42 protein-coding genes and 1 riboswitch (2 of these 43 cut by a window edge) are annotated in these 57671 nt (G+C 46.9%); of the genes, 33 read left to right on the top strand and 9 right to left on the bottom strand.

The features are described from left to right. The 3 genes from WA407_RS12715 to WA407_RS12725 form a co-directional block, all read left to right on the top strand. Positions 1-1180 carry the 3' portion of a peptidase U32 family protein gene (locus WA407_RS12715; RefSeq protein WP_039272863.1) on the top strand. The gene continues 152 nt to the left of window position 1, outside the view, so 1180 of the gene's 1332 nt are visible here — the last part of the coding sequence; its start codon lies off the left edge, out of view; it ends in the stop codon at positions 1178-1180. Between the two features lie 224 nt (positions 1181-1404). Beyond that, positions 1405-3654 carry a methyl-accepting chemotaxis protein gene (locus WA407_RS12720; RefSeq protein ID WP_336077484.1) on the top strand — a complete coding sequence of 750 codons (2250 nt, stop codon included), beginning with the start codon at positions 1405-1407 and terminating at the stop codon, positions 3652-3654. A gap of 310 nt (positions 3655-3964) precedes the next feature. Continuing rightward, positions 3965-5740 (top strand): peptidoglycan D,D-transpeptidase FtsI family protein, encoded by a 1776-nt coding sequence (locus tag WA407_RS12725; RefSeq protein ID WP_336077485.1) that lies wholly within the window; start codon positions 3965-3967, stop codon positions 5738-5740. Here WA407_RS12725 and WA407_RS12730 read toward each other — a convergent pair. Then, positions 5728-6882 (bottom strand): AI-2E family transporter, encoded by a 1155-nt coding sequence (locus WA407_RS12730; protein WP_254325046.1) that lies wholly within the window; start codon positions 6880-6882, stop codon positions 5728-5730. The genes WA407_RS12725 and WA407_RS12730 overlap by 13 nt on opposite strands. A gap of 178 nt (positions 6883-7060) precedes the next feature. On the opposite strand from WA407_RS12730, the gene WA407_RS12735 reads away from it, so the two are divergent. Further along, positions 7061-8509, top strand: a complete 1449-nt coding sequence (locus tag WA407_RS12735) for a polysaccharide deacetylase family protein (RefSeq protein WP_336077486.1) — start codon at positions 7061-7063, stop codon at positions 8507-8509. 86 nt (positions 8510-8595) lie between these two features. Here WA407_RS12735 and ilvD read toward each other — a convergent pair whose 3' ends face one another. The 3 genes from ilvD to WA407_RS12750 form a co-directional block, all read right to left on the bottom strand. Continuing rightward, positions 8596-10284: a dihydroxy-acid dehydratase gene (gene ilvD, locus WA407_RS12740; protein WP_023989895.1), complete on the bottom strand. Its 1689-nt coding sequence runs from the start codon at positions 10282-10284 to the stop codon at positions 8596-8598. A 344-nt stretch (positions 10285-10628) separates the two neighbouring features. Then, positions 10629-10877 (bottom strand): KGG domain-containing protein, encoded by a 249-nt coding sequence (locus WA407_RS12745; protein WP_029515716.1) that lies wholly within the window; start codon positions 10875-10877, stop codon positions 10629-10631. 176 nt (positions 10878-11053) lie between these two features. Beyond that, a complete protein-coding gene (locus WA407_RS12750; protein WP_336077487.1) occupies positions 11054-12088 on the bottom strand; it encodes an acyltransferase family protein in 1035 nt (344 codons plus the stop codon). Positions 12089-12402: 314 nt separating this feature from the next. Between WA407_RS12750 and WA407_RS12755 the strand changes: the two genes are divergently transcribed. From WA407_RS12755 to mgrA, 4 genes are all read left to right on the top strand, one after another. Next, the gene (locus WA407_RS12755; protein WP_235308845.1) at positions 12403-13209 is read left to right on the top strand and encodes an alpha/beta fold hydrolase; all 807 of its coding nucleotides are present in this window, start codon (positions 12403-12405) and stop codon (positions 13207-13209) included. 14 nt (positions 13210-13223) lie between these two features. After that, a complete protein-coding gene (locus WA407_RS12760) occupies positions 13224-13994 on the top strand; it encodes an HAD family hydrolase (RefSeq protein ID WP_235308847.1) in 771 nt (256 codons plus the stop codon). Beyond that, entirely contained in the window at positions 13991-14731 is a 741-nt protein-coding gene (locus WA407_RS12765; protein WP_235308849.1) for an NAD-dependent protein deacylase, read from the top strand. Before WA407_RS12760 ends, WA407_RS12765 begins: the two co-directional genes overlap by 4 nt. 84 nt (positions 14732-14815) lie before the next feature. Then, positions 14816-15814 carry an L-glyceraldehyde 3-phosphate reductase gene (mgrA, locus tag WA407_RS12770; RefSeq protein ID WP_235308851.1) on the top strand — a complete coding sequence of 333 codons (999 nt, stop codon included), beginning with the start codon at positions 14816-14818 and terminating at the stop codon, positions 15812-15814. Positions 15815-15940: 126 nt separating this feature from the next. Here the strand turns inward: mgrA and WA407_RS12775 are convergent, their stop codons facing one another. Beyond that, positions 15941-16807 carry an AraC family transcriptional regulator gene (locus tag WA407_RS12775; protein ID WP_235308853.1) on the bottom strand — a complete coding sequence of 289 codons (867 nt, stop codon included), beginning with the start codon at positions 16805-16807 and terminating at the stop codon, positions 15941-15943. Positions 16808-17027: 220 nt separating this feature from the next. On the opposite strand from WA407_RS12775, the gene WA407_RS12780 reads away from it, so the two are divergent. From WA407_RS12780 to ptsP, 10 genes are all read left to right on the top strand, one after another. Continuing rightward, positions 17028-18206 (top strand): galactokinase, encoded by a 1179-nt coding sequence (locus WA407_RS12780; RefSeq protein WP_235308854.1) that lies wholly within the window; start codon positions 17028-17030, stop codon positions 18204-18206. 1 nt (position 18207) lies between these two features. Further along, positions 18208-19197 carry a UDP-glucose 4-epimerase GalE gene (galE, locus tag WA407_RS12785; protein ID WP_023989887.1) on the top strand — a complete coding sequence of 330 codons (990 nt, stop codon included), beginning with the start codon at positions 18208-18210 and terminating at the stop codon, positions 19195-19197. A 17-nt stretch (positions 19198-19214) separates the two neighbouring features. Further along, positions 19215-20858 (top strand): UDP-glucose--hexose-1-phosphate uridylyltransferase, encoded by a 1644-nt coding sequence (locus WA407_RS12790; protein ID WP_336077488.1) that lies wholly within the window; start codon positions 19215-19217, stop codon positions 20856-20858. Positions 20859-21042: 184 nt separating this feature from the next. Further along, positions 21043-22206 (top strand): iron-containing alcohol dehydrogenase, encoded by a 1164-nt coding sequence (locus WA407_RS12795; RefSeq protein ID WP_235308856.1) that lies wholly within the window; start codon positions 21043-21045, stop codon positions 22204-22206. Positions 22207-22379: 173 nt separating this feature from the next. Then, entirely contained in the window at positions 22380-22898 is a 519-nt protein-coding gene (locus tag WA407_RS12800; RefSeq protein WP_235308857.1) for a protease, read from the top strand. Positions 22899-22946: 48 nt separating this feature from the next. Further along, positions 22947-24482, top strand: coding sequence for a flotillin family protein (locus tag WA407_RS12805; protein WP_254351109.1), 1536 nt, complete (start codon positions 22947-22949; stop codon positions 24480-24482). A 190-nt stretch (positions 24483-24672) separates the two neighbouring features. Further along, positions 24673-25533, top strand: coding sequence for a glucose PTS transporter transcription antiterminator GlcT (glcT, locus tag WA407_RS12810; protein WP_336077489.1), 861 nt, complete (start codon positions 24673-24675; stop codon positions 25531-25533). A gap of 252 nt (positions 25534-25785) precedes the next feature. Continuing rightward, complete coding sequence (gene ptsG / locus WA407_RS12815) at positions 25786-27831, top strand: glucose-specific PTS transporter subunit IIBC (protein ID WP_061829260.1); 2046 nt, start codon at positions 25786-25788, stop codon at positions 27829-27831. Between the two features lie 110 nt (positions 27832-27941). After that, positions 27942-28217, top strand: coding sequence for an HPr family phosphocarrier protein (locus tag WA407_RS12820; protein WP_013372579.1), 276 nt, complete (start codon positions 27942-27944; stop codon positions 28215-28217). Continuing rightward, the gene (gene ptsP, locus WA407_RS12825) at positions 28210-29922 is read left to right on the top strand and encodes a phosphoenolpyruvate--protein phosphotransferase (RefSeq protein WP_103049341.1); all 1713 of its coding nucleotides are present in this window, start codon (positions 28210-28212) and stop codon (positions 29920-29922) included. Before WA407_RS12820 ends, ptsP begins: the two co-directional genes overlap by 8 nt. 120 nt (positions 29923-30042) lie before the next feature. Here the strand turns inward: ptsP and gcvPB are convergent, their stop codons facing one another. The 3 genes from gcvPB to gcvT all read right to left on the bottom strand — a co-directional run bounded on the left by gcvPB (position 30043) and on the right by gcvT (position 34118). Continuing rightward, on the bottom strand, positions 30043-31539 hold the full coding sequence (gene gcvPB, locus WA407_RS12830) for an aminomethyl-transferring glycine dehydrogenase subunit GcvPB (RefSeq protein ID WP_336077490.1): 1497 nt from the start codon (positions 31537-31539) through the stop codon (positions 30043-30045). Next, positions 31536-32891 carry an aminomethyl-transferring glycine dehydrogenase subunit GcvPA gene (gcvPA, locus tag WA407_RS12835; protein WP_235308861.1) on the bottom strand — a complete coding sequence of 452 codons (1356 nt, stop codon included), beginning with the start codon at positions 32889-32891 and terminating at the stop codon, positions 31536-31538. The genes gcvPB and gcvPA overlap by 4 nt, the downstream gene beginning before the upstream one ends. Positions 32892-33017: 126 nt before the next feature. After that, a complete protein-coding gene (gene gcvT / locus WA407_RS12840; protein ID WP_336077491.1) occupies positions 33018-34118 on the bottom strand; it encodes a glycine cleavage system aminomethyltransferase GcvT in 1101 nt (366 codons plus the stop codon). Positions 34119-34294: 176 nt separating this feature from the next. After that, positions 34295-34393, bottom strand: a riboswitch (glycine riboswitch). Positions 34394-34787: 394 nt separating this feature from the next. On the opposite strand from gcvT, the gene gcvH reads away from it, so the two are divergent. The 15 genes from gcvH to WA407_RS12915 all read left to right on the top strand — a co-directional run bounded on the left by gcvH (position 34788) and on the right by WA407_RS12915 (position 55729). Then, positions 34788-35186, top strand: coding sequence for a glycine cleavage system protein GcvH (gene gcvH / locus WA407_RS12845; RefSeq protein WP_254328704.1), 399 nt, complete (start codon positions 34788-34790; stop codon positions 35184-35186). Between the two features lie 423 nt (positions 35187-35609). Further along, on the top strand, positions 35610-37088 hold the full coding sequence (locus tag WA407_RS12850; RefSeq protein WP_336077492.1) for a PTS mannitol transporter subunit IICB: 1479 nt from the start codon (positions 35610-35612) through the stop codon (positions 37086-37088). Positions 37089-37169: 81 nt separating this feature from the next. Next, on the top strand, positions 37170-39248 hold the full coding sequence (locus WA407_RS12855; RefSeq protein WP_336077493.1) for a BglG family transcription antiterminator: 2079 nt from the start codon (positions 37170-37172) through the stop codon (positions 39246-39248). Next, positions 39245-39679, top strand: a complete 435-nt coding sequence (locus WA407_RS12860; RefSeq protein WP_235308869.1) for a PTS sugar transporter subunit IIA — start codon at positions 39245-39247, stop codon at positions 39677-39679. Before WA407_RS12855 ends, WA407_RS12860 begins: the two co-directional genes overlap by 4 nt. Next, a complete protein-coding gene (locus WA407_RS12865; protein ID WP_235308871.1) occupies positions 39676-40821 on the top strand; it encodes a mannitol-1-phosphate 5-dehydrogenase in 1146 nt (381 codons plus the stop codon). The genes WA407_RS12860 and WA407_RS12865 overlap by 4 nt, the downstream gene beginning before the upstream one ends. Positions 40822-41035: 214 nt before the next feature. Beyond that, positions 41036-43201, top strand: a complete 2166-nt coding sequence (locus tag WA407_RS12870) for a DUF454 family protein (RefSeq protein WP_254328707.1) — start codon at positions 41036-41038, stop codon at positions 43199-43201. Continuing rightward, positions 43194-44849, top strand: coding sequence for an amino acid ABC transporter ATP-binding/permease protein (locus tag WA407_RS12875; protein ID WP_336077494.1), 1656 nt, complete (start codon positions 43194-43196; stop codon positions 44847-44849). The genes WA407_RS12870 and WA407_RS12875 overlap by 8 nt, the downstream gene beginning before the upstream one ends. A gap of 255 nt (positions 44850-45104) precedes the next feature. Then, complete coding sequence (pulA, locus tag WA407_RS12880) at positions 45105-47639, top strand: type I pullulanase (protein WP_235308878.1); 2535 nt, start codon at positions 45105-45107, stop codon at positions 47637-47639. 231 nt (positions 47640-47870) lie between these two features. Continuing rightward, a complete protein-coding gene (locus WA407_RS12885; RefSeq protein WP_235308880.1) occupies positions 47871-48512 on the top strand; it encodes a 50S ribosomal protein L25 in 642 nt (213 codons plus the stop codon). Positions 48513-48797: 285 nt separating this feature from the next. Further along, on the top strand, positions 48798-50294 hold the full coding sequence (locus WA407_RS12890) for a methyl-accepting chemotaxis protein (RefSeq protein WP_235308882.1): 1497 nt from the start codon (positions 48798-48800) through the stop codon (positions 50292-50294). A gap of 186 nt (positions 50295-50480) precedes the next feature. Next, a complete protein-coding gene (locus tag WA407_RS12895) occupies positions 50481-50729 on the top strand; it encodes a hypothetical protein (RefSeq protein WP_039272912.1) in 249 nt (82 codons plus the stop codon). 44 nt (positions 50730-50773) lie between these two features. Then, complete coding sequence (locus WA407_RS12900) at positions 50774-52435, top strand: LytS/YhcK type 5TM receptor domain-containing protein (RefSeq protein ID WP_235308884.1); 1662 nt, start codon at positions 50774-50776, stop codon at positions 52433-52435. Beyond that, positions 52432-53196 carry a LytR/AlgR family response regulator transcription factor gene (locus WA407_RS12905; RefSeq protein ID WP_235308886.1) on the top strand — a complete coding sequence of 255 codons (765 nt, stop codon included), beginning with the start codon at positions 52432-52434 and terminating at the stop codon, positions 53194-53196. Before WA407_RS12900 ends, WA407_RS12905 begins: the two co-directional genes overlap by 4 nt. A 190-nt stretch (positions 53197-53386) precedes the next feature. Next, positions 53387-54640 carry an L-lactate MFS transporter gene (locus tag WA407_RS12910; RefSeq protein ID WP_336077495.1) on the top strand — a complete coding sequence of 418 codons (1254 nt, stop codon included), beginning with the start codon at positions 53387-53389 and terminating at the stop codon, positions 54638-54640. A 177-nt stretch (positions 54641-54817) separates the two neighbouring features. Next, positions 54818-55729: a serine/threonine protein kinase gene (locus WA407_RS12915; protein WP_336077496.1), complete on the top strand. Its 912-nt coding sequence runs from the start codon at positions 54818-54820 to the stop codon at positions 55727-55729. 43 nt (positions 55730-55772) lie between these two features. Here the strand turns inward: WA407_RS12915 and WA407_RS12920 are convergent, their stop codons facing one another. Further along, positions 55773-57671, bottom strand: partial view of a vWA domain-containing protein gene (locus WA407_RS12920; RefSeq protein WP_254328714.1) — the 3' portion only. 189 nt of this gene lie beyond the right edge of the window; only the last 1899 of its 2088 coding nucleotides appear in the window; the start codon falls outside the window, past its right edge; its stop codon occupies positions 55773-55775.

Raw genomic sequence — 57671 nt, forward strand, 5'->3', positions numbered from 1 at the left:
TCTGCGTTCTAACGCCGATAATTTCAGTTTTGAAGAAATGCGCGAAGGTGTAGAATTTGCCAACAAGTACGGTGCTAAGGTGCTTGTGGCCACCAATATCTATGCCCACAATGAAGATATTGCCGGAATCGAGGAATACTTGCGCAATCTGTACGAGGCAGGAATTCATGCCGTTATTGTCGCTGACCCGGCTATTGTATCCGTGGCATTGCGTGCTGTTCCTGGATTGGAAGTGCATTTGAGCACACAGCAGTCCACGCTGAACTGGCAAGCGGTAAAGTTTTGGAAAAACGAAGGACTACCGCGTGTGGTACTGGGTCGTGAGACCAGTCTGGAGGAAATCGAAGAAATTAAAAAGCATGTGGACATCGAAATCGAAGCTTTTGTCCATGGTGCGATGTGCTCTTCATTTTCCGGCCGCTGCGTGTTGTCCAATCACTTTACAGACCGTGATTCCAATCGTGGGGGATGTTGTCAGTCTTGCCGCTGGAAATACGATTTGTTTGAGGATGCACGCCCAGGTGAAGTTTGGATATCTGAGGAAGAGGCACAGGACAGCAATGCACTGAAACAGTTCCAACTCGGTGTTAACCAGCTTCCACTGTTTGAAGAGAGCGATAATGCTTTTTCTATGGGTTCCAAGGATCTGTGTATGATTGAAAATGTCCCTGATCTGATTGATGTAGGTGTAGACAGTTTTAAAGTAGAGGGACGTATGAAGTCTATCCACTATGTGGCTACGGTCGTGAATGTCTATCGTCAAGCGATTGATTCCTATATGGCTGATCCTGAAAATTATGTGCTCAAACCAGAATGGATTGAAGAAATTAACAAGGCAGCCAATCGCCCGCTGAATACAGGATTTTTCTACGATACACCGGATCATGAGGATCATATTTATGAGCCGGAAGAAAAAGCAGTCCCTTATGATTTTGCTGGACTGGTTATGGACTACGATGCCGCAAGTGGCATCGCAACTATTCAACAACGGAACCATTTTAAACCCGGTCATGAAATTGAATTTTTCGGCCCGAACGGAACATTCTTTAAACAAACGGTCGGAACGATCTGGGATGAAGAAGGCAACGAATTGGATGCTGCTCGTCACCCGCTTCAACGAATTAGAATGAAGGTAGATCAACCCGTATCCTATTTTGATATGATGCGTAAAAAGAAGTAAATAAGCCTTAAGTCACAGGTTAAAAGATTCAAAAGCCTCTCCTATCGGTTGGAGAGGCTTTTTTTTGAATAGTTTTCTAGGAAAAAAGTTTCACAAAATTTAGTTGATACTCAAAGGAAAGCTACATTCCTTGTCGAATAGTTCCGATAGAAGTTATATAGATAATAGATACATAATGGATGACGTGGAATTAGAAACTAATTATATGGTGGCAGGTGAGAGGAATGGGTTTACGGAAAAAAGAGGGGAATACAGTAAAAAAGCAACCCAAGAAAACGGATCAAATGCAGAGTTTGAAAGGCAGTAAAGTGAACACGGAAAAAGGGGAACAAACGGGTGCGGTGTCTTCGAAGGTTGCCCCCTGGGTAGCTAAAGCGACTCGTAAAGGTACACACAATTTAAAGCGTTTACTTAAGCCGGAAAGGTACAGTAAAGACTTCATGCATTTGGTCAAAAACTATAATCCGATACGTTCGGTTGGAATGAAGTTGTTTCTGATCTTTTTTGCGGCAATTATGTTATTTGTGGTCAGCTTGGGGATGCTCTCATACTACAAGGCTAAAAGTACGATTGAGCAAAATGCAGCTACGGCTTATCAGCAGACCGTTCAGCAAACTTCAGAAAAGCTTGATATTATTCTAGAGCGCTTTCAAGATACATCGACACAGGTATTTTTTGATACTGAATTAAGTGATCAGTTGCAAAAGGCTGTAAAGCAAGATAAAAATCCCTTTGCATCTTTTGTTGCTATGGGCGAAGTGAATAAGAAGCTTACGAATCTTGCTTTTACGAATAAAGCGATTGATTCAATGTACTTGTACCCGGAAGAAACCAATTTAGCTGCTATGGGCACCGGAACACAAAAGGATGTACGGCAGGAAGCGTGGTTTAAGGATATTTTGAAAAACAAGGGAATGGTTTGGCTTCCTACGCAGGTGAATGACAATGGTAGCAAAACCTTTCGTTTGGCACGCTCCATGAACAGCATGTCCGGGTTGGGAGGGACTTATGTTCTGGTTATGGATTTAAAGTCCAGTGCGGTGGAGGACGAGTTAAAAGGTATTAATTTGGGCTCTGGCAGTATGATTAGCCTTGTGACAGACAAGGGTGAGTTTGTAGGCTCTAACAATGAGAGCTTGACAGGAGGGAAGACAAAGCTGGATTACGTTTCCAAGCTTGAAGGAATCGAAGGAAATCAAATTATGGAGCAGGAAGCAGACGGCAAAAAGCAAAGTGTGCTTGCGGTTCATAATACGCTGGGAACTTCCAAGTGGATTCTCGTGGGTGTAGTACCTGTATCTGAGCTGGTGAGAGACGCTAAGGGGATTCTAACCACAACCTGGATATTTGCTGCAGTGGCTGCACTCATTGCATTGTTCATTGGCCTGTGGATCGTGCGCCTCGTGGCTCGTCCATTGACACATCTGAAGGATTTAATGGTCGAAGGCGCCAAAGGCAACTTGCAAATCCGAACGAACTATAAGGCTCAGGATGAAATTGGGCAGTTGTCAGAAAGCTTTGATATGATGATGGAGCAGATTACATTGCTGGTACAACAGACGAATGCCTCAGCTCAGGAAGTTCTGAATACAGCGACAGAATTAGGCGATGCCTCGAAGAAGACAGCCATTTCAGCCAAAGAAATTGCAGCAGCAACGGAAGAGATTGCTCATGGCGCCGCCAGTTTGGCAACAGAGGCTGAACGTGGCAGCGGACTAACCGGGAATATATCTCAGCAAATGGACACGGTGATGGCTTCCAATTATGAAATGAGTCTGGTCGCACAAGAAGTTGAACAATCCAGTGAAAAAGGGACCATTCAGCTGAAAAATCTATTGGGCAAGACTCGGGTTACGGAAGAAACTACACATGCTCTGGTGGGCAAAGTAGATGAACTGAAGCAGACAACTTCGGATGTATTTAAGGTGCTGGACGTACTACAGGATATTGCGAAACAAACGAATATTCTATCACTGAATGCGACGATTGAAGCGGCACGAGCGGGGACGGCGGGGCGTGGTTTTATGGTGGTAGCTAATGAAGTTCGGCAGTTGGCTGAACAATCACGTCAAGCTATTCGTACGGCTACAGGCATTACTAACAACATCGTCAATGAAATGAATGAAACGGTACAGGCATTATCTGAGGTGTACCCGCTGTTCCGGGAACAGATGGGAGCCGTGCAGGAAACAACGGACATTTTCCAATCGGTGCAGCAGCAAATGGGAGAGTTCGCGCTACGATTGGGAACGGTTACCGCCTCCATTCATCATCTGAGTGAATCGCAGACCACTTTGTCCGAGGCAATGACCAATGTAAGTGCGGTGGCCGAGCAATCCTCGGCTACTTCGCAGGAAGTCGCTTCGCTCAGCACTGAGCAGGCCAATATCGGTAATCAACTGGTAGGTTTGTCGGATAAGCTGGAAGGAGTATCGGTGAATTTGAAGGAACAGCTTTCGCGATTTACGGTGTAGATATAACAAACCCATGGGAATCAGGAATGTCACTGATCTCCGTGGTTTTGTACTTTTTATTAGTGGATGTGCTTAAAAATCCCTCACGAAGGAAAGCAAAAGATGAATACAAACACAAAGGTAGCTTGGGTTGTGCTGGCCATTACTATTTTTATTACGGTCTTTTATTCATTAGACGAGATTTTAGATTGGAGTCCAGAAGCAGACATCACAAGATACAAATAAATTCGGAAACCCATTCACGTTAAAAGTTGAGTGGGTTTTCTTTTTCAACTACAGGACATACTACTGGAAAAATGATGAAAGAAGGATGGGTGTGCCGAGGCGTGGTAGCAGTTTCATACGAAAACGTCGAATTGCATATATGGCCTTGGGGGTGATGACGCTACTGCTGATTTTATTATTACGACTGGCTTGGATTCAGGGGACAGCGGGCATTCATATGTCTGTTTATGGAGGGCATTCGCTTAAGGAAATGTCAGCACGTCAGCGACAGGAGGGCATTTCTATCGACTCTGGACGTGGACAGTTTACGGACCGGCATGGGCAACCCTTGACTGGCGGAGTCGTATGGGCGCCAGTGCTTTTTCCCGATGTAGATGGCAAAGCGGCTATACATGGCGAAGAACTGGCTAAGCTACTGCGTACGAACAAGAAGCAACTACTGACACGCTGGAAAGGACTGCAATCCCCGCTCATATGGCGTGATGGGGGCGGAGAGCCCGTACAAATCAATCCGCATGAAGCAGGCAAGCTACTGAAGCTAGCCCCTTCGCTTATTGAGCTTGTACCTTATGCGAAACGTTACAGGGATTTGCCCAATGGCAGGCAATGGCTTGGCTTTCTGTATGAACGTGCCGACCGAGCGAGTGAACTGCCGATGGGGGCAGCGGGGCTTGAAAGAACGTTGGAGCCGCTGCTGAGCGGCGTCGGTGAAACGTTCGTCTCCCGATTTGTAGATGCGCAGCGTCGTCCATTGACTCATGTACCGCTGCGTGTCAGTGCTCCATCCAATGGTCACTATCCTTTACAGGTGCAAACTACAATTGATCTACCTATACAGGAACAGATTGAAAAGCTGACGGAATCTAGTCATTTGGCAGAAGGGGCCGTGGTAGTGCTCGATGCAGGCAACGCGGATGTACTGGCGATGGTGTCTCGCCCTTTTTATAATCCCGGGCATGTTGATCCGCAGAAAAAAACAGACTGGTCTAATCGTGCCCTCAAGGCGGTAACGCCCGGTTCCATTTTTAAGTTGGTTACGGCTGCTGCTGCACTTGAATCAGGTGCTGTCCAACCGCAGGAACAATTCCATTGTCATGGAACATATGGCAAGTACGGTCTGGCTTGCTGGAAAAAAGAAGGACACGGTACCCTGAACCTGGAGGAAGGGCTTGCCGTATCCTGTAATAGTGTGTTCGCTCATCTCGGTGAACGGCTTAATGCTGAGCAAATTCAGGCCACAGCCTCTGCATTGGGATTGGGCCGAACTGTGGGCTGGCAGGAGCGGAATCTTGCAGGGCTACCTCAATTCAGACCGCTGGATCACGAAGAAAAGGGAGCCGTATTCGACTCCCATACGAACGCGTCTGATCCGGGCGTACGTGTACAGACAGCTATCGGTCAGCGCGATGTGCTGGTGACGCCTCTCCAAACTGCTAATCTCATCGTCACCTTGCTGCACGATGGTCAAGTACGTGCACCACGCATTGTAAAACGCATTAGCTACGCAGACGGTAGCACCTTACTGGAACTACCTACTCATGCTGTACCTTCATCCGAGGGTAGTCGCTCGATTCAGACATCGACGGCTCGCATGCTTCGTGAAGCAATGGAAAAGGTTGTGACACAGGGGACGGGTGCCTCCTTGCGTAATAAATCATGGAATCTGGCCGGCAAATCGGGTACCGCCCAAGCTTTGAAGAACGGTCACCCTATCAATCACCAGTGGTTTATAGGGTATGGTCCGATAGAGCGGCCTCGTTATGCGGTCGCCGTCCTTGTGCAAAATGCTTCAACACATTCTGCAAATCAAGCTACAGCACTGTTTGGTCAAGTAATGGATCTGTTAGCTCAATCCTCCTGAGTTCCACGGGTAGCTTCACGATCTTCCTCCTGGATTTTAACGATAAACGGAGGCTCGTCAAATTCCTCTGTCGGAAACCGAATCCATTGCTGCAGATAACCTTGCTGCCATAATTCCTTGAGCAAAATGATCAGAATGGGGGACAGGATTAATCCGGCCAATCCGAAGATGGATAACGATATAATGGCAAAGGAAAGCATCAGATAGGCAGATGAAACACCGATGGAGTTACCAGTAATTTTAGGCTCTGCCAGCTGGCGGACGATCACCGTGACAGCCATGACAATAAGCAACCCTACAGCCAGGCCAGTATTGCCTGTGATGAACAAATACACTGCCCACGGAATAAAAATAACAGGCACACCCAACAAGGGCAGGATATCAAACAAAGCTGCCACGAGCGCCAATGAGAGGGCATTATCCACTTGCAAAATGAGTAAACCTATAAATACGAGAACAAAGGTAATCCCTACCAGTAGAGCTTGAGCCTTGAGAAAAGCGGAGATAGCTTTAAGTACGTGATTTTTTAGAAAAAGGTAAGCCGTTTTTAGTGTCTTGGGTGTTTTACTACGAGCAATGCCCTTCCAAAGATTAATTTCCATACTTAAAAAGAACGCTAAAATGATCGCAACCGCAAAGTTGCCCATAAAAACAGTGAAAGAGCTGAGGAATTGTATGAAAAAGGATAACCCTAGCTGTGCCCATTTCGTAGCAATGGTGGTAGCAGTCGCAAAATAATCATTTACACGTTCGGTAACACCCGGAGGTAAAGCAGCAATTTTATCTTGAGAAAGATGAAGATACCGCGTGAATTCCGTTTGGATAATCTGCGTATAATGTGGGAGGTTTTGCGCGACTTTCGTAAATTGCGTAACCAGAATCAGGCCTAATCCGAAAAAAATAGCAAGTAAAAGGATGATAAACAGCAATACGGAGAGCGCAGAGGCGAAGGGCTTCTTCATTCCCTTGCGATGAAAATAACGAGCGGCAGGTTCAATGCACCAGAACACGACAAACGAAAGGAACACAGGTGCCGCCAGCTGGTACAGTTTACTGGATACGAACATAATTAAATACACGGTTAATACGATCAGTCCGATATCAAAAACGGTACGCCAATATTTTTTGTACAATGGAAGCATATGTATACAACGACTCCTTTAAGATTTTTACTTATTGTACACTAAATTGGACCTCAATGCTGACCATATGCAGTCGCGAAATCTCGGCATGTTTACGTCATTGTGATAACATATAAGTAAGTGAGTTTTCCTCAGGAAGCCTGCTTGGGAGTTCTGAATAGAAAAGTGGGGATAAAACGTGCAGACTTTGCTGTTATGGATGTTTTACATTTCAACTTTTTATGCTTTTGTTCCGGCGCTGGTTAGTCGTATATTTGGGTTCCGGGTGTTCCGGCGCGGTAAAAGTGAGCAAGAATATGCGCTCACCTTTGATGATGGTCCTGATCCAGTGTATACATCACAGCTGCTTGATTTACTGAAGCGTTTTGATGCCAAGGCTACTTTTTTTGTTGTTGGGATGAATGCAGAAAAACACCCTGAACTTCTGAAACGCATGCATGCTGAAGGTCATCTAATCGGTATTCATAATTATGTACACAAATCGAATTGGCTTATGCGGCCTGTTACGGTCAGAAGACAAATTGCCCAGACAGAGTCAGTCATCCGTCGAGTAACTGGCGAGGGAACGACCTTTTATCGCCCACCTTGGGGGATAGTGAACTTTTTTGATATTTCCAACACCCATGGCCGTCGAATCGTATTATGGTCCTCCATGTTCGGAGATTGGAAGGCAAGCATTGGAGCGAAACAATTGGCGGAGAGAATGCTCAAAAAGCTAAGGGGTGGCGAGGTGATGCTGCTCCATGACTGTGGTACGACATTGGGGGCAGACGCGGAAGCGCCCCAGAATATGCTAATCGCACTGGAGAAGCTGCTGAGGGTCGCCCAAGAACGACAACTGCGCAGCGTACGGGTGGATACATTGTTTTGCCGTCAGTCTGTCAATCAACCTACTGCCTCCGAGATGTTCAGTACGAGCTGGTCAAAAAGAACGCTGGTATGTGGATGGCTCCAGTATGAGCGGCTATTCCATGTTTTGTTTCGTCTTCGTCCCGTAAGTCAGGAGGATACGATCTTTTATTATCGTCGCCGTATCTATCATGGGCCAAATGTAAATATGGAGAACAGCAGGTGGCTAGAAAAAGGGGACCCGATAATTGAGCTTCATTTTGATAATAAAAAGTTATTTCAATTGGGGTCGACGGCTAAGTCGATGGTACATCTAGCTATTCAATTGATTAGGATTGTGAAAAAACAACTTCCTGATCTGGCCCAACGCATTGTACATGATTCTGAAATGAAGGGTGTAAAGGCGATCTATGCAGTAAGTATGATTCATCGGGGACCAGAGAAGTTGGGATTTCAAGTTCGGGAGCTTCCCAAAGGACTGTTCAAGCATGTGTCCACTGTATATCTAAAGCTGTTATTTCGTGTTATTCATCCTTCGGGTTCAGAGCAATTGAGTGAAAAAAAAGATGTAATGGTACCGAAACTGATCGTGATGCCAATGGATACCTTGTTTGACCGTTTTCATCAGGGAGGTTCACTCCGCTCAGACCAAGCTCTTGATCAAACTGATCAGAGGGATGTTGTCCATACACTCAACCGTGAAGTGACCGAAGAGGCTAATCCTGTTCAGACATCAGTCAGGGCTTCACAAGCAGCGGATACAGGATCAAGCAATTGACCTAATAAAAAAAGCCTCTCGATCCATTGTTAGGGATCGAGAGGCTTTTTAGCCGTTCATAAAGTAATCCTATCTTGGCAAAGCATTTAGATTTTCATAATTCCGCCGTTACTTGCGTTCGTCACCAGCTTGGAATAACGTGCCAGGTAACCCGTTTTCACCTTCGGCTCAAAGCCTTTCCAGTTGGCGCGACGACGTTCGAATTCTTCGTCCGTAATGTGGAGCTCAATCTTACGATTGTTCAAGTCCAGCTCAATGATATCGCCGTCCTCAACAAAAGCGATAGGTCCCCCTTCTGCGGCTTCGGGGGAAATATGACCGATGGAGATACCACGGGAAGCACCTGAGAAGCGTCCGTCTGTAATCAGACCCACCTTGGCACCAAGCCCCATGCCCACGATTTGTGAAGTTGGAGCGAGCATTTCAGGCATACCAGGTCCGCCCTTTGGACCTTCATAACGGATAACAACAACGTGTCCTTCATTAATTTTACCGTTGGCGATACCTGCCAGTGCATCCTCCTGTGAATCAAAGCAGATAGCAGGACCTTTGTGATAACCACCAACCGAAGGATCAACTGCACCGACTTTGATAATGGAGCCTTGCGGTGCCAGATTACCGAATAATACAGCCAGACCGCCACGTTCAGAATAAGGGTTGTCCAGTTTATGGATAACGTTAGTGTCCAGAATTTCCTGACCCTCTACGTTTTCACGAATGGTTTTTCCGGTTACAGTAATACAGTCACCATGCAGTGCGCCCGGTTTCTTCAACAATTCATTCAGCACTGCGCTTACGCCGCCTGCATTATGAACATCCTCAATATGATAGTCGGAAGCAGGTGCCAATTTGGACAAATGAGGTACGCGGTTTGCGACTTCATTAATACGTTCGATAGGGTAGTCCACTTCTGCTTCATGGGCAAGTGCCAATGTATGCAATACGGTATTCGTGGAACCGCCCATTGCCATATCCAATGCAAATGCATTATCAATAGCTTCTTTAGTCACGATATCACGTGGTTTAAGATCCAGCTTAATCAATTCCATCAATTGGCGTGCAGATTGTTTAACGAATTCTTTACGTTCTTCTGCTACAGCGAGAATGGTGCCGTTACCCGGCATAGCCAGACCCATCGCTTCTGCGAGACAGTTCATGGAATTCGCTGTGAACATCCCTGAACAGGAGCCACATGTCGGACAGCCATATTGTTCTAATTCAAGCAAGCTTTGATCGTCGATTTTACCAGCCTGATATGCACCTACGCCTTCAAAGACGGAAGTCAGGGAAATAGAGCGTCCGTTCTTGTCTTTACCAGCTTTCATAGGACCGCCGCTGACGAAAATAGTTGGAATGTTAACGCGCAATGCGCCCATCATCATGCCAGGGGTAATTTTATCACAGTTAGGAATACAAACCATGCCGTCAAACCAGTGAGCGGAAACGACAGTTTCCAGAGAGTCAGCTATAATTTCACGGCTCGGCAGAGAATAACGCATACCGATGTGCCCCATGGCAATGCCGTCATCTACACCGATGGTGTTAAACTCGAAAGGTACACCGCCTGCCTCACGAATGGCTTGCTTGACAATTTTGCCAAATTCCTGCAAATGGACGTGGCCCGGTACGATATCAATATACGAGTTGCATACCGCAATAAACGGTTTGTCAAAATCTTCTTCCTTGACACCCGCTGCGCGCAGCAAGCTGCGGTGAGGAGCGCGGTCAAAGCCTTTTTTAATCATATCGGAACGCATTTTCGTCTTAGCTGTCATGATGCTGGTTTCCCCCCAAAGTATAAAAATAGTATGGCGTTCAATGGACGCCGTGATAGCGCAGATGTTTTCTAAAGAGTCTATCATAGATGTGAGCTTTTTTCTACATATATGAAGATTTTGAAAAAGTACAAGAAGTGTTCTGTAATCAACAATATATAGATATGACCAGTTTTATTTGTCTATATATTGCATTTAGAAGAGGTTAGAATGTGATTCTATTAGAAATATGTATACTGATAGGTTTGCGTATCAGGTAAAATATGAAAAGCCCATTTCGCAATAAAGCGGATGGGCTCAGGCTTGTTTTTATGTTAAAGGAGGGCGGAATATGACACTACAGCTTAATTTCTGCCGCCTTTACGACCGATGTCTCTGTAGAAATTTTTGTCATGCGACTCAGCTGTAGCATCGCCGCCCTTTTTGCCGATTTCCTGATAAAATTCTTTATCATGAGAGTTTGCGGTTGCTTCCCCGCCTTTTTTACCAATCTCCTGATAAAATTCCTTATTGTGCTTCTTGGAAGTAGCTTCTCCCCCCATACGACCTGCTTCTTCGCGACTCATTTTCTCCTGATTTTGATTACGTGCCATTACAAATCACTCCTTAATAAAAAAGTTGTTTTTTGTTGCGCGCATCCTTTACTTACCACATCACGCCTGTATGAAACAGGCTCTAAGTGGAGTAAAGAGAGGGGAGACTCGCTTACATGTTCGTCTGTAAGTGGGTTGTCGCGTGTTCAATGTTAAATAAAAAAGGGATAAAAAGATTACGCGGACCGTCTAAAAGGATAAGGAGCTGGCTTTAGCATCCACTCTACCTGTGGCTCAATCAGAGGTTTTGTTGCAGTTCGAACCCAAGGCATGGTCAACATACAGCACAGACCTGCAGCACACACTACAATCAACATGACTTCCACTGGAGTATCTATATATTCGTAGACTCCCTTTGCAACGACGGTACGGACGATCAAGCCATGGAGTAAAAAGACATATAGTGTCCGTCGTCCCATCTCGGTTATACGTCCTGTGACGGCCGGAACAAAGCTTAGAAACGCCATCGATGCTATCCATTGAACACCATAAATGCCGATGCGGTAAATTCCTGCGTACCATTCGGTATGGCCCAATTCACCGTAAGTCATATTGCCATACAGCCAGCCTGCCGGGATGCCGAAATACGACGTTCCCGCCAGTACCATAAGCAGAAGAGATACAATGCCAGCGACTATGCGGACTGGTGTTGTGAAGAACCGTCGAACGTCCACATAATTCAAATGATAACCTGCTACAAAGTAAGGCAAATAAACAAAGGTTCTGCATACGCTCAGCCATATACCATCCACAGGGAGATACCCGACGAGGATACCCAGCAGCACGGATATACCTAATTGGAAGACAGGCGGTACTTTCTGAAGAGCGAGCATCAGCAGTCTCCAACAGATATGACTGGCGAGGAACCAGAGTAGCAGATAAGGAGCAAAAAAAGAATGATGGATATGGGGAACGTGGAAGAGTGCAACATCCAAGATCGAATAGAGCGATTGAAAAATAAGATATTGCATACCGATCTGAAGCAGAACTTTTTGGCCTGCTGGTCCGGTCAAAGATGATTTGGCAAAGTAGCCTGTAACGAGTACAAACAACGGCATATGGAACATGAATATCCAGCTGAACCATTGTTGGGCAATTTGAAGTGAACCGACTAGAGGCTCCAGGGCATTTCCTGCAAATACGCATATGATCAACAGAAATCGCAAATTGAGAAAGAAGCTTTCCCCTTGTACATCATGGCTTGTCGTCATGTGTTTCCCTCCGAACGGCTTCTGCCGACTAAACTATTTAAAAAATAATTCTTTACAAGGAACAAGGTACGATACTCTGGACTTTATCATTGTGATTTTTTTCACAACAGTAAGCGCTACCATGTCCTTATTATGTGGCGAATGCTTGAACACCGGAGAAAGATGGGCTAATACCTGGAAATGTATGCTGATTTGACCCTGTATGTACAACGATGTTACCCTAACAAGGCTATAGTTACGCTGATGAATACAGCGACACATTTTATATTCAAATTACGAATTTCGAGGTACAAAAGGCGAAAGGAACTTTTACAATGAGAAGAAGAACAAGAAGATCATACAATTCATATGGGACACGTGGTCCTCGGAAAATATGGAAAATTCTCTTAGGCATCCTGATTGTCATTGTACTGATCGCAGGGTGGGGGGCATGGAAGGTATTTACGCCTTATCAGCCTGACGAGACAGCTGCTGCTGCATTAGCCGAAGTAGCGGATGCTGTGAAAGTAAATGAACAAGAACATTGGGTTGGTTTTGAGCCTGAAAAAAGAAGCGGAACCGGAGTCATTTTGTATCCAGGGGCGTTGGTGAAGCCCGAAAGTTATGCGCCGTTGGCACGCCGTCTGGCGGAAAAGGGTCATCATGTGATCATTGCAAAAATGCCACTGAACCTTACATTGATCTCCCCGGATTTAGCGAATGAAGTGCTAAAGGCATATCCGAAAGAAGCGTTTGTTATTGGAGGCCATTCGTTAGGCGGTGTAATGGCGGCCCGATATGCAGCTGCACATCCTGATCAGGTCAAAGGTGTATTTTTCCTCGCCTCCTACCCGGATAACAAGGGTAATTTAAAGGATAAAAATCTGCCCGTTATTTCTCTACTGGGAAGTGATGATGGAGTCATCCAGATGGAAAATGTCCAAAGTGGAAGAACTTATTTACCAGCCAACACGCTGTATTTTACAGTCGAAGGGGGAAATCATGCCCAATTCGGCAGTTATGGTGTCCAAAAAGGGGATAATCCTGCAAAAATTAGCGCTGCGGAGCAATGGAATCAGACGGTAACGGCTTTACAGGACTGGATGAAGGAGAGTGTGGATGTGGCTTCTAAGAATCAGTAAAGGAGGTGTGCTGCATGTCTGAGCTGATCGTGCAGGGGGAGCGGTACCCATGCCGTGGTATTTTATTAGATAAAGATGGAACGTTGCTGGATTTTATTCAGTTGTGGGGCCCCTGGGCTCGTTCTATACTGGATATGATGGAGCAGCATCTTACCGTGGCAGGTGCCGGTTTTACGGTGGAAAAAGGTACCGTTCTAGGTACTGTTCACGATCAGGAGGGACGTGTGATCGGTTACGACCCTTCTGGCCCGCTGGCCATGGGGACGGTGGACGAAAGTACGGGGGTACTGGCTTGGCAGCTTTATAATGCTGGTGTACCGTGGAATGAAGCTGTACGGCTTGTCCGCGACTTTAATAAAACGGCCATGGCTGATATTCGGCGACATCGGGCAGCGAAGGTGTTTCCAGGGTTGCGGACATTGCTGGAGCAAAGCCGCCATGCCGGGCTGAAGCTAGCGGTTGTGACCTCTGACAGTACAGAGGCTGCACAGGAGCATTTGGAGTGGATGGGGCTGACATCCTATTTTGATGAGATTATCGGACATGATAGGGTTACATATGGTAAGCCTGACCCGGAAATGGCTGAAAAAGCCTGCGCATTACTAGGATTGTCGCCGGCGGACGTGGTAGTCATCGGAGATAGCAATGGGGACATGCAGATGGGCAAACGTGCCGGAGTGCGGCTCGCTATTGGATTTGCGCCAGAAGCAGAACGTTCTGGTCATTTGCTGGATGCGGATAAGGTTGTTCGTGGATATGAAGAACTGGAGGTGCGTAGGGTATGAAAGTTAATACGTTGGCGGAATGGATACAGCAATCACAGAATATTGTTTTTTTCGGCGGTGCAGGCACATCGACGGAAAGTGGTATTCCGGATTTTCGTTCGGCAGCTGGCCTGTATCAAAGTGAGGAGAAATTGCCTTATTCGCCTGAGGTTATGCTGAGCCGTTCATTTTTTGTGAAGCATCCTGAAGTGTTCTTCGACTTCTATCGCAGCAAAATGCTGCATCCCGATGCGGAGCCGAACGGTTGTCATCATTTCCTCGCGTCATTGGAAAAGCAAGGCTGTCTAAAAGCGGTTGTGACCCAAAATATTGACGGCTTACATCAGGCTGCCGGCAGTGTGAATGTATTGGAACTTCACGGCTCGGTGCATCGGAACCACTGTATGGAATGCGGACGCTTTTACAGCCTAGATGAAGTGATGAACAGCTCTGAGGTTGTACCTAAATGTCCAATAGATGGAGGAATCATCAAACCGGATGTCGTTTTATATGAGGAGGAGCTGAATCAGGATACCATTATTCAATCCGTTCAGGCTATTTCGCAGGCTGATCTGCTGTTAATTGGAGGAACGTCGCTGACAGTACATCCCGCTGCGGGCTTGATTACTTATTTTCGTGGTAAACATACAGTGCTGCTGAATACAGATCCCACCTCTTATGATCATAAGGCGGATCTTTTGATCACTGATCCAATCGGTAAAGTTATGGAAAAACTTGCTCATCAATTAGGTCTGTAATCGTTTTCTTGTCAATGCCTGGATAAAAGCGCTATGATGATGTTGTGATGGACATTACAATGTTTCGAGAGAGGCTGGGATAGCATGGTTTATTTAGCTGGCGAAGATCGTTATGAAAGTATGAAATATAACCGTACAGGGAGATCAGGTCTAAAACTGCCCGCTATTTCGCTGGGCTTGTGGCACAATTTTGGCGGGATTAACAACGCGGAGAATGGTCGTAGCATGATTACGCGCTCCTTTGATCTGGGAATTACGCATTTTGATTTAGCTAATAACTATGGCCCTCCTGCGGGATCAGCTGAGGAATTTTTCGGACAAGTATTAGCCAGTGATATGAAACCGTACCGGGATGAGTTGGTCATCTCTACCAAAGCGGGCTACAATATGTGGGCAGGACCTTATGGTGACTGGGGATCTCGCAAGTATATGATATCTAGTCTGGATCAGAGCCTGAAGCGGATGGGGCTGGACTATGTCGATATATTCTACTCTCACCGATTTGATCCTGATACGCCGCTAGAAGAAACGATGGGAGCACTGGATCATATCGTACGTTCCGGCAAAGCGCTGTATGTGGGTGTGTCCAATTATAGTGCGGAGCAAACGGCAGAAGCATCTCGCATTCTGAAGGAGTTGGGAACACCGCTTCTGATTCATCAGCCGAAATACTCCTTACTTGATCGCTGGATTGAAAACGGATTACAAGATGTACTGGACGAAAACGGGGTAGGCAGCATTGCCTTTTGCCCGCTGGCGCAGGGATTGCTGACCAATAAATATTTGAACGGAATTCCCGAGGATTCACGTGCAGCGAGTACTTCGGTTTTCCTGAATGAGAACCATGTGACGCCAGAGACACTTCGTAAGGTACGCGCCCTGAATCAGATGGCTGCTGCACGCGGACAAAGTTTGGCTCAATTCTCGCTGGCCTGGGCTCTGCGCGGCGAACGTCTGACCTCTGTCTTGATTGGGGCAAGCCGTGTAAGCCAAATTGAAGAAAATGTTGCTACCTTATCCAATCTGGACTTTTCTCAGGAGGAATTGGATCGGATTGATTCGATTCTGAATGCCGGGAACTGACAGGACGGCGGCACAGCCTAATGGCGAAAGTTAATTTGTAGTCATCGGCCTAATTTCGTGTTCTCTTATACAATATAAATTAACAGCCCGTATCCGTTTGAAGGATGCGGGCTGTTTAAGTCTGTTTTACGACTGTGGATACTGCTTAACCTTGCTTCGGTACTCGGTTGGAGACTGACCACAGAAGCGTTTGAATTGACGTGAGAAATATAAGGCATCGGTTAGTCCGACCGAAGCGGCCACTTGCTCTACCGATAGTTCAGGACGTTCACGCAGCAGTTGACGTGATTTGTCGATTCTTAGCTTAAGCAGATAGGTGACGGGGGAGATCCCCGTTTCCTTTTTGAATATCCGTGACAAATACGCACGATTATAACCAAGTCCTTCAGACATTTGCTCAATGGAAACGGGGTGTGCGTACTGAGTGGACATATATTGAACCATCTGCTTGACTGTACGTTGAATTTGCGAATCCGCCCCGGACGGATCAGTCCAGTCACTCAGGTAATTGCCTGCTTCCCCCATAATCAGATACAAATAGCCCAAGGCTGATAGATGAGAACTAGATTTTCTGCTATAAAAGGCCAATTGCATTTGCTCCAAATAACCGGGGATGGGACTTTGATCGGAAGCATGAAAGACAGGCTGGTGAACACGTAGCCCGGCCTCCTGCACCACCTGCTCAGTATGGTGCCCGGTAAACGCAGACCAACGATAACGCCACGGTTCCTCTTCATCAGAGGTATAGCTCACCAGCTGACCGGGATGAATAAGGAAAAAATCGTTTTCTTCAAGCTGATATGTGTGCTGTTCCGTTCGGAAGATACCTCTGCCCGATTCTACAAAGTGTAGCAGATAGTAATCATAGATTTTCGGCCCCACGGCATGACCGGATTTGGTTTGGCTCTCTCCTGCAAAAAGCACATGCAGCGGGCTATTTTCATAAAACACCGGATTAGAGGCGACGGCATAACTATATGAATACGCTTGCAAAATAGGGTCATCCTTCCTGCATTTGTGAATGGTTTAGCGGATGCGGTATACTTACATTGTACATATCCAAGTCACATTTATCCATAGCTTAAACACATGGATGCATTACATTGTGTGACGCTTTCATTTATACTGAAATCATAAGAGATGTCAACCTGATTAAGATGTTACAGGGAAATCAGGAGGGCCTTTACTAACGGTATATGAGGTGGATGCGGATATGAATTCTACTGAATTAAAGAAACATTTTATTGAAAAATATGGTGAAAGCAGCAATGAACTGCGGATATTTCATGCACCTGGACGTGTCAATCTGATTGGAGAGCATATCGACTATAACGGTGGTTATGTACTCCCGGCTGCGCTGGAATTCGGAACGACGCTAATCCTTCGTGCGCGCAATGATGATGAAATTCATTTTGCTTCGACAAACCTGTCGTATGAAGTGTCTATCCCCCGTGGAGAAATAGGTAAAAACAAAACGGATGAGTGGGTGGACTATCCGGTGGGTGTGCTGGTGGAGTTGGCTGAAAAGGGAGTTCATCCGTCTAACGGATATGACCTGCTCTATCATGGAGAAATACCGAATGGTGCTGGATTATCCTCCTCAGCCTCCATTGAGGTTGTTACAGGATATGCGTTTCTCACGATCGAAAAACAGGAAACAGATACGGTCGAAATCGCTTTGTTGTCCCAGCGGGCAGAAAACAATTACGTTGGTGTCAATTGCGGTATTATGGACCAGTTCGCTGTAGCGAACGGAGCAGCTGATCATGCAATTCTTCTGATGTGCGATACGTTGGAGTACCGTAAAGTGCCATTCCGCACGGGGGCTTATAAGCTCGTGATCGGCAATACAAACAAGCGTCGCGGTTTGGTGGACTCAGCCTATAATGAGCGTCGTAGCCAGTGTGCCGAAGCACTGTCCATTTTACAGCAGCAGAAGCCGTCATTGGAATACCTCGCTCAGCTGGATGAGGCACGTTTCGGAGAGCTTCAGCATCACATCGCGGACCAAACAGTGTGTCGGCGGGCACAGCATGTGGTGGAGGAAAACGCTCGTGTGCTGGCCTCTGTCGATGCTCTCGCAGCGAATGAACTTGCAGCTTTTGGTCAGTTAATGAATGCTTCTCATGATTCATTGCGCGATTTGTATGAGGTCAGCTGCACGGAGCTGGACGTCATGGTTGAAGAAGCACGACGCATTCCTGGCACGCTGGGTGCTCGTATGACAGGAGCCGGATTTGGAGGTTGTACGGTTTCATTGGTTCATGAGGACGATGTGGAACGTTTTGTGAAGGAAGTCGGCGAAGCTTATCAGACCCGCACAGGGCTGGAAGCCAGCTTTTATGTATGCAAGGCAGGAGACGGAGTAAAAGAACTGAAGGAGGACGAATAACATGGCCATTTTAGTCACAGGTGGAGCTGGATATATCGGTTCACATACCGTAGCAGAACTGTTGGATCTGGGAGAAGAAGTTGTGGTGCTGGACAATTTGCAAACCGGGCACAAAGCAGCATTGCTTGGAGGCAAGTTGTATGAAGGGGATTTGAGGGATAAAGAACTACTGTCCAAACTGTTCTCTGAAAATAGTATCGATGCAGTTATCCATTTTGCAGCCAATTCGCTGGTTGGAGAAAGCATGCAAAATCCTGGTAAATATTATGACAACAATGTATTTGGCACGCTGAGCTTGCTGGAGGCGATGAAGGATGCTGGAGTGCGCCGAATCGTGTTTTCCTCTACTGCGGCTACCTACGGCGAACCGGAAAAGGTGCCGATTGAAGAGGGAGACCGTACAGAGCCAACCAACGTGTATGGTGAAACAAAGCTGATGATGGAGCGCATGATGTCGTGGTTTGATAAAGTTTTAGGCATCAAATATGTGTCTTTACGGTATTTTAATGCGGCTGGTGCGCATGAGAGCGGCAAGATCGGTGAAGATCACCGACCAGAAAGCCATCTGATCCCGTTAGTGCTCCAGACAGCCTTGAAGCAACGTCCACACATCGCTGTGTTTGGTGAGGATTATGCGACACCTGACGGCACGTGTGTTCGGGATTACATTCACGTGAGTGACCTGGCAGATGCTCATGTGCGTGCAGTAAATTACTTGCGCGAAGGCAATGACAGCAACGTATTCAACTTGGGCAATGGACAGGGCTTCTCTGTGAAAGAAGTTATTGAGACGGCACGCAAGGTCACTGGACTCGACATTCCAGTTGTTACAGAGCCGCGCCGCGCAGGAGATCCAGCGATATTGGTTGCATCTTCTGACAAGGCTCGTTCGGTGTTGGGCTGGAGTCCAGCACGTACCCAATTGGAGGATATTATTAGCGGAGCATGGGGATGGCATCAGTCGCACCCTCACGGCTACGGCGACGAATAGACGGGAGACGATGACATATGAGCGAGCGCCAATCCACAGATAAAGGCCAAGGCCGGGAACATTCCCGGCATCTGGCCCATGACATCGACGAAACTGTGCAGCAATCGGCTCTATATGCGGTGGAACAACTGGTTGCATTCGCACAAAACAAGGGCTTGATCGGTCCGCAAGATACAGATTACAGCCGTAATCTGCTGTTGGAGCAGTTTGGGTTTTCGGAGCCTTATTCAGGTGGGGAAGCAGGGGGCATTATGGCCCCCGAAGCTCTCCAGCCTGTGCTTAATGTATTGATAGATTATGGTTTTGCCATAGGACTTATCCCTGAAAACACAGATACGTATCGCGATTTGCTTGATTCCAAAATCATGGGACTGTTGATGGCGAGACCGTCTGAAGTCATCCGTGACTTTCATCAAACGGAGGATAAACGTGGCATAGAGGCGGCGACAGATGCTTTTTATCAATTATCCATCGATTCGAACTACATTCGAATGGATCGGGTTGCCAGCAATGTGTACTGGAATCAGTCGACATCTTACGGAGATATGGAAATCACGATTAATTTGTCCAAGCCAGAAAAAAGTCCTAAAGAAATTGCGATGGCGAAGCTTTTGCCGCCGCCTGTTTATCCCAAGTGTCAATTATGCCGTGAAAACGTCGGATATGCAGGAAGAGTAAATCATCCGTCCCGTCAAAATCTGCGTATCATTCCGGTGGAATTGAATGGGGAGCCGTGGTTTTTTCAATACTCACCCTATGTGTATTACAACGAGCATTGCATCGTGTTCCATCATGATCATGTACCGATGAAGCTTACGAAGGATACACTGCGGCGATTGCTGGCCTTTACGAAAGCGTTTCCGCATTATTTTATTGGCTCCAATGCGGATCTGCCGATTGTCGGCGGATCGATCCTGACCCATGATCATTTTCAGGGTGGTCGTCATACATTCCCAATTGAAAAAGCGGGTGTGGACGGTGTATACCATAATGAAGCGTTCCCGCAGGTTACAGCAGGGATTGTAAACTGGCCGATGTCGGTCATCCGTTTTACGTCAATAGATGCCGAGGCGCTGTTGGAGGCGGGAAATGCTGCTTTTGAAGCCTGGAAAGTTTATAGTGATCCTGTAGCTGATGTCCTCTCTCATACAGAGCAGGAGGGGGAAACGATTCCACATAATACTGTGACGCCGATTGTGCGCCGAGATTCCGAAGGCAGGTATCAGATGGATCTCGTACTGCGTAACAATCGAACGAGTGAAGAGTATCCGGAAGGTATTTTCCATCCTCATCGCGAGATGCATCACATCAAGAAGGAAAATATCGGTCTGATCGAAGTTATGGGACTTGCCATATTACCGGGGCGGCTCAAGGATGAACTGGATGGGATTGCAGATATTTTGTGTGGGGATGACAAACTGGCTGTGGCTATGCAGCAGGAAGGACATCCACTGTTTAAGCATGCAGACTGGATTTATCAGTTAAACACTCGGTTCGGTCGTTTGCCTGACAAGGAAACGGCTGTTCGTACCGTACAAAATGAGGTTGGACTGAAATTCAGTGAAATTTTAGAGCATGCAGGAGTGTATAAACGGAATGAGTCCGGGCAGCAGGCGTTTGGTCGTTTTATGAAACAATTGGGATATACTTTGGGAGAATAAAATCGCTGGTGCAGCACATAATACACTACGAGAACCCTCCCAAGATATGACATGGAACCATGCTCCTCAAGGAGTGTGGTTTTTTTCTGAAAATAAAGCATATTTGTTTCCTGTAACCGAAAAGGTTATAATAGAGTAGTTTCTTAACATTAAACTTTAGAACTATTGGAGGCGAGCGTTTGCGATGAAAGCATTCGAATTTTATAATCCTACACAATTGATCTTCGGTAAAGGACAATTGGAGGCTCTCAAGCGTGAAGTTCCTAAATATGGTAAACGTGTACTGCTTGTATATGGCGGCGGCAGCATTAAGCGCAGCGGTTTGTACGATAATGTAATAAGTTTGCTTGGTGAAATTGGTGCAGAGGTAACGGAACTGGCTGGTGTAGAACCGAATCCTCGCTTATCTACAGTACATAAAGGCGTGGAATTGTGTAAAAAACATCAAATCGACCTTGTTCTGGCTGTAGGCGGTGGTAGTGTGCTGGATTGTTCCAAAGCCATTGCTGTTGGTGCAAAATATGATGGCGACATGTGGGATTTTGCAGAGCGTAAAGCGGCACCACAGGCAGCATTGCCATTAGGTACAGTTTTGACCATGGCAGCTACCGGTTCTGAAATGAATGCGGGTTCTGTTATTACAAATGAAAAAACACAGGAAAAATTGGGATGGGGTAGCGTATTTGCGTTCCCTGCGTTTTCTATTCTTGACCCTGTAAACACATACTCACTGCCACAAAATCAAACCGTTTACGGAATCGTAGATATGATGTCACATACGCTGGAGCATTATTTCCATTTGGAATCCAATACTCCGGTCCAACTTGGCTGGTGCGAAACGATTTTACGTACGGTCATGGATGCGGCTCCAGGTCTGGTCAACGATCTGGAAAACTACGAGCTGCGTGAAACGATTATGTATTGTGGTACGATGGCGCTGAACGGCTTCCTGAACATGGGGCTGACAGGTGACTGGGCTACTCACAATATCGAGCATGCGGTGTCTGCTGTTTATGATATTCCACATGGTGGAGGACTGGCTATTCTGTTCCCGAACTGGATGAAGCACAATCTGCATGTGAAGCCTGAACGCTTCAAACAACTGGCCGTCAATGTATTCCATGTAAACCCAGAAGGCAAGAGTGATGAAGAAGTGGCGCTGGAAGGTATTCAGGCGTTGCGTGATTTCTGGAACTCGATTGGTGCACCAAGCCGTCTGGCTGATTACGATATTGATGCGTCCCAAATCGATGTTATGGCTGATAAAGCTGTGAAATTCGGATCTTTTGGTGGCTTTAACAAGCTTAATCGCGAAGATGTAGTCGAAATTTACAAAGCCTCTCTGTAAACCGATATTTGTATCATTTTAAGCACGTTTGTGCGTCATTAGACGTACGAACGTGCTTTTTTGGGTTTGATCTGGGATATCGGAGGAAAATTTTGAAACTTTTTAAGGTTGAATACGTAAACATAGTTATAGACTGGAAACCAGACTGAAAAGGACATGGAAGGAGGAGTCGCATGGAAACCATATTTTGGTGGTTATTGGCAGGGGGCGCTATCTTTACCGTAGTCAGTGTGCTGATTGGAGATGTACTCGGTAGTTGGCTGGATGGTGCATTGGAGTTGCCGGGCCTCGATTGGTTCAGACCTGTCGTTTTACTTGGAGCCATGACCGCTTTTGGCGGAGCTGGAGTACTGCTGACAAAGTATACTGGGCTGAGCATGGGGTGGGTCGTCGTGCTTGCTTTAGGGATTGCGTTTGTCATCGGAATACTCGTGTTCTTTGCGTTTATCAAACCCATGGCGAATTCGGAGGTATCTAGCGGCTTCTCCATGCGTGAGCTGACTGGCCGGATCGGTGAGGTCACCATTCCTGTACCTGAGGTTGGTTACGGGGAAGTTATGATCCGCTTGGGTGCAGGCAACACCATACATACGGCATCGAGCTTCGATCACAAACCGCTTGCTGCGGGAACCCGTATCGTCGTGGTTGAGGTCGCAGAGGGCGTCGTCCGCGTAGCGTACCTGGACACATAGACGGCGCATTCGATTATCTTGAAGGGAGCGTGATCGGGAGTGTCAAATTTGCAAGATATTGTGTTAGTCCCTGGGATTGTTGTCATCGTTATCGTTATATTAGGGATCGCTTTTTGGGCCCGTTACAAAACGGTAGGACCGGATGAAGGGATGATCGTGACGGGCTCTTTTCTGGGAAATAAAAATATTTCCGAGGATGACTCTGGACGCAAAATTAAAATTGTACGCGGCGGGGGGGCCTTCATTTGGCCAATTTTCCAGCAGTCCGAATTCATCTCTTTGTTGTCCCATAAACTGGACGTAACCACACCGGAAGTGTATACGGAGCAAGGAGTTCCCGTGATTGCGGATGGTGTGGCGATTATCAAGGTCGGCAGTTCCATTGAGGATGTGGCTACAGCAGCCGAGCAGTTCATCGGGAAGCCATTGGAGGCTCTTAGAGGAGAGGCTCAGGAAGTGCTGGAGGGACATTTACGCGCAATCCTCGGTTCGATGACAGTGGAAGAAGTTTATCGTAATCGGGATCGGTTTGCGCAGGAAGTACAGGGCGTGGCTGCTCGTGATCTGAAAAAGATGGGCTTGCAAATCGTTTCATTCACCATCAAAGATGTGCGTGATAAGCACGGATATCTGGATGCGCTTGGTAAGCCGAGAATTGCCGCTGTGAAACGGGATGCTGAGATTGCAGAAGCCGAGGCTGTGCGGGATGCCCGGATTCAGAAGGCACGTGCGGAACAGGAAGGCCAGAAGGCCGAACTGCTGCGGGATACCAACATTGCGGAGGCAGCCAAGGAGAAGGAACTGAAAGTGGCTTCGTTTAAGAAAGAACAGGATACAGCGAAGGCAGAAGCCGATCAAGCTTATCACATCCAGGAGGCCCGTGCCAAGCAGACTGCTGTCGAAGAGCAGATGAAGGTCGAGCTGGTGCGCAAAGAACGGGAAATTGATCTTCAATCCAAGGAAATACAGGTACGTGAAAAGCAATATGATGCGGAAGTGAAAAAGAAGGCAGAAGCCGATCGGTATGCGGTCGAGCAAGCGGCGGAAGCAGATAAATCGCGTAAAATGCGTGAGGCTGAATCGCTGCAATACTCGATTGAGACACAGGCTAAAGCGTCAGCTGAACAAAAACGTCTTAACGGGCAAGCAGAAGCGGATGCCGAACGCGCCAAAGGTACGGCGGACGCAGATGTCATCCGTTTGCGTGGACTTGCAGAAGCGGAGGCCAAGGAAAAACTGGCGGAGGCGTTCCAAAAGTTTGGAGAGGCCGCCGTGCTCGATATTATCGTGAAAATGTTGCCTGATCTGGCTGGACGTATTGCCGAACCGATTGCGTCCATTGATAAACTCACCGTAGTTGATACGGGAAAAGGAGAAGGAGCAGCGCGTGTCAGCAATTATGTCACCGAACTGATGGCTACGGCACCCGAGATGCTGAAGAGTGTATCCGGTATTGATGTGGAGCAGTTAATCAAGGGGTTGACCACGGGGAAAAAAGGCATTCATTCCGTGCCGCCTTCCGGTGAAGCGAATAAGCAGCCTCTTCCAGCCTCGGTGGAGGTAGCGCTAACAGATAAAGAATAACGATAAGTCTTTGGGGAGCATTTATCCCTAACCAAAAGACCGCTTTTCATCACAGCATTTCCCGGCAATGTGATGAAAAGCGTTTTCTTTTTATTGACCTTTAGCCGAATATTTGGTACTTTAACGTGGATTCCTCTGAGCTTCATGCTATAATTCTTAGGATCAAGGTTCTGATAAAAGAGGTGCGGATGTGAGCAGCCTAAAAGTGGCCAAAGCGCTGAATAACAATGTGATTATAGGGATGCATCCCGAGCATGATGAGGTTGTCGTGATTGGAAAAGGAATCGGTTTCAATCGCAGACCCGGCGATCTTATGCCGTTGGATTCAGTTGAAAAATTATTTATATTAAAAAGCCATGAAGAACAGGAGCAATACAAACGGTTGCTTCCTGAGCTGGATGAAAAGCTCATTGAGGTCATCGGTGAGGTGCTTCATCTTGTTCAGCTTCAAGCTAAGAAGCCTCTAAATGAGCACATACTGATTGCTTTAACTGACCATATCGCTTTTTCCATCAACCGTCATAAACAGGGAATTACGATTCATAATCCGTTTTTGTATGAGACTAGGGAAATATATCCTCAGGAATACAAGATGGCTGAGCAGGCTGTTGCTTTAATCAGGGATAAGATGGATGTAGATCTGGGAGAAGATGAAATCGGATTCGTGGCCCTGCATATTTATAGTGCCATGACAAACCAGCATATCTCCGAGGTTAGGAAGGATTCTCGTCTGATTGCTGATATGGTTCAGGTTGTCGAGACGACACTGGATTATCGTATTCCTCTTCAATCCCTTGATTATTCTCGACTGCTGACTCATCTGAGGTTTGCGATTGAACGTGTGCGCCGGGGAGAAATTGTGCAGGAGATTTATCGATTGGACAAGCTTTTGAATGAGGAGTATCCGGAAATGTATATGCTGGCCTGGAAGCTCACGAAAATTATGGAGAAAAGACTCCGTAAATCTGTGTACCCGGCTGAGGTTAGTTATTTGACAATGCATCTGCAACGGTTGTCCCAACGCAAAGAGCAGGGGGAGCAACAAGAGTGATAAAACCGGAATAAAAAAGTATTGCCTCGCATTTAGCGGGGTGCTATAATCAATTCTGCAATGAGGAAGACAACAACTGAACATTTAACGTGTTACTGATTCGATCAGGCATGAGTTGTTTTAAGTTATGATTGTTTACAGCCTACTGGGGCAAGCTATATCCCAAGGTTGTTTTCAAACATACTTAAATCGGCTCATGCCTTTTTTGTTGTTTTGCCTCTGTTCTAAATTTCAGAGAAGGATGTGGAAGGTATGTTTAAAAAGCTTTTCGGCGTTTTACAGCGTGTCGGTAAAGCATTAATGCTTCCTGTAGCGATTTTGCCAGCTGCGGGGCTTTTGTTGGGTATCGGTAACATGCTGGTCAATCCTGATTTTCTCCAGTACATTCCGGCATTAAATGCGGGCTGGGTTCAATCGGTAGCGACGATCATGATGAATGCCGGACAAATCGTTTTTGATAATCTGGCCCTGTTGTTCGCAGTCGGCGTAGCCGTCGGTCTGGCGGGCGGTGAAGGTGTAGCCGGTTTGGCTGCCATCATCGGTTACCTCGTTATGAACATTACTTTGGGTACAGCCGTGGGTGTCACACCTGGTCTGATTGCTCAAAAAATACCGGGTTATGCGAACGTGTTGGGTATTCCAACGCTTCAAACCGGGGTGTTCGGCGGGATAATCATCGGTATACTGGCCGCGGCCATGTACAACCGCTTTTTCAAAATTGAGCTTCCTTCGTATCTGGGCTTTTTCGCGGGTAAGCGTTTCGTTCCAATTGCAACGGCGGTGTCCTCACTGATTGTCGGGCTTGCGCTGGTTCTGATCTGGCCTCCAGTTCAACAAGGACTTAACGCAGTATCTCACTTTATGGTGTATTCCAACCCGACTTTGTCGGCGTTCCTGTTCGGGGTTATCGAACGCGCGCTTATTCCATTTGGTTTGCATCACATCTGGTATTCACCGTTCTGGTTTGAATTTGGTGAATATGTTAACAAAGCAGGTCAAACCGTTCACGGTGACCAGCAGATCTTCTTCAGCCAGCTTCGTGATGGAGTGGCGTTGACAGCAAGTACGTTCCAAGTGGGTAAATTCCCATTCATGATGTTCGGTTTGCCGGCAGCAGCGCTTGCAATGTACCATGAAGCAAGACCAGAACATAAAAAATATGTAGCAGGTATCATGGGTTCAGCAGCATTGACTTCGTTCTTGACAGGTATTACGGAGCCACTGGAATTTTCCTTCCTGTTCGTAGCTCCACTGCTGTTTGCAGTACACTGTATATTCGCAGGTCTGTCATTTATGACCATGCAAATTTTACATGTCAAAATCGGTATGACCTTCTCAGGCGGATTTATTGACTTCCTGATTTTCGGGATCATTCCAACCCGTACGCCTTGGTGGTATGTAATCATCGTCGGTCTGATTTTGGCAGTGATTTACTACTTCGGATTCCGGTTCATCATACGGAAGTTCAACTTGAAAACACCAGGACGTGAAGAAGCTACAGAAAATGTGGATGGCGCAGCAGCCGGTAGTAGTGATGAGCTCCCGCACAACATTTTGGCAGCTTTCGGTGGTTCATCAAATATCAAGCATCTGGATGCTTGTATCACACGTCTTCGGATCGAGGTTAATGAGAAATCGAACGTTGACAAAGCTCGTCTGAAGCAACTTGGCGCATCGGGTGTCCTTGAAGTCGGCAACAACGTACAGGCAATTTTCGGTACACGTTCCGACACCATTAAAACTCAAATGGCAGATATCATGGCTGGACGTACACCTGCACCAGCTCCGGCGCAACCTGCTCCACAAGAGGAGAAGGAAGCTGGGGAAGAACAACAAACCATTATTGTAGAAGATATTGTAATGCCTGTTAACGGCGAATTGGTTGATATCTCGACGGTTCCCGATCCGGTATTTGCAGAACGTATGACAGGTGACGGCTTTGCGGTCGTGCCAAATGATGGAACGATTGTGTCCCCTGTTTATGGTAAAGTATTCAATGTATTCCCGAGCAAGCATGCGATTGGTATTCAATCCGATGGCGGTAAAGAAGTGCTTGTTCATATCGGGGTGAATACCGTGAAGCTTAAAGGGCAAGGATTTGACGTTTTGGTGAACGAAGGCGATCTTGTGTCAGCCGGCCAGCCTATTATGAAAGTAGACCTGGAATACGTGAAGGCAAACGCTAAATCCATCATTTCACCTGTCATTTTTACCAACCTTCCAGAAGGTTCTTCGGTAACTTTAAACAAAACTGGAGTATTGAAGGCTGGCGAAGATGGTATAATTACGATAAAATAAACTCTATGTGTTTCGGATTAGTTGATTAGGCGGCTTAGGCCGTCTCATCAATGATCTGGTATACTGCGTGTAAACAAATATTATCTTTAGGAAAGTGGGAGGAACAAATTATGCAAACAACTTTTAGAATTACGGATGAAGACGGTATCCATGCACGTCCTGCAACTGCACTGGTAAATACAGCTAACAAATTCAGCGGTGCTGAATCTTTTGCCGAAGCTAACGGTAAAAAAGTAACTTTGAAATCCATTCTGGGTGTATTGTCTCTGGGTCTGGAACAAGGTGATACTATTAACATTATCTGCGAAGGCGCTGAAGCTGCCGAAGCACTGAAAGCTCTTGAAAATGTAATCGTTAACGAAGGGCTGGGCGAAGTTCATGCTTAAAATTTCCGGGATTGCCGCTTCGGCAGGCATAGCCATTGCCCGGGCGTTTATCTTGGAGCATCCGAATTACGCTGTAGAGAGACGCGCGGTTGGTGATGTTGAAGCTGAAATCGCGAGATTGGATGCGGCTTTGGTACAATCTCAAACCGAATTGGAATCGATTAAGGAGAAAACGCTTCAGGAGCTGGGAGAGAAAAAAGCAGAAATTTTTGCATCTCACCTGCTCATCCTGAATGATCCTGAATTGATCGATCCGGTTAAAGCTAAAATCAGAGACGAGCAGCTTAATGCTGACTATGCTTTGAATGAGGTAGCTACACAGTTCATTTCCATGTTTGAAAACATGAAAAGTGCCTATTTGCAAGAACGCGCATCGGACATGCGTGATGTAACCAAGCGGATCCTGAATCACCTGCTTGGTGTTCATTTTGTTAGTCCTGCAGAAATTGCCGAAGAAACGATTGTGCTTGCAGAAGATTTGACACCTTCCGACACAGCTCAGCTGAACCGTGAATTTGTTAAAGGTTTTGCAACGAACATCGGCGGACGTACTTCGCATTCGGCCATTATGGCTCGCTCACTTGAAATTCCTGCAGTTGTGGGAACGAAAAATATATTGTCTCAAGCTAAAAGCGGCGATTTGATTATCGTTGATGGTTTGGATGGTCACGTATTCGTGAACCCAACCGAAGAGATTGTTGCGGAATACCGTGCTAAACAGGTGGCATACGACAAGCAACGCGAAGAGTGGCGCAAGCTGCGCGGCGAAGCTACAGTTTCTGTCGATGGTGTCCATGTCGAACTGGCAGCCAATATTGGTACGCCTAATGATGTAGCTGGTGTTCTGGACAACGGTGGTGAAGGCGTTGGCTTGTACCGTACGGAGTTCTTGTACATGGGACGCGATAAGCTTCCATCCGAAGAAGTACAGTATACGGCGTACAAAACCGTTCTGGAAAGAATGGAAGGTAAGCCGGTTGTAGTCCGTACTTTGGATATCGGTGGCGACAAAGAACTTCCATATCTGGACCTGCCGAAAGAAATGAATCCGTTCCTCGGATTCCGTGCTATTCGTCTGTGTCTAGATCGCCAGGATATTTTCCGCACTCAATTGCGTGCTTTGTTGCGTGCGAGTGTGCATGGTAACCTGCGCATCATGTTCCCGATGATTGCTACGCTGAACGAATTCCGTGAAGCTAAAGCTGTTTTGTTGGAAGAAAAGGAAAAGTTGGTAGCCGAGGGTGTATCCGTATCTGAAGAAATTCAGTTGGGCATCATGGTAGAAATTCCTTCTACAGCGGTATTGGCTGACCAATTCGCAAAAGAAGTAGATTTCTTCAGTATCGGTACAAACGATCTGATTCAATACACAATGGCAGCGGATCGCATGAACGAGCGGGTTTCTTACCTGTATCAACCATACAATCCATCCATTCTGCGTCTGGTGAAAATGGTTATTGATGCCGCTCACCGTGAAGGACGTTGGGTTGGTATGTGTGGTGAAATGGCAGGAGATACAACAGCAATTCCGTTGCTGCTGGGTCTTGGACTTGATGAGTTCAGTATGAGCGCAACTTCTATTCTGCCAGCACGTAGTCAAATCTCCAAGTTGTCCCGTGCGGACATGGAAAAACTGGCTACAAAAGCTCTGGACATGCAAACAGCAGAACAGGTTGTTGAATTGGTTCAAAGCATCGAAGGCTAAGGAAGGGTATTACATTTCAAAGGTTATATCTTTTTCCAACAAAAAAATTGCTGTGTACATACAGCAGCCGGTATCTATTTAGATACCGGCTTTTTTGCATCCTTTAAGTAGAATTTGTTTTTAACTGCATGAGCAATTCAGTACAGGTTTGCGGGCTGCGGTAGTTTCGTCCAATCGTGTGACTGGAGTAGTATATGGTGCATTGAGCACCAGCTCAGGGTTCTCTTCCGCTTCCCGCGCAATATGAATCATAGTGTCGACAAAAGCATCAAGTGTTTCCTTACTTTCCGTCTCCGTGGGCTCGATCATGATGCACTCCTCTACATTCAGCGGGAAGTAAATTGTAGGCGGATGGTAGCCGAAATCAAGCAGCCGTTTGGCTACATCAAGCGTGCGCACTCCAAATTTTTTCAAGCTTCGCCCCGACATTACGAATTCGTGTTTGCAATGTCCAGGGTAGGGCAGGTCAAAATGTGGAGCGAGCCGATGCATCATGTAATTGGCATTGAGCACAGCGCATTCCGATACACGCTTTAAGCCATCAGGACCGTAGCTACGGATATAGGCGTAGGCACGAACGAGAATACCGAAGTTGCCGTAAAAGGCTTTAACCCGTCCAATAGAATCTCCTTGTTCCCGGTCCCAGTGGTACACCCCCTGCGAATCACGTACGACAAGCGGCTTGGGCAAATAAGGGATGAGCCGTTGCTTTACGCCGACAGGCCCAGCGCCGGGGCCGCCGCCGCCGTGAGGGGTACTCATCGTTTTGTGCAAATTGAGATGCACTACATCGAAGCCCATATCGCCGGGACGAGTAATTCCCATGATGGCGTTGGAGTTCGCCCCGTCATAGTAGAGCAGACCACCCGCGTCATGCACGATGGCAGCAATGTCAGTGATTTGCTTCTCGAACAGTCCAAGCGTGTTCGGGTTGGTCAGCATGAGCGCAGCGGTGTCGTTGCCTACGGCTTGACGCAGCGCATCCAGATCCACCAGCCCCTCAGGGGTGGAGGGAAGGGTGACTGTTTCGAAGCCCGCGACGGTTGCGCTGGCGGGGTTCGTTCCGTGCGAGGAATCCGGCACGAGCACCTTGGTACGTCGCTCACCACGTGCTTCGTGGTATGAGCGAATCATCATCAGCCCGGTCCATTCGCCATGGGCGCCCGCGGCGGGCTGAAGTGTGACGGCATCCATGCCAGTTAACGCAGCCAAATCATTTTGGAGCGTATGCAGCAACTCCATGGCACCCTGGATGCTCTCCTCGGGCTGATATGGATGGATTTTGGCGAAGCCTGTATATCGGGCGACATCCTCATTCACTTTCGGATTGTATTTCATCGTACAGGAGCCGAGCGGATAAAATCCGTTGTCCACGCCGAAATTGCGCCGGGACAAGGCGGTATAATGCCGAATAACGTCTACTTCGTATACCTCGGGTAATGCCGCAGGTTCGCTGCGCAGCGCATAATCTGGCAAAAGCTCTGCCACCGGGCGACGGGGAACGTCGCACTCGGGAAGGGAATAGGCGATGCGACCCGGACGGCTCAATTCAAAAATGAGCGCTTGATCGTGTTCCTTCAACAGCCCTTGTTTCTGATCCTGTCCGGTGTGTGTCATAGCAATCCCCCCAAGGTGTGTACAAATTGGTCAATCTCTTCTTTGGTTCTTTGCTCCGTCACGGCAATCAACATGTGACCAGCAAGTTCCTCATAGTCCCGGCCCAAATCGTAGCCAGCGATAAATCCAGCAGCTAGCAGTTCGGCCTGGAGTTTGCTCATATCCGTACCCTCAGGCAGTCTAAGGGCAAACTCGTTAAAGGTCGGTGCGTTAAATGAGACAGTTACGCCCTTCAAGCTCAGCAATTGCTCTAAAGCATAACGGCTTTTATGCAAATTTAGCTCGGCTACTTCCTTGATCCCCTGTCTACCCATGACAGACAAGTATACAGATGCAGATAAAGCTAGCAACGCTTGATTGGAGCAAATGTTAGACGTGGCCTTTTCGCGGCGGATATGCTGTTCCCGCGCTTGCAAGGTCAGCACGAAGCCGCGTTTACCGTTACGGTCAGTGGTCTGACCCACAATACGGCCGGGGATACGGCGCATATGTGCCTGAGAAACGGCAAAGTATCCACAGGTCGGACCGCCGAGAGAAGAGGAGATGCCAAGTGGCTGCGCATCTCCTACCACAATATCCGCGCCCTGTTTGCCGGGTGTCTCCAGCAAGCCAAGTGCCAGTGGGTTGGCACTGACGACCAAAAGACCTTTGTGCGCATGGATGAGATCAGCCATCGGCTTCAGGTTTTCCACGGCTCCGAAAAAGTTGGGGCTTTGGACCAAAACAGCCGCAGTCTGTTCCGATACGGCCGCCGCTAACGCATTAGCATCCGTTACGCCGTCCGAACAGCCGATCTCCACGATGTCCAAATCCAATCCGCGTGCATAGGCTGCCAATACCTGACGTGCTTCCGGATGGACGGACCTTGATACGATAAGCTGTTTACGGCGGGTAGCTGCGGCGGACAGTGAGCCCGCTTCCGCCAGTGCAGTCGCTCCGTCGTACATGCTGGCATTAGCTACAGCCATGCCCGTCAATTCGCAAATATACGACTGAAATTCGAAAATGGCTTGTAGCTCGCCTTGGCTTACTTCCGGCTGATAGGGGGTGTAGGCTGTATAGAATTCCGAGCGTGAAGTGATGTGCTGGATGACGGACGGAATATGATGATCATAAATTCCTGCGCCAAGAAAGCTGGCATGTGTGTCTGTATTGGCGTTGTGTCCAGCAAGCTCGGCCAAGTGGCGGGTTAAGGCTCTCTCGCCGAGTCGAGAAGAAAGAGGGAGTTCCCCTTGATATCGAATGGCCTCTGGAATGTCACTGAATAAATCATCGATGGATGAAACGCCGACCACACGCAGCATTTCGGTTTGATCCTGTTCAGTCATAGGGAGATAACGATGCTGCTTCATAGGTTCTAGCTCCTTTCGAAAAGCAAAATTTTAAATCGTAAATTAGCTAATAAAAAAGTGTGAGATGAGAAACCCGGAAGTTCATATCTGACATGTTTGCTTTATAGAAATAAGGAGAGTTTAAGATCAGCGCGGGCGTTTATAAAAGGGTGCTGTCACCACCTCGGCACGCAGGCGTTTGCCACGAATCTCAACCTCCAGCGGTGTGGAGAGGGCGCTAAAACGACTGTCTACCAAGGCGAGGCCGAGATTACGCTTCAAGGTGGGCGACTGAGTCCCCGTTGTGACCTCACCGATGTGTTGTCCTTCTGCGAATACCGGGTAATGGGCGCGTGGGATACCGCGATCCATCATTTCCAGCCCGATCAATTTGCGAGGAATCCCTTGATCTTTCTGACGTTGCAGTGCTTCTCTACCGATAAAATCTCCCTTATTCAGCTTGACGAAGAACCCTAGACCGGCTTCGAGTGGTGAAATCGTGGCAGATAACTCCTGTCCGTACAGCGGCAACCGTGCCTCAAAGCGTAGGGTATCCCGAGCACCAAGTCCAGCGGGAATCAGCCCATACGACTCACCGGAACGAAGCAAACCCTCCCATACGGCTGGTGCTTCCGCAGCAGGTACATAAAACTCAAAACCGTCTTCGCCCGTATATCCGGTTCGTGAGACGAGTGCTTTTGCTCCGAACAATGGCACATTCTCATGGAAGCGGAAAGATGCCAGATTCGTAATGTCCGTATCTGCCACGGCTGCGGCAATACGTGCTGCTTCCGGTCCTTGCAACGCCAGCAATGCTATCGCATCAGACACATTCTCCATGTGAACGGATGCAGGCCTATGGCGAATGAGCCAATCCCAATCCTTATCGATGTTAGAGGCGTTCACAACGAGCATGTAGCGCTCCGGTCCTTTGCAGTAAACAAGCAGGTCGTCTACTACCCCTCCATCGGGGTAACACAGGAGTGAATATTGTGCCTGACCTGGTTCCAACTGGCTGACATCATTTGTGGTCACCCTTTGCAGAAAAGCTTCGGCCTCTTTGCCTTCAACCAAAAATTCGCCCATATGCGATACATCGAATAAACCCGCACGTTGCCGGACGGCCTCATGCTCCTTTTGAATGCCGCTAAACTGAACGGGGAGCTCCCAGCCGCCAAAGTCAATACAACGAACCCCAGACTGCGTCCCGTAGGACGAATATAGCGGTGTTTTTCGCAAATTAGTCATTTTTCCACTCCTATTCGGTGTGATCGGCTAAACAAAAAAGACAGGCCGAAAAAAACGTATAGACGGCAGTCTACACTCTTTTTTCAGCTCTGTCCTTGATACCAGAAAGTTACCCCGGTATGTACCGGGTTTCCCCTTGGGTGATCCGCTCCAATAGCGAATGCTCTCCAGAGATGCGTCCGGCAGAGGTCCTTTTGCCTGAGAGATTCACCTGCAATGCAGGCTTACTCCTTCGGCGCTACCTTCGGGATCAACAGTATATTACCTGGCTTTGCAGATAACAACTTGATCCGATTCGCGTGCACAACTGTCTCATAAGCGGCAACAGCTATGCGAATCTTTTTGGCAGTCTCTCCCTCCGCGTTCATCCGCGTTTGCAGTTGTCGGGGTGTTTCCCAAAGCATTTGCTATAACCCATTAATACGCAAATTCATTCAAAATGTCAATAAAAATGTCATCAAAAACAATATAAAAAACATTTAATATATAAATAAGGATATGTAAGCGTTTGTTATAAGTTATCATATTTTTATATAGTACGCCATATGAGGTCATATGAAGTATTTTTGTTAGTATTATTGACATGAGTGTTCCTGTTGTCATAATCTTAACCTGTCTAATACAGGTGAGCAAAAGCGATTTTATTCATATGGAAGCGAGGGGAACAAAATGGGTGAAGTGAAGCAGCAACTTTGGTATACAGACGAACATGAGTGGGTTCAGCGCACAGAGAATGGAACGTTGCGGATTGGTATTACAGATTTTGCACAGCATCAACTGGGTGATATTGTTTTTGTAGAATTACCTGAGGCGGGAGTAACGATTGAGCAGGGAGCGGAAATCGGTACGATTGAATCGGTGAAGACGGTATCCGACCTTTTTGCTCCGGTGACGGGAACCGTATTAAAAGTGAATGAAGCGCTGGAAAGTACGCCTGAGCTAGTGAATGAATCTCCCTATGAAAAAGGTTGGATGATCGAAGTAGAGATAGATAAAGATGTGGAGGAAGCATTGGGCAAGCTACTGTCTGCGGATCAATACGAGCAGTTGATTTCTGATGTGCAATAATGAGCAATACAGCATGAAATAATAACGCTTTATTCTGGTTTTTTATATGGATATTGAATTAAATAAGAGCATCGTTAGTCCGCTCAGTTTTTGTATAAATAGTCGCTATGACCTGACATAGCGACTATTTTTTTGTTGTCTTTTAGAAGACGGATTTACGTTGTCTTCTCAGGCTTAGAAGAGAGCAACACTTTAAAATTGTGTAGATTTACAACAGTGTTTTTTCGACTAATTTCTATAGCTACAGGTCATATTAAGAAGAATTATGCAGGTCTAATACCTTCTCGGTTAATTTAAATTTAAATGTTGTCATCAACGTTCATGACGAAAGTACGTTTTCATTTCATTGATGAAGATAGCGCTGTCATTTAGTATGAATTTTAAGAAAAGGTAGTGATGCTTACCTACAAGGAGGATTTGAATATGAGTACATTGGACGCAAAGCCAAGTTCAAAAGGAGGCACTCGTGTCGCCGTACAGCGTTTTGGCCGTTTTCTCAGCGGTATGGTTATGCCCAATATGGGAGCCTTTATCGCGTGGGGATTGATTACGGCACTCTTTATTCCGACCGGGTGGTTCCCGAACGAAGGTTTTGCACAACTGGTTGATCCGATGAAAAATTATTTGCTGCCGCTGCTGATTGGTTACACGGGAGGCACGATGATTCACGGACAACGTGGAGGTGTGATTGGTGCCATTATGACGATGGGTGTCATAGTGGGAGCCGATATCCCGATGTTCCTGGGCGCGATGGTCGCTGGTCCGCTGGCTGCGTGGATATTGAAGAAGTTCGACGAGGCCATTGAAGGCAAAGTCAGATCAGGCTTTGAAATGCTGGTCAATAATTTTTCGGCCGGGATTATCGGTGCCATTCTAGCACTGCTTGCCCATGTGGCGATCGGCCCGGTTGTACAAATGATCAGTCAAGTATTGTCGGCAGGGGTACAGTTCCTCGTGAACGCAGGGCTACTGCCGCTTGTCAACCTCATTATTGAGCCCGGAAAAGTATTATTTTTAAACAACGCGCTGAATCACGGAGTATTAAGTCCGATTGCGTTGGAGGAAGCTGCAAGAACAGGAAAATCCGTACTGTTCATGCTGGAATCCAACCCTGGGCCGGGGCTCGGTATTTTGCTGGCCTACTGCCTGTTCGGTAAAGGCTCTGCGAAGTCGTCGGCTCCTGGCGCAGTCATCATTCATTTTTTCGGCGGGATTCATGAAATTTATTTCCCTTATATTTTGATGAAGCCGATTTTGATTCTTGCTGCTATAGCTGGGGGCGTTGTGGGAACCTTCTGTTTCATGTTGACAGGTGCCGGACTGGTTGCTGCTCCTTCGCCGGGCAGCATCATCGCCTATTTTCTAATGACGCCAAAAGGCGGATATTTGCCAATGCTAAGCGGGGTGATCGCTGCTGCGGTCGTATCTTTTGCTGTTGCCGCAGTGTTACTCAAGACTGGTAAGCAACAAGAAGAGGGGCTGGAGGAAGCTGCATCCCGCCTGAAAGATATGAAAAATCAAAGCAAGAGTGCAAGTGCTAACGCCACTGTAATGGAAGATAACCACGAATCTGATCGTGCTGCAGAAATTGCTGCAGATCGAACGCTCAAGGATAAATCCGAAGTGAACAAAATCGTCTTTTCCTGTGATGCAGGTATGGGTTCAAGCGCTATGGGTGCCTCGATTTTACGCAAAAAAATGAAGCAGGCGGGTGTGGGCGTAACAGTTACGAATACGGCAATCAGTGAAATTCCACAGGATGCGGATATTGTCATTACGCAAAAAACGTTGACAGACCGGGCTAAAACAGTAGCTCCGAAAGCTGAGCACATTTCCATTGACAATTTTCTGAAGAGTCCTGAATACGAAGCGCTGGTTGAACGTCTGAAATCCGATTCTTAATCCCCATCGAAGTCAGGCGGACTGTATGCAATGTACGTCTCCTGCTGGAGGGATGAGCTTGGGAAGGAACGGTATGCGCTTATGAATATTACGAAACGACAACGTGACATCGTGGAATATCTTCTGGAGCAGTCCAAAGAGGTTACAGCCGGGGAAATTGCTACGAAGATCAATGTCAGCACAAGGACGGTTCATCGGGAACTGGGTGCAGTCGAGCATTGGCTGGCAGCTCATGAGGTGAAGCTGGAGAAAAAGTCAGGGATCGGTATCTGTATAGATGCTGATCCAGCTCGGCTTGTATGCCTGCGAAAACAATTGCTGCATACGAAGTCAGACGAATATTCGGCTGAGGAGAGAAAGATCGTGGTTCTCTGCATGCTGCTGGATACACGGGAGCCGATCAAGCTGTTGGCGCTGGCTTCAGATCTGAAAGTCACGGTAACTACGGTCAGTCATGATCTAGACGAATTGCAAGACTGGATTGGGGAACGTGGACTCATGCTTGTGCGCAGACGGGGGTACGGGGTCGAGATTACAGGGCGGGAGACAGACAAAAGACGGGCGATTTCCGAGCTGGCTCTCGAATATTTGGATGAATCCGATCTGTTTTCAGCCCGGCAAGAACTTCGTCCTGTAACCCGTGTTGCCGACAAGTTGCTGGAGATGATTGGCAGAGATAACCTGCTAATCGTGGAAAAGGCCCTCTGGCAGCCCCATGAAAAATGGTTGGAAAACATGGTGGAAAGCAAATACATGGAGCTGCTAATTCAAATTTGCGTTTTGCTGGCACGTCTGCGACTCGGGTATGTTATAGATCCTCTTCTCTCGTATTTAAAAACAGATTCAGATGAAAATATCATGCTTCGCACAGCTATGGTGGAACGCATATGCACGGAGTTGTCAGAGGCGCTGGATATTGAATTTCCAGAGCCGGAACGATCTTATCTCAGGCTGCTATTTCGTGATGCCGAGGATCACTCTACCCGACTACTGCCGTTGGATGATCTCGTACTGTTGGAGTCGGTTCATGAGTTGATTCGTCGTGTGGAGGAAGAGACAGGCACGCTATTGAAAGAGGACCGTGTTCTGCGTGAAGGACTGATTGCCCATATGGCTCCGGTATTCAAACGTTTGAAGGAAGGCAGGTCGATTCGTAACCCTCTCCTTCAGCAAATCCGCAAGGATTACAGCAGCTTATTCGAATCAGTGAAAAAGGCTGCGGCGAGCATGACAGAAATGAAAGTGCCTGATGAAGAGATCGGATTTCTCGTCATGCATTTCGGCGCTTCGCTGGAGCGGCTGCGACAATTGCGTCGGGAGGTGCGGGCCATTGTAGTCTGCACGAGCGGCATTGGATCATCCAGACTTCTGGCAACAAGGCTCGCCAAAGAGCTCCCACAGATCAAAATTGTGGATAGGGCTTCATGGTACGAGGCGGCGCGGATTCCCAAGGAGGATTATGATCTGATCATTTCGACAGTAGAGCTACCGCTTGAACCAGATCGGTATCTTAAGATCAGTCCGCTGCTAACGCAGGAGGAGAGTGACCGTCTGCGTCATTTCATCCAGCATATTACACTCCATCATCTCAATGATCATCAGCAGGAACAGGCTGTTCAGCCTGGCCAGGATATGGAGTGGCTTACCGGTCTGCGGAAAAGTCTCGAGGAAATTGTACACATTGTACAGCAATTTCAAGTATATACGCTGAAAAATAAAGGGATGGATATGGCGGCGACCGTAGAGGCGATATGCATGCTGGAGGCGGGGCGGGGGAATGTTACAGAGCCTTCTATGGTTGCTGCTCAACTCATGGAAAGAGAGCGCCAAGGTAGTCAGGTGATCTCTGATACCTCCATTGCTTTAGTTCATACGCGCAGCCACTATATTCCCAAGCCTTCGCTTACCTTGTATAAGCTGGCAGAGCCGCTGTTGGCGGATACAGGTGAACAGGTAGAATGCGTGCTGCTCATGTTGGGGCCTCGTGAGCTGCCGAGAGAAAGCTTGGAGGTATTGAGCGAGATTAGTGCATTACTTTTGCAGGAAGACATGGTTACGCTACTGGAACACGGTAGCAGGGATCATATTGTCAATTATATATCGAGTGAGCTGGCTGAATTTTTCCACAGTAAATTAGGGACAGGGAGGAACCTACCGTGAGTATTATGACGATAGACAAAGTAAAAATGAACGCAACCGCCAAAGACAAATATGAGGCGATTCGTATGGCTGGACAAATCCTGCTGGATGCGGGACATATTTCAAGTGAGTACATTGACAAGATGCTGGAACGCGAGGAGATCGTGTCTACCTACATCGGGAATGGGCTGGCTATTCCACATGGCACCAAGGAATCCAAGACGCTTATTCAATCCACAGGCATCTCCATCGTTCAGTTCCCGCAAGGCGTAGATTTTGGGGAAGAGAAAGCATATATGGTGATCGGCATTGCAGCACAAGGCGGCGATCATATGGAGATTTTGACGAGTATCGCTGTGGTGTGTGCGGAGGAAGAAAATATGGATAAACTTCGCAACGCGGTGACCCCACAGGAAATTATAGATCTGTTCGAAAGTGAGCTGGAGCTATGAGAGCCGTCCACTTTGGAGCAGGAAATATCGGTCGCGGCTTTATCGGATTAATTCTGTCGCGTGCAGGCTATGAGGTTGTCTTTTCAGATGTCAACGACACCCTTGTATCCGAGTTACGCCGTCGTAAACAATATACCGTAGAGTTAGCCAATGATACAAAGGATACGGAGCTGGTCACGAATGTAACGGCGATTGACGGCAGAGATGCATCCGCTGTAGCGGATGCGGTAGACCATGCTGATCTGGTAACGACCGCGGTAGGGGTTAGCATCCTCAGGCATATTGCAGCAGGTATTGCCGAGGGAATAGCGCGGCGGGTGGAGCGAGGGGCAGGCCCGCTGCATGTGATTGCTTGCGAAAATGCAATCGGAGGCAGCGCCCAACTGAAAGAGCATGTTTTTGCGCTACTGGATGAGGCGACTCGTGCCAAGGCAGAGGCTTCGGTATATTTCCCCAATGCTGCTGTAGACCGGATTGTGCCGATCCAACACCACGAGGACCCGTTACATGTGCAGGTAGAGCCTTTTTACGAGTGGGTGGTGGATCGTTCACAAATGGCACCTGAGCATGAAGAAATCGAAGGTATCCTGTACGTGCAGGATCTAGAGCCTTACATTGAACGAAAGCTGTTCACGGTGAATACGGGGCATTGCGTGGCAGCCTATCTTGGTTATACCGCAGGTTATGCTACCATCCAGGAGGCCATGAAGGATAGCAAGGTGGTGGATTCGATACAAGGGTCACTGGAGGAGACAGGAGCAGTGCTTGTGAAGCGCTTCGGTTTGGATCAAGGGGAGCATAAGAAGTACATCTCTAAAATTTTGGATCGCTTCCGCAATCCTAATCTGACAGACGATGTTACTCGGGTTGGACGTTCACCGTTGCGCAAGCTGTCTCCAAATGATCGTCTTGTACGTCCCGCGCTCCAAGCGCAGGAGTATGGCATCCCTACGGATCATCTGGCGTTAGGAATGGCTGCTGCCTGTAAATTTGATATTACGGAAGACCCCGAGGCAGTCGAGCTTCAGCAGGTGATCCGCAGTGAAGGACTGGGTGCGGCGCTGACGCGTTATACTTCCATAACCGCAGACCACCCGTTACATCGGCAGGTATTGGAGCAATATGATATTATAAATTCATAAAACAACGAATTATCAACACCTACTTTCGATAATCCTCTTGAAGACAAAGCATTCACATCAACACTAACGTGTTCTGTAGAGATGTGCTTCAAGAGGATTTTTATATACGTGATTTATATCACATAACAACCTGCTTAAATTGTTTATATTGATAATGATTATCATTATCTATGAAATGAAATCATTACTATTATAACTATTAGGGAGGATTATAGTGAAACCGATCTATATTACCTTAGGGTTTTTATTTTTGGCGCTTGGAGTTATTGGTGTAGTGCTACCGTTGCTACCGACTACACCGTTTCTGCTGCTAGCGACCTTTTTCTTTATGCGGGGGTCCGAAAGGATTCACCAGTGGTTTTCGAATACCTCTCTGTACCAAAAGCATCTAGAGAGTTTTGTTCAAACAAGGTCGTTGAAGCTGTCTACGAAAATCATGACATTGGGCTTAGCGTCAGCGATGCTGATCACAGGCTTTATTTTCACGCCTAATGTGTGGGGGAAAGCGCTCATCGTCTTGGTCATCCTTTTTAAATATTATTACTTTATATTCCGCATCGGAACAATAAGAAATGCTGCAGCAAAAATAACGCCTTCATCTTCATCTGAACCTATACCTACACCTACTCCAAAAAAAAGGTCTAAAATGGTCGATAGCCATCTGCTCGGTCTAGTGGAACATTCTCGGAAATATATCGTATTGGGTGTGCTTGTGCAGTGGATCGGTCTTTTGGGGAGTATAGCCGCTGTGTTGCCTATGGCCTTTGTTATGCAGCAGGCATGGGAAGGACAAGTGACTCGCAAGCTGATTCTATCTATGACGGTCATTGTTATTGCTGCTATTGCAGTTCGCTGCCTGAGCAATTATGCAGCCAGTATGTTATCCTATCGTGCTTCGGTAAATGCTAAAAAAACGCTGCGCTCGCAAATTTACGGCAAGTTGCTGAAGATGGGACCCGCATATACAGATCATACCTCCACCTCGGGGGTTATTCAGGTTGCTGTAGAAGGGGTAGAGCAGCTTGAAACCTATTTCGGTAGATATATGCCTCAGCTATTTTACAGTCTGCTTGCCCCCGTAACGTTATTCATAACCCTCTCTTTTGTCAGCTTCAAAGCAGCCATTATACTATTGATCTGCGTTCCCTTAATTCCAGTGTCGATCATTGTCATTATGAGGATGGCTAAAAAGCTGTTTCGGAAATATTGGGGCAGTTACGTCAATCTGGGCCACAGCTTTTTGGAGAATGTACAAGGTCTGACTACGCTCAAAATGTACGGAACAGACCAGGATAAACATCAGGAAATGAACACAGCAGCTGAGGACTTTCGCAAAATGACGATGAAAGTGCTGACTATGCAGCTTAACTCCGTGGCCATTATGGATCTTATCGCATTTGGTGGTGCTGCTGCGGGTGTACTGGTCGCGATAAGTGAATATTCTTCAGGCCATATTGGCTTGGCAGGAGCGATCATCATTGTTTTGCTGTCAGCAGAATTTTTCATTCCGCTGCGTTTACTGGGTTCTTACTTCCATATCGCCATGAACGGAATGGCAGCGAGTGACAAAATATTTCAAATGTTGAGTACAGAGGATCTTATACAAGGACAAGAAAGCATAGAAAACACAGATATTCGACTGAAACAGGTGAGTTTCGCCTACGACGAAAGAGATACCTTACGAAATATATCCATGGATATTCCCCAGGGCAGCTTGGTTTCAATTGTTGGGGAATCAGGCTCTGGTAAAAGTACGGTAGCCGGATTGATCGTTGGGCATCACGAGGGGTATCGAGGAAGTCTGACGATTGGAGGAACCGAGCTTACCGATATTTCGGAAGAAAGCCGCATGCGTCACATGATCTGGATTGGTTTTAACAGCTATATTTTTAAAGGCACAGTGGAAGCAAATTTAAAAATGGGCAATGAGCACGCGGATGAGCAACAAATGCTGGAAGCTTTGCGACAAGTGAAGCTGTATGATTTTATTCTTTCAGAAGGAGGACTGGAAGCAGAACTGGAGGAGCAGGGGGCAAATCTGTCAGGAGGACAGCGCCAACGGCTAGCACTGGCCAGAGCATTGCTGCATGATAGTCGTGTGTACATTTTTGACGAAGCCACCTCTAACATTGACAGTGAGAGTGAGGAAGGCATTATGGAGGTAATACATGCGCTGGCAGGTCAAAAAACAGTGATTCTTATCTCGCATAGACTGGAAAATGTAGTTCAATCCGACTGTATCTATGTGCTGCAAAACGGATTGGTGGCAGAATCCGGAACGCATCATGAACTGTTGAGCCAGCAGGGACATTATGCGGATATGTATCTCAGTCAACACCGGGTAGAGCAGTTTGCAAAAGGAGGGGCTGTATATGCGTAGACACGGATTACGGATCATGGGCCAATTATTGGTATTGGCGGGACCTCTTTTACCTGTACTGCTCATCACGATTGTGACAGGAGTGCTTGGTTTTATTTGTGCTATTGGCATTATAGTGTATGGAGCCCTTGCTCTGCTTACAGCAACGGGCATCACGACAGGCTACACCATGTTGTTTTTGCTGACGTCGATCGTGGTTTGTGCCGTACTGCGCGGCGTATTCCGTTATGGCGAGCAAATGAGTGGTCATTATCTCGCTTTCAAGCTACTAGCTGTACTGCGTGACAAGGTGCTTCAAGCCCTGCGCAGACTCGCTCCAGCCAAATTGGAAGGCAAGGACAAGGGGAATCTGATATCACTCATTACGAGTGATATTGAGCTGCTGGAAGTATTTTATGCGCATACGATAGCGCCTGTAATGATCGGCATCATCACTTCACTGCTCATGGTATTTTTTATCGGTTCTTATGAGCCTCTATTAGGCTGGGTCGCTGCGCTTGCTTACCTAACTGTCGGTTTATTTATTCCCTTACTCACGTCACGTATGGGCAAACGTCAGGGGATGGAATACCGAAGCAGCTTTGGCAAGCTGAGCAGTTACTTTTTGGACAGCTTACGGGGGATGAAGGAAATTGTGCAATATGGACAAGGAGAACAACGTTTGAATGAGATTAACCGTCGTACGGATCAATTGGATGCCAAGCAGAAGGACTTGAAGCATCATGAAGGCATCACAAGAGCCATCACAGATGCGGCTGTAGTTGGATTCTCATTCTTGATGCTGCTGGCTGGCTTGTACGGTATGTCTAATGGTCAGGTTGACTTTACAGGTATGCTAATTTCTGTCATTGCACTGTTTAGTTCATTTGGTCCGGTCGTCGCACTGAGCAACTTGTCCAACAATTTGCTTCAAACGCTGGCGAGCGGGGAACGAGTGTTGAGTCTATTGGAGGAAACCCCGGAAGTTGCGGAAAATATCGAAGGGATGAGTGTTCCCTTTACTGGGGCACGAGTAAACAAGGTGACTTTTGCATACGATGGTCAAACGGTGCTGAATGATGTAAGTCTCACGATACCGCATAAGCGGATTTTAGGCATTCAGGGTAAAAGCGGCTCCGGCAAGTCTACACTGCTAAAGTTGCTGATGCGATTTAGGGACCCGCAGCAAGGTGAAATTTTGCTATCCGGACATGATTTGAAGGAAATGGGGACCCGACATTTGAGGGGCTTACAGAGCTATGTAGACCAGCATACGTTCCTGTTTGATGATTCAATTGCAGCTAATATCAAAATCGGAAAGCCTGATGCTACACATGAGCAGGTGGTGGAAGCAGCACGTAAGGCATCCGTGCACGATTTTATTATGACCTTGCCTCAAGGGTATGACAGCCGAGTTGGAGAATTGGGGGACAGGCTGTCCGGTGGAGAACGTCAACGCTTGGGACTGGCCAGAGCCTTTGTTCATAATGCGCCTCTCTTACTGCTCGACGAGCCTACCAGCAATTTGGACAGCCTGAACGAGGCAATTATTTTAAAATCGTTAAAGGAACAGCAGCAAGATAAAACGATTGTCCTTGTTTCGCACCGAAGTTCTACCATGCGGATTGCAGACGATATTTTTGAAATGAATAACCGTAGATTGTCCTGACTTTTCTAACTATTGTTATACCTTAAGGGCAAAAGCTGTAGCCTGTTCATAGTTTTGTCATAAAATGGAGTGTGCGTTGAAATGGAAGCGTCATCCTTATTTAAATCATCCAGCTTTTCAAACTTGTCTTATTTTGATAGCCTATTAGGTGAAGATTTTACAAAATCCTGAGGTATATTGACAAGTCATAAACATCATAAATGATGGATGAACAGAGGCTGTAAGCCGATGTACAGAAATGGGTGGTGAACAGGAATGTCAGATTTCAATCAGCTCAATGAGCTTGAGCACACAACATATCCCATATATGAAGGCTATGATTTGGGTCTTACTTATACGCCTGCGGGCAGCAAGTTTAAGGTATGGGCACCGACTGCGCAGCAGGTCCATATAGCGTTGTATAACGATGCGGGGGTGTACGATCAGGAGGGGAACGTTCAGGAGCACAGCGGTGGTCAGGAATTTCTCATGAGCCGTGGTGATCAAGGTGTATGGTCTATAGAGCTGGAAGGGGACTGGAACAAATATTATTACATGTACAGGCTGGAGTGGGCGGACAACACCATTCATTATGCTGCCGATCCATATGCCACAGGGGTATCAGCCAACGGGCAGCGTACAGCGATCATTGATTTGGCTCAAACCAACCCGGACGGATGGGAATTGGATGCGGGGCCTACCCTTAAGCGGCCGACAGATGCCATTCTCTATGAGCTTCATGTACGTGATTTTTCGATGGATACCCATTTTAATACGGGAAAAAAAGACTTATCTGCTGCTCAGGGACGGTTTGAGGCCTTTACGTATACGGGATTGAAGGATACTGAGGGGAACAGCATCGGGCTGGATCATCTGCTGGAGCTGGGCATTACACATGTTCATTTGCTTCCAGTGGCTGATTTTCATACGGTGAATGACTTTGCAGAATTAGAAACTGAATATAACTGGGGCTATGATCCGCAGCATTATAATGTGCCGGAGGGGTCTTATTCTTCCAATCCGGCTGATCCAGAGACACGCATACGAGAGCTGAAACTGTTGGTACAGTCTTTGCATACTGCCGGCATCGGTGTCATTATGGACGTCGTGTACAACCATACTTATTCGGTGGAACAGGGGCCATTTGAGCCTGTTGTACCTGGATATTATTACCGCACGGATGAGCAAGGGCAGCTCACCAATGGATCAGGTGTAGGTAATGAGGTGGCAACCGAACGTCCGATGGTGCGCAAGTATATCAAGGATTCACTACGCTATTGGGCAGAGGAATATCATATAGACGGCTTTCGATTTGATCTGATGGGGCTGATGGATACACCGACCGTAGAGCAGCTTACCCAGGAGCTTCGCTCTGAAGTGCGTCCCGATCTGCTGATCTATGGTGAGCCTTGGACGGGAGGAGAATCTCCGCAACCCTTGCTTACGCTAAAAGGAACGCAACGCGACAAAGGCTTTGCCGTTTTTAACGACAACTACCGTTCTGCTATTAAGGGAGATAGCGACGGTACTGGGAGCGGGTTTGCCACGGGGGCAGAACATCAGGAAGAACAGGTGCTCAAAGGTGCTTTTGGGGCTATTCATGATTTCACAGCTCAGCCATCGGAGACCGTCAATTATGTAACTGCCCACGATAATCTCAATCTGTGGGATAAAATTTTGACGGTAAGACATTTGCGGGAGCACTGTCGTTTTCCACAATGGGAGCAGGGGAAGCCACAGGATGGGAGGACACCGGAACAAGCTGTTGCCGAAGCAGACCCGTATTGGGAACTGGATGAAGATAACTTGCTAGAGAACGAAACCGTACGCAAGTCCCTGTTGGCTAACGGTATGGTACTCACATCGCAAGGCATTCCTTTTATTCATGCAGGGGATGAACTGCTGCGCTCCAAATATGGAGACCATAATAGCTACCGAAGCTCAGATGTGGTGAATGCCATCCATTGGCATAACAAGGCGAGGTTTCGCCCAGTGTTTGATTACTACCAAGGTTTAATTGCATTGCGGCGCAACCACCCGGCATTCCGAATGGACCATCGTGAGTTGGTGGAGCAGCATATGGAAGTGCTGCAAAGCAGTGGGCATGTGGTGGCTTTTGCTTTGAGGCACCATGCTAACGGCGATGCCTGGAATCATATTGTGGTGATTTATAACGGCTCGGATACAGAGCAAACGATATTATTGCCTGCGGAATCGGATCGTTGGCATGTGGTCGTGGACGCACACGGGGCTGGTAATGAGACACGGTATGAAGTGGTAGGCCATCGTGTGACTGTATCGCGCTGGTCGATGATGGTGTTATATGATCAGGAAGAACCTGCAGGAGTCTCCTTTTTGACTGAACAAGATCAGGTTAATCGTCAGGCGGAGAACGAATTGGAAGACTCGGATGAGGGAACAGATCAAGAAATTGCAGGTACAGCCATGGCGTTGACAGATGTGCCGCTTGGAAACGATAGGGAAGTCGCTCCATTTCGCACGATTGAACTGATCTACGAGCGTGCAGATCGACAATACACTGGCTGGAACGTATGGGTATGGGGAACTGGGCACCGCGACGGACATGTCGAATTTCGTGATTTGGATGACGGTCGTGCAATAGCGCGTATTCAGGTGTCTCCTGATATACAGCGAATTGGCTACATTGTCCGGCTTAATCACTGGGATGCCAAGGATGTTGAGGCAGATCGCTATATTGATATAGACCTAAACCAGTCTGTGATGCAGGTATTGATTCATAGTGGCAGAGAAGAATATTTGCTACTGGTAAATGATAATCGGGCCGGATAGACTTGTATGCTTGGTCGCTATATATACGAAAGTAGCATTTTTCGATTATTTCGAGAAATGCTATTTTTTTATGTAAACGTGTGTCAGTTTCAGAAAAAAGGGGTAAAATAGAATTATGGACTTGTTTAGTTTTGCCAGCTTGCTGGCTTATATCCTGTAGTACGACTGGTAAACAGGCAAGATTCTTGGAGGAAAATCATTTGTAAGGTAACCTGAAGGAGGTTGTATATCATGAGTTCTAATGGAGGAAGTATTCAACTGACCGCCCAGCCGAGAACAGAGAAGAAGGGTTCGGCTATTCGTGAATTGAGGTTAAAAGGACGGATTCCAGCTGTGGTTTACGGCTCTGAGCTTGAAGGAACCCCTGTACATGTCGATGCCAAGGAATTTAATAAAGTAGTCAAAACCGGACGTTCAGAGGTGTTCAACCTCACTGTAGAAGGTGGAGAAACCATTCCGGTTATTATTAAAGATTATCAACAGCGTGACAACCAATGGCTGCATGCCGATTTTTTGAAAATTGCCAAAAACAAACCGCTTCGCGTGCGTGTTTCTATTGATTATCAGGGTACACCTGTAGGTACAAAAACAGGCGGTATTCTGCAAGTTCAGGAAACGGAAGTTGAAGTCGAAGGCCTTCCTGCTGATTTACCATCTACCATTGAGGTGGATGTATCCGCACTGGATGTTGGCGACAAGCTGAGCGCTAGCGACTTGAAGCTCCCTAAAGGAGTAACACTGCACGTCCCTGAAGAAGAACTGCTTGCTTCTATTATCGTTCCGCGTGCAGTTGAAGTAGAAAATGCTGCTGTGGAAGGTGATGCAGCGGCAACTGAAGGCGCTGAAGAGGCTTCCGAAAACAAGGAATCCTAATGTTTTCAGTTGGCTTATGAATCTTTTTCAATTGCAGAAGATCATCAAAAAGGTATTCAAAATCGCTCCCTGCCAGGGGGCGATTTTTTTGCATTCATTTTTTTACACTTACATACTCTTTCTCTTTAAAAAGTTGTCCTGTTGTGATTTGGTGTTTAAAAGGGAATGTGGTGTTCGTACGATTTTCATTCAATACGCGTTCTGATATGACGATATATATAGTATGGCATTTACATTTTTATTTTATAAATACCTAATATATATCTAAGGAGCGCGTACACAATCATGGACAGAACAAATGAATTGTTGTGGCAAAGAAACAAATTGGTGATCATTATTTTTTGGATTATGACCTTGAGCAGCACCATCCCGGCATTATCTAATCCATCGGTGTGGATGTCTAGTGGTGTAGGATTTGTAGTCGCCGCAGTTTTGACGATTCTGAATATGAAAAAGAAAGGAATCCGCCTTATTCCTTGGATTATTACGTTGTATAGCGTATTAATATGTATATTTGTAAACTTATCTAGCGTGGAGGCAATGACTACGATCTTTATTTGTTCATTGTTGTTGCTCTACCCATCTTACCGATATTTTTTGATAGCAATGGTCTTAAATCTGTGTAATATTTTTATACAAATTACCATCGGTACGCCAGCAACTCCCCCGGTTACCGGTCCTTTGCGTTATATACACGAGTTTATTATTGTTTTACTGATTGGTTTGCTATTGTTAGTGGTATCGGTGTTAAATCAAAAGCAGTTTAAGAAAACGGAAGAGCAAAATAAAGATATGGATGCCACAAGGCAACGTATTGAATTTTTGTTTGAACAAGTGAGACAGGCTGTAGCTGGATTGCATAGCTTCACAGAACGATTCAGGAATCAAGTGGATGCTACCGGCAGCGTGACGAATGAAGTCGCCATCGGGTTTCAGGAGGTTGCCAAAGGGGTAGAAATGCAAGCTTCGAATATCACTGAGGTAACGGATAACTTGGCTCAGTCTGACCAGCACGTGCGCGAGGTTGCCGATCATTCCCGAGAATTGAAGCAGCTCTCCGAAGATACGAAAAGTGCCGGGAGCAGAGGGAGCAGTCAACTGCTTGCATTAACGTCTCAAATTAAGGATTTGGGTCTGGTTATGAGTCGTACCAAAGAAGAATTGGACGAGTTTAAAACACAAAGTGATAATATGTCTGCCATGCTCAAAGATATTACTCAAATCTCGAAACAAACTAATTTGCTGTCCTTGAATGCATCCATTGAGGCCGCCAGAGCGGGAGAGCATGGAAAAGGGTTTGCCATCGTGGCTGGCGAAGTGCGTAATTTGGCTGAAATGGTAGGGAATACCTCGGTGGCAATGGAAGGTATTTTGACCCAACTGAGAACTCAGATGGATTCTGTCGTAAGCCAATTTGACATGGGACAGCAAAGACTACAGCAGAGTATGGAATCGGCCCATTCGACCGAAATTGTACTGGAGGATATCCTGCAAAATGCCAATAAAGTGCTGCTGCAGGCCGTGGAGGTGGAAGCCAGTACGAATAGTATGCAGCAATTCTCATCTCAGGTCGTTCAAGAGATGGAGGAGTTTTCAAGCGTTACAGAACAAGCGAGTGCAGCGTCAGAGCAAATTTTGGCTGGAGTAGAGGAGCAACGAAATATAACCTCCAATATGGTGACCGGATTTAATGAGCTGGAGACGTTGATTATCCAGTTAAAAGAACTGGTACATGATCAGAAGAAGGACAACATTCCTACCGAAATCAGCAAAAGCAAATAACCGAAATGCTTCATTATCGGACTAGAGATCCGGGGAGTATCGCTATCAAGCGGTACTCTCCGGTTTTTTACTGCGTTTGAAGAAGGGAAATGAAGAGGGGATTTCTAGAAGCTATAATTAGATGGAAGTTGATGGTATAATTTGTGGCAGTTTAAATGCTTTGTAATTAAGGGGGAATAAATTCTTATGGAGCTTAAATATTTGTTGATCGGCGTGTTGAGCCTATTGGGTAGCGGAGTGATTTATACGATGGAGCGCTTTATATCGGTCATTCAATGGGCTGCGAATTCCGTACCTGTTAAATTAAATAGTTCGGGCATCTCTATGTCAGAACCTGATATGCCGAGTTTTGTTGACAATATATTTGTTATTATTTTATTCGTATGTGGCTTGATGATACTTGGGTATGGTGTGTATGAACGACGTACACGATAACATAACCTATGTAGGATATCCGTTTTGATTTGGGAGGAACGCAGGTGAACGCCTTGTTGGAAATGCTGATGCAGCTATTTGAGCGCGCAGCGTTGTTACTGATTTGTTTATTTTTTATTACACGTATCCCACGCTTTAAGGAAACCTTGCAAAAGAACAGTCATTCCCCGGCAGAGCTAACCTTACTAACGTTGATTTTTTGCATGTTTGCACTGTTCGGTACGTACACCGGGATTGAAGTCGAAGGTTCGCTGGTTAACGTTCGAATCATTGCAATTATGGCGGGCGGTATTTTGTTTGGACCCTGGGTTGGGATCGTTACAGGTATTGTATCAGGGATCCATCGTTATCTAATTGATATCGGGGGAGTGACCTCGATTCCGTGTCTGATTACGAGTATTTTGGCAGGTGTGGTGTCAGGATATATCGGCCGCAGGGTTAACCGTTCCAAGAGATGGCTGGTCGGTATCGCCGCAGGTATGGTCTGCGAAGCATTGACGATGCTGCTCATTCTGGTGATGGCACAACCCCATGGCCTTGGTGCGGACATCGTTTCCAAAATTGGTCTACCGATGATTATCGGAGAAGTCAGTATCGGTTTAATCGTTCTATTAATCCAGAGTGTGGAAGGGGAAAAGGAGAATATCGCGGCCAGACAGGCCAAGCTGGCATTGGATATTGCCAACAAAACGTTGCCTTATTTTCGCTCCATTAATGCGGAATCTTTGCATACCATTTGTTCGATCATAAAAGAAGATATCAAGGCAGACGCGGTAGCGATTACCGATACCAGAGATGTGCTGGCCTATGTCGGTTTTGGCGAAGAGCGTTATCACATCGGAGATGAGATTATTAGCGATGTGACTAAATCGACAATCCGCAGCGGTAAAATCACGATCCGCAACCACATTGCAGACGATAAAACACCGCAAATCCAGTCTCTGCTCATTATCCCGTTAGAGGAGCGGGGAGAGGTAACTGGCACCTTGAAGATTTACTATCGCAAAGCTTATAAAATCACGTATCCGTTGCAAACGATGGCGATTGGCTTGTCTCAAATCATTTCCACGTTAATGGAAGTGTCGCGTGTGGAGCAAATTAAGGAAGCGGCGAATAAAGCCGAGCTAAAGGCGCTCCAAACGAAAATTAATCCCCATTTTCTGTTTAACGCGCTGAACGCCATTGCCTCTACGACACGCACCAAGCCGGATAAGGCACGAGAGCTGATCATTAATTTATCGGGCTATCTGCGCTATAATTTGGAACTGAATGATGATTTGATCGAAATTCATAAAGAGCTTCAGCAGGTGTCTGATTATGTGGAAATTGAGAAAGCACGCTTCGGCAACCGGCTTCAGGTAGAATATGTAATGGATGAGGTGTCTGTGCGTATTCCAAGTCTTATTATCCAGCCCCTGGTTGAGAATGCGATTAATCACGGGATCCTCAAGAAAAAGGGGTCAGGTACAGTAACTATTTCTGTAAAGGATCGTGGAGAAAAGGTACGTATTTCTGTGGCGGATACCGGGGTAGGTATACGGGATGATGTTGTGGATAACCTCTATCATGATCGGGTTCCGGCTAAACAGATCGGCTTGTACAATGTGCACAGACGGCTCAAGCTTATGTACGGCGAGGGAGTTATTATTCTAAAGCATGAGCCGGGCACCGAAGTTTATTTTGACATACCAAAGGAGAAGTCATGAAGGCCATAATTGTAGAAGACGAGCTTCCGGCACGTGAAGAGCTGGAGTATCTTATTCAGACTCATAGCAACATTGAGGTGACTGATAGTTTCGAGGATGGGCTAGATGTGTTTCGGTTTCTGCAAGATCAGGAGACGGACGCGATCTTTCTGGACATTAACATTCCTTCATTGGACGGGATGCTACTGGCACAGAACATTAGCAAATTTGCCAAAAAGCCCTACATTATTTTTACGACCGCCTATAAAGAACATGCGGCGCAGGCTTTTGAACTGGAGGCGTTCGACTACATCCTCAAACCATATGATGAAAAAAGGATCGCATCTATGCTGCGTAAGCTGGAAAATGCTTATGAGCAGCAGAACGTTCCAATACAGGAGCCTGTCCAGACGGCGCAACCCCGAGCTGCCGAAGCCAGCACCATTGCTGCGCCAGGTCGTATTAATCTGCTGAAAAATGACAAAATCATCGTAACGGATGCAAACGATATTTACTATGCGTGTGCGCAGGAAAAGGTGACCCGTGTCTTTACAAGGCACGAAGAATATACGATGCCGATGAGCATTTCGGAATTTCATGCCCGGCTGCCGCAGCAGGACTTTTTCCGCTGTCACCGATCTTACACGGTTAATCTGTCGCAGATCCGTGAAATTGTACCTTGGTTCAATCATACGTATCTCCTACGTTTGCGTGGACTAGAAGCAGAAATTCCGGTGAGCCGCAGCAAGGCCAAGGAATTTCGGCAAATTATGCGGCTTTAAAGGCACTTCATTCCGCTATATGTGCATTTCATTCCTCAAATGATTTCTGGCTGACATGCAGCGTTATAATAACCCATGTAGAGAGAATCCTTACCGACTTGCTCCTCCACAGGCGCAAAGCGTACTGGATTCCCGGTTATCATGATAACAAATTGACGCTGTAGAGCCGGAATGAAAAGAGGAGATTGAAATGAAAACAAACAGCGGAAACCGTTGGCTGGTTGTACTTGGAACGATTATTGTCCAGATGGGATTAGGAACCATTTACACATGGAGTTTATTTAATCAACCGTTGGTGGACCGCTTTGGCTGGAACCTCAGTTCGGTCGCCATTACATTTTCAATTACCAGTTTTGCACTGGCGTTTGCTACGTTATTCGCAGGCAAGCTACAGGATAAATGGGGACTACGTCGTCTGATTTTGTGTTCAGGTGTCGTGTTAGGAGCCGGTCTCATGCTCAGTTCGCAGGTAACATCGCTGTCCCTGCTATATATTTTGGCGGGTATTGTCGTAGGTTTTGCGGATGGAACGGCATATATTACATCACTGTCGAATCTGATTAAATGGTTTCCTGAGAAAAAAGGACTTATTTCCGGTATTTCGGTTGGGGCATATGGAACAGGCAGTCTTATATTCAAGTATATTAATGGTTCGTTGATTCAGTCCGTTGGCGTATCACAAGCGTTTTTATATTGGGGAATGATCGTGCTGATTATGATTGTGGGTGGTTCCTTCCTGGTAAGAGAAGCTGTAGTCGTGAACAAGCCTTCGGTACAAAATGGGGTTGTGCAGAGGGACTACACCGTCAAAGAAATGCTGCGCACCAAGCAGGCATACCTGCTGTTCGTAATGTTCTTTACCGCTTGTATGAGTGGTCTCTACCTGATTGGAGTCGTCAAAGATATCGGCGTACGGATGGCCGGCCTAGATGTAGCAACAGCTGCTAATGCGGTCGCTATGGTCGCAATTTTCAACACGGCGGGCCGGATCATACTGGGTGCGCTATCGGATAAAGTAGGTCGTCTGAAAGTAGTAGCGGGTGCGTTGCTGACAACGGCGGTCGCAGTTACAGTGCTGAGTTTGGTACCGCTGAATTTTGGTTTGTTTTTTGCCTGTGTAGCAGGAATTGCTTTTTGCTTCGGCGGCAACATTACAGTCTTTCCTGCCATTGTAGCTGATTTCTTCGGTCTGAAAAATCAAAGCAAAAACTATGGTATTGTGTATCAAGGCTTTGGCCTCGGTGCGCTGGCGGGGTCATTTATCGCAGCGTTACTGGGTGGATTCATCCCGACCTTTACCACGATTGCTGTGCTGTGTGTCGTATCATTCCTAATTGCCCTCACCATTCGCACTCCAGAACAAGGGAAAGGCAAACTGCGCAGTGAACGGAAGAAAAATACCAACAGTGTGCGCAGCATGAATCCCGGAACGAAACTAGGTTAAACGATTTGAGAAAAAAGAACCAGATGAATGCCAAAAGACCTGTCATCATTTCTCTAAGGGAGATTATGGCAGGTTATTTGTTTTTCCAATAATCTATTTTACGGTATAATAAAAAGATGTGTAATAAGCCGATATATACAAAAAACATAAGCTAAGAACCTGACAGGAGGACGAGTCATGATCGTGGATACAAGCGGGAATCTGCTTGCCCGCAATACGAAGCTGCGAAATACATATCAAATTCGAAGCGCCTTGTCCCGCAGTGAGCTGGCCATCGTGTATACGGCAAGGCTGTTGGATAACCGAGAAAAGGTCATTGTGAAGGAATTTTTTCCGAATGCCCTGGCTTTGCGAGGGATGGATCGAAAAACGGTCACTTGCGGTGCTTCTATGCAATCCAAATACGTGGAGTTTATGCATTATTTTTTGCGTGAAGGGCAAATGTTGAAGGAGTTAAGTCATCCGGGAATTGTCGGTTATATAGATCACTTTGAGGAAAATGGAACTGCCTATCTGGTCATGGAATACTGTGCAGGCAAGACATTGGATCGAATGATGAAAGAAGAAGCTGTGCCAACATCTGATCCCACTTTTTTGTACCACACGGTGCTACCTTTAATTGATGCCATGGAGTACATCCACGACAAAGGAATTATTCACCGGGATATTAAGCCGGGCAACATTATGATTGGGGAAAATGGCAACATCAAGCTGATTGATTTTGGTTCGGCTGTGCATTTTGAAGGCAAAGAGCATCCGATCTTCACCACGGCGGGCTATTCTCCGCTGGAATTTTACTCTAATCGTTCGCAGCAGGGGCCTGTGTCGGATATCTATAGTTTGGCCGCCACGCTGTATTATTGCCGAAAAGGAACACCTCCGCCAGATGTGCCGGGCCGATTGTTTGCAGATCATTCCGAGCGGATTCAGATTGAAAATACGGGACTTTCTCTGCTGCCGTATGTCATTCGGCGAGGTCTGGAGGTACAGGCTAACAAGCGTTGCCGCTCACTTCGATGGTTTAAAGCCGCACTACGTGCGGAATATTGGATAAAAAAAGGGAAGCGCCCTACTCTTACGGTTCATTAATCGTAAGAGACGACGCTTCTCTTTTTTTACGTTGTGACGGACATTATCCTGTCGGAGCTTGGATATGGTCGGTGTACACTGAAGTATTCGGTTTAATCGCTTTGTATCGCAGCTCGATTTCAGTGACACCATCCTCGAATGTAATGTACAGCTTGTCGCTGTACTCCATGACCGCTTTTTTGTTACGGGCTAATCTGATCTTTCCATGCTGTAAGGCGCAGCGTGTATCATGTTTTACGATTAGGCTCCCTTTTTTACCTGCGGAAAATACGATCCGTTCCGCTTCTGGCAACGGTTCGTGAACGTCAAGCGTACGGAACAATTCCTGCAAGCTGACCTTACGACCCGGAAAGGAGGTGAGCGGCCAAGATTTTACCGGAATCTCCTGTCCACTTGCTGTAGCGAGAAAATATCCTTCGATTCTTCCGGCAAACTGCGGCTTCGGCCGCAAGAACCAATATAGAAGAGCGGCTACTACGACACTGATGGCTACCGTCCATTTAATGGCTGTATACCGGGATTGTACAGAAACGGTTAGCGTAGCGCTGCTGGATGTGCCTTCCGGATCGGTAGCGGTAATCTTCAGCTGTGAGTCACCTGTGTGGAGCTCGGATAGCAGCAGATCATTACCGTTAATCTCAGCATGGACCGTATCCCCAGCGACTTCTGCATCCAGCTTATAGTTCAGCTTGTCATGATTGGGGTCAACAATAAAATCTGATAAACTTCGACGGGAATCGCCGTCTTCTTTTACCAGGTGAATCGTCAGGTCTTTTAAGACCTGTGGTGCTGCATTGGCCGCGTGAACCTTATGTACAATTCCCTTACGGTACCATTGCGGACTATCCAGAGATAGCTGCCATGTATAATCCCCGGTTTGAGGGAACGCATATTCGGTATGAAAGGCTCCTGACTTATAGGTCATAGGCACCTTTTTGGCTGTGCCCCCCTTGGGAGTAACTACAATATGGGCTTGGAGAGACGTATATACGGCTTCATCTGTAAGCTTTTGATTGTCCGGCAACAGAAGCTGAGCTTGAAACGGTGTCGCTTGACCTTTCAGCAACTGCACAGGCTTGTCACCATGAGTTGCCGTTGCTTGCTTTGCTCCCATGGTAGCTTCGGCTTCCAGTCGATAGCTGCCAAGTAAATTGATTTTCACCAAATCCCCGCGTATGCCCCGTAGCTTCAACTTCACTTTACCTGCCTGTGGATGCTCGATTTTTAAAATCGCATAGCGGCTCGACTTGTACCTGCGGACATTTTCTGAATTGGAATATAGCTGTGTTTCCAGAAGGGGATGCTCCGACAAAAGCACCAAATTGGCTTCCTCCATACTAGAATCAGGTAGAGTTACAGTTAAGTCTTGCATCTCGCCAGTAGTCGTAATTGCAGCAATTGGGACGAGCTTGGAACGAATTTGACTGGCGAATATACGGTTCAGAATTTCCGGCAGATCCTCGGCACTACTCGTAATAAAAGAAGCTCCACCCGTTTGAGAAGCGATCCGTTCGAGTTCTTGTCGATTCACTGTGCCATCATGATTCAGACCAATCGTATACACCGGATATCCCTTGGTCTGTGCAGATTTGATGACAGAGGACACATCGTTATTGGAGTCACCCTTGGATCGTGAACCAGAGGAGGCACCAAAATCAGTCTCTCCATCAGACAACAGAATCATAAAAGGCTGACGCCCTTGGGATGCTCCTGCCGCTAGCAGCTCCGAGCCTTTACGCAACCCAAGTCCCAAATCCGTATAACCGGAACGGTTTAGCGTTCTGATTTCCTGCTGGATCTGGGATTTTTGCGCTGCCACGGCAATCGAAGTTAGTGGTTTCGAGGCGACCACGTGGTGATTGTAGGCAACGAATCCGACGCGCGTACGGTCTGCATCACTCAAATCCATAAACATATTGATGACTTCGGCCGCAATGCCTTC

The sequence above is a fragment of the Paenibacillus sp. 203 genome (assembly GCF_037027525.1).
Classification (GTDB): Bacteria; Bacillota; Bacilli; order Paenibacillales; family Paenibacillaceae; genus Paenibacillus; species Paenibacillus polymyxa_B.

What these genes read in the sequence shown, in the direction of transcription:
- WA407_RS12850 (WP_336077492.1), top strand. Translation starts at nt 35,610, where the DNA reads ATGAGTACATTGGACGCAAAGCCAAGTTCAAAAGGAGGCACTCGTGTC.
- WA407_RS12855 (WP_336077493.1), top strand. Translation starts at nt 37,170, where the DNA reads ATGAATATTACGAAACGACAACGTGACATCGTGGAATATCTTCTGGAG.
- ilvD (WP_023989895.1), bottom strand. Translation starts at nt 10,284, where the DNA reads ATGACAGCTAAGACGAAAATGCGTTCCGATATGATTAAAAAAGGCTTT.
- WA407_RS12820 (WP_013372579.1), top strand. Translation starts at nt 27,942, where the DNA reads ATGCAAACAACTTTTAGAATTACGGATGAAGACGGTATCCATGCACGT.
- WA407_RS12725 (WP_336077485.1), top strand. Translation starts at nt 3,965, where the DNA reads ATGGGTGTGCCGAGGCGTGGTAGCAGTTTCATACGAAAACGTCGAATT.
- WA407_RS12875 (WP_336077494.1), top strand. Translation starts at nt 43,194, where the DNA reads ATGCGTAGACACGGATTACGGATCATGGGCCAATTATTGGTATTGGCG.
- pulA (WP_235308878.1), top strand. Translation starts at nt 45,105, where the DNA reads ATGTCAGATTTCAATCAGCTCAATGAGCTTGAGCACACAACATATCCC.
- WA407_RS12755 (WP_235308845.1), top strand. Translation starts at nt 12,403, where the DNA reads ATGAGAAGAAGAACAAGAAGATCATACAATTCATATGGGACACGTGGT.
- WA407_RS12910 (WP_336077495.1), top strand. Translation starts at nt 53,387, where the DNA reads ATGAAAACAAACAGCGGAAACCGTTGGCTGGTTGTACTTGGAACGATT.
- WA407_RS12890 (WP_235308882.1), top strand. Translation starts at nt 48,798, where the DNA reads ATGGACAGAACAAATGAATTGTTGTGGCAAAGAAACAAATTGGTGATC.
- galE (WP_023989887.1), top strand. Translation starts at nt 18,208, where the DNA reads ATGGCCATTTTAGTCACAGGTGGAGCTGGATATATCGGTTCACATACC.
- ptsG (WP_061829260.1), top strand. Translation starts at nt 25,786, where the DNA reads ATGTTTAAAAAGCTTTTCGGCGTTTTACAGCGTGTCGGTAAAGCATTA.
- gcvT (WP_336077491.1), bottom strand. Translation starts at nt 34,118, where the DNA reads ATGACTAATTTGCGAAAAACACCGCTATATTCGTCCTACGGGACGCAG.
- WA407_RS12765 (WP_235308849.1), top strand. Translation starts at nt 13,991, where the DNA reads ATGAAAGTTAATACGTTGGCGGAATGGATACAGCAATCACAGAATATT.
- WA407_RS12720 (WP_336077484.1), top strand. Translation starts at nt 1,405, where the DNA reads ATGGGTTTACGGAAAAAAGAGGGGAATACAGTAAAAAAGCAACCCAAG.
- WA407_RS12885 (WP_235308880.1), top strand. Translation starts at nt 47,871, where the DNA reads ATGAGTTCTAATGGAGGAAGTATTCAACTGACCGCCCAGCCGAGAACA.
- mgrA (WP_235308851.1), top strand. Translation starts at nt 14,816, where the DNA reads ATGGTTTATTTAGCTGGCGAAGATCGTTATGAAAGTATGAAATATAAC.
- WA407_RS12865 (WP_235308871.1), top strand. Translation starts at nt 39,676, where the DNA reads ATGAGAGCCGTCCACTTTGGAGCAGGAAATATCGGTCGCGGCTTTATC.
- WA407_RS12780 (WP_235308854.1), top strand. Translation starts at nt 17,028, where the DNA reads ATGAATTCTACTGAATTAAAGAAACATTTTATTGAAAAATATGGTGAA.
- WA407_RS12905 (WP_235308886.1), top strand. Translation starts at nt 52,432, where the DNA reads ATGAAGGCCATAATTGTAGAAGACGAGCTTCCGGCACGTGAAGAGCTG.
- WA407_RS12750 (WP_336077487.1), bottom strand. Translation starts at nt 12,088, where the DNA reads ATGACGACAAGCCATGATGTACAAGGGGAAAGCTTCTTTCTCAATTTG.
- WA407_RS12800 (WP_235308857.1), top strand. Translation starts at nt 22,380, where the DNA reads ATGGAAACCATATTTTGGTGGTTATTGGCAGGGGGCGCTATCTTTACC.
- WA407_RS12895 (WP_039272912.1), top strand. Translation starts at nt 50,481, where the DNA reads ATGGAGCTTAAATATTTGTTGATCGGCGTGTTGAGCCTATTGGGTAGC.
- WA407_RS12760 (WP_235308847.1), top strand. Translation starts at nt 13,224, where the DNA reads ATGTCTGAGCTGATCGTGCAGGGGGAGCGGTACCCATGCCGTGGTATT.
- WA407_RS12790 (WP_336077488.1), top strand. Translation starts at nt 19,215, where the DNA reads ATGAGCGAGCGCCAATCCACAGATAAAGGCCAAGGCCGGGAACATTCC.
- WA407_RS12915 (WP_336077496.1), top strand. Translation starts at nt 54,818, where the DNA reads ATGATCGTGGATACAAGCGGGAATCTGCTTGCCCGCAATACGAAGCTG.
- WA407_RS12730 (WP_254325046.1), bottom strand. Translation starts at nt 6,882, where the DNA reads ATGCTTCCATTGTACAAAAAATATTGGCGTACCGTTTTTGATATCGGA.
- WA407_RS12745 (WP_029515716.1), bottom strand. Translation starts at nt 10,877, where the DNA reads ATGGCACGTAATCAAAATCAGGAGAAAATGAGTCGCGAAGAAGCAGGT.
- gcvPA (WP_235308861.1), bottom strand. Translation starts at nt 32,891, where the DNA reads ATGAAGCAGCATCGTTATCTCCCTATGACTGAACAGGATCAAACCGAA.
- gcvH (WP_254328704.1), top strand. Translation starts at nt 34,788, where the DNA reads ATGGGTGAAGTGAAGCAGCAACTTTGGTATACAGACGAACATGAGTGG.
- gcvPB (WP_336077490.1), bottom strand. Translation starts at nt 31,539, where the DNA reads ATGACACACACCGGACAGGATCAGAAACAAGGGCTGTTGAAGGAACAC.
- WA407_RS12795 (WP_235308856.1), top strand. Translation starts at nt 21,043, where the DNA reads ATGAAAGCATTCGAATTTTATAATCCTACACAATTGATCTTCGGTAAA.
- ptsP (WP_103049341.1), top strand. Translation starts at nt 28,210, where the DNA reads ATGCTTAAAATTTCCGGGATTGCCGCTTCGGCAGGCATAGCCATTGCC.